Raw genomic sequence first — 55,823 nt, 5'->3', positions numbered from 1 at the left:
TTCCGTAGTTCTGCTCGACGAAATCGAAAAAGCACACCCTGAAGTTTTCAACATCCTGCTTCAAGTGCTGGAAGATGGACGTCTGACAGACTCTAAAGGCCGTGTCGTTGACTTCCGCAACACGCTGATCATCCTGACGTCCAACGTCGGCGCCGAGGCGATTAAACGCAACACGACCATGGGCTTCACCGCTGCGGTTGATGCAGGTGCGGACTATGACAACATGAAAGGCAAAGTGATGGATGAGCTGAAGAAGAGCTTCCGTCCGGAGTTCCTGAACCGGATCGACGAAATTATCGTCTTCCATTCCCTGCAGGAAACCCACATTGCCGAAATCGTTACGCTCATGTCCGAAGAACTGCGCAAACGGCTGCGCGAATACGACGTCGACTTCCTGCTCACCGACAAAGCGAAAGCGTTCCTGGCCAAAGCTGGGTTTGACCCGGCTTACGGTGCACGTCCGCTCCGCCGCGCGATCCAGAAGCATATCGAGGACCGTTTGTCCGAAGAACTGCTGACCGGCAAAGTGAAGAAAGGCGATTCTCTCATCATCGATGAGGAGAACGGCGAGCTGACAGTGAACCCGGCTGGAAAAATCTCCTCGGAAGCGTAAGCTCGTTAACCAGATAAGTTCATTCAAAACTTCATATGAAGTATAGGGGAAAGTAACCGAAGGCTGTTCTGACACGCATTGTCAGGGCAGCCTTTATTTTTCGCCAATCAGGAAGAGGATTGGTCTGCTAATGGTCAGCTGATGACCAGCTAAAGATTTTCCGAATTTTGCCGATGAAAAGGATAGGAAAAATAGAGCGGGAGGAACTTTTGTTCTGTCATGAGAAGTGGTAAACTTTTTATTGGCAACTATTGAATAGGGAGAGGTCAATGGCTAAAACTAAAACAAAATTTTTCTGTTCGGAATGCGGCTATGAAACACCAAAATGGTACGGAAAATGTCCGGGATGCGGTGCGTGGAACTCCATGGTGGAGGAACTGGACACCGTGGTGAAGACGCAGGGCATGTCGTCCGGCATTTTCCAAAGTAAAGAAAAGCCGCTTCCCATCATAAGCATAGATAGTGGTACTGAGCAAAGAGTACAGACCGGCATCGGTGAATTAAACCGCGTGCTTGGAGGAGGTCTTGTTCCTGGATCCCTCATTCTCGTCGGAGGCGATCCGGGGATCGGCAAATCGACCCTGCTTCTGCAAACTTCGCATGAGCTGGCCAAGTCGGGTCTGAGGGTTCTGTATATTTCAGGCGAGGAATCCGTCCGTCAGACGAAGATGCGTGCCGAAAGACTTGGCGCTTTATCTGCGGAGTTGTATGTACTCTGCGAAAGCAGTGTCGAACGGATTGAAGAAGCCATCGACAGTGTGAAGCCGGACTTTCTGGTTATAGATTCGATTCAAACGGTATTTTTGTCGGAAATTACAAGCGCGCCTGGCAGTGTCTCGCAAGTACGGGAATGCACGGGACGTTTCATGCGTATAGCCAAAGGGCAGGGTATTGCTACGGTTCTGGTGGGCCACGTTACGAAAGAAGGTGCCATCGCCGGACCGCGGATGCTGGAGCATATGGTGGACTGTGTGCTGTATTTCGAAGGAGAACGGCATCATACGTATCGTCTGCTGCGGGCGGTGAAGAACCGCTTCGGGAGCACTAATGAAATCGGTATTTTTGAAATGAATGAATCCGGCTTGGCGGAAGTGTCGAATCCTTCCGAGCTTTTCTTGTCGGAACGGTCGGCCGGAGCGGCGGGTTCAACGGTCGTTGCAAGCATGGAAGGCACACGTCCGATGCTGGTGGAGCTGCAGGCGCTAATCGCGGCTACTCATTTTCCGGCTCCAAGAAGAATGGGAACGGGTATTGACCTTCACCGCATGAACCTGATCATTGCGGTGCTTGAGAAACGGATGGGCATGTTCCTGCAGAACCAGGATGCCTACCTGAATGTGGCTGGCGGCGTGCGGCTGGATGAGCCGGCCGTCGATCTGGCGATTGCGGTCAGCATCGCTTCAAGCTTCAGGGACGTTCCGACCAAGCCGGAAGACGTGATCTTCGGCGAGATCGGTTTGACGGGCGAAGTCCGGGCGGTGTCCCGGGCGGAGCAGCGGGTGCGGGAAGCGGCAAAGCTGGGCTTTAAGCGGGTTATTTTACCGGAAAAAAGTTTAAAGGGGTGGAACAGCCCCAAAGAAATAAAGGTCATTGGCGTGAACACGGTAGCAGAAGCGCTGTCGGCCGCTTTAAATTAGGGGGCAAGAGGGAATGAAGGAACCGAATCAACTGGAGAAAATGAATGACCTGCTTAGGCTTGTTGCGCCGGGAACTGCCTTTCGCGACGGGCTTGAGAACGTGCTCCGCGCCAAAACAGGCGGCCTGCTTGTTGTCGGTTACAGTCCTGAAGTGATGGAGGTAGTGGAGGGCGGATTTTTCATCAACTGCGATTTCTCGCCCAACTATCTGTATGAGCTGGCCAAAATGGACGGGGCCATTATTCTAAGTGAAGATTTGAAGCGGATTTTGTATGCGAACACGCAGCTGATCCCGGATTCTTCGATTTCCTCTTCGGAGACCGGGATTCGGCACCGTACCGCTGAGCGGGTGGCTAAACAGACGGGCAAACTCGTGGTATCGATCTCCCAGCGGCGGAATATTATAACTCTGTATCAGGGCGCACTGCGGTATTCGCTGAAAGAAATCGGCGTCATCCTGACGAAAGCCAATCAGGCGATCCAGACGCTGGAGAAGTACAGATCCGTACTGAATCAGGCTTTGACCAACCTTTCTGCCTCGGAGTTTGAGGAACTGGTGACGCTGCCTGAGGTGATTAATGTCATTCAAAGGGTGGAAATGGTGATCCGCGTCAAGCTCGAGATCAAACGTTTCATTAACGAGCTGGGAACGGAAGGCCGACTGATCAGCATGCAGATGGAGGAGCTTGTCAGCAATATGGAGGAAGAGGCATGGCTGCTGTATAAGGACTATGCCAAAGAAGACGATGACGAAGCCATTCGTAATATCATTATAGGCCTCAAACGTTCCAGTGATGACGAGCTGCTTGATATCCACCATATTACGCGTCTGCTTGGTTACTCGTCGGCATCGGCAACCTCGGAGGAAATTATTGCGCCAAGAGGTTACCGGGTCCTGAACAAGATTCCTCGCCTGCCTAATGTCATTGTCCATAATTTGGTCGAACGTTTTGAGATGCTGCCGGGTATTATGATGGCTACGATCGAAGAGCTCGATGAAGTGGACGGTATCGGAGAATCACGGGCCAGAGCGATCAAAGAAGGTTTAAAGCGTCTGCAAGATCAGGTATTTATTGACAGGCAAATCTGATTCATCTAAAATACAGGGATGCGGCTGGAGCATTGGGCCGGACCCTATCCTTTTCTATCCTTTTAAGTCTACACGGCGTCAAGTTTGCCAGCTGCTGCTGGTATTCCCAAGTAACGCTCGGGCGGTTTCAGGCTGATTCAAAGGCGGGTTGGGAACAATAATTACAGAGGTGAAGAAATGATAACTAAATCAATTCCGAACATGTTTACGCTCGGTAACTTGTTTCTCGGAATGATCGCCATCATGTTGACGCAAAGCGGGAAGTACAGTTTGGCGGCCATCATGGTCATTGTGGCGATGCTGCTGGACGGACTCGACGGGCGTGCTGCCAGAGCGCTGGGATGCCAAAGCGAATTCGGTAAGGAGCTTGATTCGTTGTCAGACGTCATTTCTTTCGGCATTGCGCCGGCCATGATTATGTACAGCATCTCGTTCCATAGCGTGCCTACAGCGCTTGCCTGGATTGTTACGGCGATCTTCCCGATGTGCGGCGCACTGCGGCTTGCAAGGTTCAACGTTAAGCCAGGCATTCCGGGTTATTTCGTAGGTCTGCCGATTCCGGCTGCGGGAAGTGTGCTCGCGACGCTGTCGCTGTTCCATAAAGAAATCAGCGCTCCTTATTTCATTATTGCGATGCTGCTGCTCTCTTATTTAATGGTTAGCTCGGTCAGATACCCGAATTTCAAGAAAATCGGTCTGCCGCGTAAAGCCATCTGGATTGCCCCTTGGATCGTAATCGCAGCAATTATCATTGCCGTGAAATTTCCGGAGGAGTTATCCAAACTGATTTTTATCCCGCTTGTGATTTATGCCTTGTACGGTGTTAAGCAGAATATAGAACGGTTCTTTAAACGGAAAGATCATTCCTCGGAAGATGTATATCGCTCCAAGAACTCATAAATACAAATAGCAGCAACAAGAAAGCCTTCCGGCATGCGGAAGGCTTTTTTAATATGACCCCGCACAAGGGCGGAGACTAGATTTATTTTAGTTAGACTCAAGACAAGTTAAACAATCCGAGCGTGCTGCATTTCTTGGACTCATTCTCAACAACTTCATCCATATTGATATCAAGCAAATTACAAAGTGCAGACATGTAGAATAAATTGCGTCCGAGTTCGGCGCTGATCGCTTCGCGGCATGCGTCGCACAATTGTCCGTGGACATGTTTGCCCGCAACTTCTTTCGCCTGCTCCAGGCTCATTTCCGGTTCAAGAATTTGTTTGGTCGCATGGAGTTCAATGCAGCCGCATTCCGTTACCGCTTTGACCACAGCTCGATTGACAGAAGCGCTGCTCTGGCCGTTTTTAGAGAGAACATCCAGCAGACTACGGTGACGGAGCAGCAATTCGGAGACTTGTTCCTGAAAAGACTGTAAGGTTAATGCGCTCATTTTTCCATCCACCTTTAATTAAGTTAAGTTGCATTTATTATAGTCTAGGCCTAAAACCATTTTCAACCAGAAAGAAAACAGTTTCTCACCCGACCGCTCCTTCATAGGAACCCGCAACACCCCTTTTGCCTTGATAAATTCCAAAAAATATTTCGTTATCCGCGGATTGAAATTCCAACATTTGGTTCATACTGGGTACTAAAAGGAGGTGAAAGGACTCCATGTTAAAGAGAGCCTTTCAAATTATGGCAGGCCTCTGCGGGGCCTGGGCTGGATATACCAATGAAGCCATGTTTTCGTTTCTGCCGCAGTCATTCCAACATGCAATGGTCTCTATGAATGAGTTGAGCGTTCATCTTATTTTTGCTGCTGTGGGAGCTTGTCTGTTCCTTCTGATCTTCTCTATTTTTGCCAACATGATCTCAGACCGGGTGCTTTCGGGCATCAGCTCTTTATCGAGGCAACCGATGGACCAGCTCGCAGCCGGTTCGGTGGGATTGATTGCGGGACTGCTGATTTCGCTGCTTCTTTATCCGGCTACAACCTGGCTTGGGGAGATGAGCGATTGGGTAAGGCTGGCCAGTGCCTGCCTGTTTGGTTATGCCGGGCTGCGAATCGGGCTGGAGAAAAAGGAAGAGCTCGGTTCCTTCTGGAAGTCCGGCAAATGGAATGCCGTCCAGACCGAAGAGAAATGGGCACATGAGCATAAAATTCTGGATACGAGCGTCATTATTGATGGGCGGATTGCGGACATTTGTAAAACCGGATTTATTGAAGGCACCATTGTTATTCCGCAATTCGTCTTGGAAGAGCTCCAGCATATCGCCGATTCTTCGGACCTGCTCAAACGCAACCGGGGACGCAGAGGGCTGGACATCCTGAACAAAATCCAGAAGGAACTGGATGTGCAGGTGCTAATCTACGAAGGCGATTTCGAAGAAATCTCTGAAGTAGACAGCAAGCTGGTCAAATTAGCCAAGCTGCTTCAAGGCAAGGTTGTTACGAATGATTTCAACCTGAACAAAGTGTGCGAACTGCAGGGCGTATCCGTGCTGAACATCAATGACCTGGCTAATGCCGTGAAGCCGGTAGTGCTTCCGGGCGAAGAGATTATGGTGCAGGTTATCAAAGACGGGAAGGAATACGGACAAGGCGTGGCTTACCTGGATGACGGCACGATGATTGTCGTCGAGGGAGGACGCGATTATATCGGCAGCATCACCGAGGTGCTGGTGACGAGCGTGCTGCAGACCTCGGCGGGACGGATGATTTTTGCCAAGCCGAAACTGTTGGAAAAAGCCCAATAACAAGGTATGATGGATGAAGGAACAGCGGAAGGAATGCAGCCGGAACCGGCTGGCAGCGGTGTTTAGCTGCGCCGTTAGCGGGCGGGACCTGATTTCCGCGTCATCATAATTGAGCAGGGCAGGAGATACCAGTGACGGATAAGGGAACGATGCGGCAGGCAGGCGCAGTAATTGTAGCGGCAGGCCGCGGAACGCGGATGGGTACGGCCGAAAGCAAGCAGTATCTGCTGTTGGACGGCAAACCGATTATTGTACATACGCTTGAGGTTTTCCAGCGGGAGCCCCTCGTTTCGGAGATTGTGCTTGTCACAGGCGAACAGGATGTGGAGCGCTGCCGTCAGTGGGTGAGCAGCTATGGACTGGATAAAGTGACCAAGGTGATTCCGGGCGGGTCCGAACGTCAGGATTCGGTATATAAAGGGCTGCAGCAGCTGACAGCTGAGTGGGTGCTGGTACATGACGGAGTACGTCCGTTCGTGACCGGTGCGCTCATCCATGCCTGCTGCGAAGGAGCCTGGGAGAGCGGCGCTTCCGTGCTGGCCGTCCCGGTCAAGGATACGGTGAAGGTCGTTGACGGGGAGGGGTACGTAAGTGCTACACCGGACAGGCGGAGCTTGTGGGCCATTCAAACCCCACAGGCTTTTCGGCGTTTGGAGCTTATGGAAGCGCATGAGGACGCCCGTAAGGACGGCTTTATCGGCACCGATGATTCGATGCTAGTAGAACGCAGGGGAACCCGGGTTAAAATTGTAGAAGGCGATTATACGAACATTAAAATTACAACACCGGAGGATCTGGATTTTGCGGCATGGATCAGGTCCGGACGGCAGAAGCAGGGAGAGGACAACAGATGATTAAGGTAGGTCAGGGCTTTGACGTCCATCAGCTGGTGGAAGGCAGGCCATGTATTATTGGGGGAGTAACCATTCCTCATGAAAAAGGGCTGCTCGGCCATTCCGACGCGGATGTGCTGCTGCACGCGATCAGCGACGCCATTCTTGGCGCCATCGGCGAAGGGGACATCGGCCGGCATTTTCCCGATACCGATCAGGCCTTTAAAGATGCGGACAGCCTTAAGCTGCTAGAGGAAGTGTGGGTGATGGCAGAGAAGCGCGGCCTCAAGCTGGGCAACCTGGACGCCACGATTATTGCCCAGCGCCCGAAGATGGCGCCTTATATTCCGCAGATGGTGGAGGTTATCGCGAAGGCATTGAAGACCGATCAGGCTAATGTCAACGTTAAGGCGACCACAACGGAGCAGCTCGGATTTACCGGGCGGGGGGAAGGTATTGCGGCGCAGTGCATCGTCTGTCTGACGGCATAATCTATTGGCCGTCTTGTTTGAAATATGCTATGATCGTGAAATGAACCCGGGATTTCAGGCGCAAATGCGCTGATGCCGGGTAATTACTTTTTACAGAAATAATCGTCAATGATGGAGGGGACTTATCAATGAGCGAAGTACGTGTCCGTTACGCACCGAGTCCAACAGGACATTTACATATCGGCAATGCGAGAACCGCTTTGTTTAACTATTTATTTGCCCGCAGCCAGGGAGGGAAATTCATTATCCGGATCGAGGATACGGACTTGAAACGGAACGTGGAAGGCGGGGAAGAAAGCCAGCTGAAGTATTTGAAATGGCTGGGCATGGACTGGGATGAAGGCGTGGATGTTGCTGGAGATTACGGTCCATACCGCCAGACGGAACGTCTTGATATCTATAAAGAATATTGGCAGGATCTGCTGGACCGCGGACTTGCTTATAAATGTTATTGCACGGAAGAAGAGCTGGAAGCAGAACGTGAAGAGCAGCAGGCCAGAGGGGAAACGCCTCGTTATTCCGGCAGATGCCGTCATTTAACGGATGAACAGCGGGCAGCCTTTGAAGCGGAAGGCCGTGTACCGAGCATTCGCTTCACGGTACCGCAAGGCCGGACCTTTACCTGGGACGACTTGGTTAAAGGTACAATCAGTGTGGAGTCGGATATTTCCGGCGACTTCGTTATTGTGAAGAAAGACGGCATCCCGACGTATAACTTTGCGGTGGTGCTGGACGATCACCTGATGAAGATCTCGCACGTGCTGCGCGGGGAAGACCATGTGTCCAACACGCCGCGCCAGCTGATGATTTATGACGCGTTCGGCTGGGAGCCTCCGGTATTTGCGCATATGACGTTGATTGTTGGCGAGAACCATAAGAAGTTGAGCAAACGCGACGAGTCCGTCATCCAGTTTATTGAACAATACGACAAGCTGGGTTATCTGCCGGAAGCGATGTTCAACTTCATTTCCCTGCTCGGTTGGTCGCCGGAAGGGGAAGAAGAGTTTTTTACTCGCGAGCAGCTGATTTCGATCTTTGACGCCAAGCGGTTGTCGCGCAGCCCTGCTGTATTTGATACGAACAAGCTGGCGCATTTGAATAACCATTATATTAAAAATGCCGATCCGCATCGGATTGCCGACCTGGCGATTCCGCATCTTCAGCAGGCAGGCCGCCTGCCGCAGGAGCTTTCAGCTGAACAGCAGCAGTGGGCTGAAGCTCTGGTTGCCCTTTATCAGGAGCAGATGACTGCGGCTTCCGACATTGTCGGTCTGTCCGAATTGTTCTTCCGGACGCATTTGGAGCTGGATGCCGAGGCAGCAGCGATCCTGGCTGAAGAACAGGTGCCGGCGGTGCTTAAGGCGTTCCTGGATAAGCTGACTTCGTCGGAGGAGTTCAGCGCGCCGCATATTGCGGCTTTGATCAAGGAAGTGCAGAAGGAGACCGGATTTAAAGGCAAACAATTGTTTATGCCGATCCGGGTAGCTCTTACGGGACAAATGCACGGCCGTGATTTGAATCAGACGATTTTCCTGCTTGGCAAAGATAAGGTTATGGATCGTCTTAAATCTCAAATTAAAGGCTAAACTTCTGGAGTTCCGGCCATTATTCAGGAAATCCCGCCCGGATTACAGGGTATCTTAAATTTAAGATAATGATTGCCGGCTTCTTGTCAGATGGAAGGCTTTTGAGTAAGATGTAGGAATAAGACGATACACATTAAAGCCATACCAAATAAAAATGAACCAGCGATGAACAGGAGAAGTAAGCCTGATTACGCACCATACAGAGAGGATGACCGGCGGCTCCCAAGGGAAGCAGCACGGCTGAGAGTCATCCGGTGACCGTACGGCTGAAATGCACCTTGGAGCTGCCGCTTGAATGCATAAAGAAGGAGATGGACCTTCTGCTGTAGAGTGTGCCGCTTTGTCCCCGTTAAGGACACCTGAGAGGATCTTGTCCTTGTCCGGTAATCCCTGCCCAGCAGGTCGGCCAAGGTGCAGATAAGCAGAGTGGGACCGCGCCTGAAAACGTCTCTGCAGCATGATGCTGCAGGGGCGTTTTTTATATGTCAGAGAGCAAACAGGTTTCTACTTGGGTTCAAACAAGGGGGAGGGTCATGTATGTTCAGATCATTCAAATCGGATATCCAAGCTGTCTTCGACAATGATCCTGCGGCGCGGGGATGGTTTGAGGTTGTGTTCACCTATTCGGGGCTGCATGCGATTTGGAGCCACCGGATTGCGCATAAGTTTTACAAACGGGGCTGGTTCACGCTGGCGCGGATCATTTCACAGGTTAGCCGTTTCTTTACCGGCATCGAAATCCATCCGGGTGCGGTCATCGGCAAACGATTGTTCATTGACCATGGCATGGGGGTTGTAATCGGGGAAACCTGCGTCATCGGGGATGATGTCGTTCTTTATCAAGGCGTGACGCTTGGCGGCAGCGGCAAAGAGAAGGGCAAACGCCACCCGACGATCGGCAACAATGTTGTCATCGGTTCCGGAGCGAAGGTGCTGGGTTCCTTTACGGTTGGGGACCAAAGTAACATCGGGGCGAATTCTGTCGTACTGCGGGAAGTCCCGCCGAATACAACAGTCGTGGGCATTCCGGGCAAGGTAGTCAAGCAGGGAGGCAAACGGACGGACCGTCTGAATCATCAGCTGCCGGATCCGATTATCGATGCGCTTCAGAACATGAACAGAGAGATTGAACAGCTCCGCAGGGAAGTTCAGGATTTGCGGGGCGGGCTCGGAGAACGGCAGCTGGCCGGACAGCAGGTTTCGCAGGGAACCTCCGGTCATTCGGAATGACGCTGGCGGTTTAAGGATACAATGGGGAACAATATCTTTACTAGGGATGCGGTGTCTGCACAAGGTGCCGCGCGAAAGGATTGATGCTTTCATGGCTCTTCAAATCTATAATACGATGTCTAGAACAAAAGAAGTATTCACCCCTCAAGTCGAGGGCAAGGTGGCTATGTACGTTTGCGGACCAACCGTTTACGGGTATATCCATATTGGCAATGCCCGTCCGATGATCTTTTTCGACGTAGTCCGCAGTTATCTGCAGAATCGTTCCTATGATGTGAATTACGTAGTGAACTTTACCGATGTGGACGACAAGCTGATCCGGGTTGCCAAAGAAATGAACAAAACCGTTCCCGAAGTGGCGGATATGTTCATTCAGGCTTATTACGAGGATCTGGACGGTCTTGGCATTCCGCGAGCTACAGCTAATCCGCGGGTAACCGAACATATGGGACTGATTATCGACTTTATCTCCGAATTGGTGGAGAAGGGTTACGCTTATGAGAACGGTGGAGACGTTTTCTACCGCACGGCTAAATTCAAAGATTACGGCAAGCTGTCGGGTCAAAATATCGGAGAGCTGCAATTCAGTATCCGGATCGATGTAGACGCCCGTAAGGAGCATCCGGAGGACTTTGTGCTGTGGAAAGCCGCGAAGCCAGGTGAGATTTCCTGGTCCAGTCCATGGGGAGACGGGCGCCCGGGCTGGCATATCGAATGCTCGGCCATGGCCCGCAGCCTGCTTGGAGATACACTGGACATTCACGGCGGCGGCCAGGACCTGCAGTTCCCGCACCATGAATGCGAATGCGCCCAGTCGGAGGCCTTAACCGGCAAACCGCTGGCGAATTACTGGATGCATAACGGATATATCAACATCGGCGGGGAGAAAATGTCTAAATCCCTCGGTAACGGGGTTTTGGTCAAGGATCTTCGTCAAAACTATAAACGGACGGCGATTCGTTATTTCATGTTGTCCGGTCATTACCGCAACCCGCTGAATTATACGGATGAGGTGATGGACCAGGCGCAGCGCAGCGTGGAGCGGATCGCCAACGCTGTCGGCAACGTGAAGCACCGCCTGAACGGCCAAGAGGGCAACCCGGAAGAAGCAACGCCTGAGTTCAAAGCGAAGCTGGAGGCCATCCTGAAGCAGTTCCATGAGAAAATGCAGGATGACTTCAATACGCCGGATGCCATTACCGCCGTATTTGACTGGGTCAGCGAAGCTAACCTGCTGCTGCAGCGCGCGCATTGCAAGCCGGCGGATCTGCTGGCCGCTTTGGCCGTATTCGACGAGATGAACAGTGTGCTGCGGGTTTATGAAGAAGAAGCCGCCGAGCTGCCGAGTGAAGAGATTGAACGGCTTATCGTCGAACGGACCGAAGCCCGCAAAGCGAAGAACTGGGCTCGAGCAGATGAAATTCGCGACCTGCTGGATGCGCAGGGCATTATCCTGGAGGATACAACCCAGGGGATCCGGTGGCGCCGGAAATGAGCCGGGATGATGTGACTCCGCAGGATGGTTTAAGGATGGGAGAGGGCGGCGCTGCTGAGCCGCTCTGGTTCCCTTATCCGGCATCCAAGCCGGTTAACCTGCTGCCGCCGTTGGTACTGGCTTACATCGGCGATGCCGTGTTTGAAGTGGCGGTGCGGCAGTATCTGATTTCGCGGCCGAAGCTGAAGCCGCATCACCTGCATGTGCAGGCCACCCGTTTTGTTTCGGCGAAATCCCAGGCCAGACTGCTGGCCCTGATCGATCCGCAGCTGACAGAAGAGGAGCACGACGTAGTCCGGCAGGGACGCAACGCCAAATCAGGAAGCGTGCCCAAAAATGCCGATGTCATTGACTACCGTCATGCCACTGCTTTGGAAGCGTTGATCGGATTTCTGTATTACAGCGGCAAACAGGAAAGGCTGCGTCAGTTGGTTGACCAGGGAATGAAACTGTTGGAAGCTGATGAATAAGTTTATTAAATACTACTTTTTACCTATATAAAGGGAAACTAGAGTGCGGCTTGAGAAGGAAAAATCAAGGACTATAGATGCGAAAGTGGAGAGGCTTTCGTTTGAGAGTTCTTTCCATAGGGAGGAAATATGATATGGAACAGGAACAACAGGAATGGATCGGCGGGAAGCACTCACTGCTGGAAGCTTTGAGGGCCGGCCGGACAATTAATAAAATATGGATCGCCGAAGGGGCTCAGAAGCACCTTACGGCACCGATTATCGCCGAAGCCAGAAAGCTTGGGATCATTACTCAAACGGTTGATAAACGGAAGCTGGATCAAATGGTGCCTGATCTGCAGCACCAGGGCGTAGTGGCACAGGTTGCCCCTTATGCTTATGCTGAAGTGGAAGATTTGCTGGAGGCGGCAAGCGCATCTGGCCGTCCGCCTTTTTTGCTGATCTTGGATGAAATTGAGGATCCGCATAATCTCGGCTCTATTTTGCGTACAGCGGAGTGCACCGGGGTTCATGGTGTGATTCTGCCGAAGCGCCGCTCAGCGTCTATTACGGCTACGGTATCCAAAACTTCGGCAGGTGCCGTTGAATACGTGCCGGTAGCTCGTGTTACTAATTTGGCTCAAACGATTGATCAGCTGAAAGAAGCGGGAATTTGGGTTGTCGGTACCGATGTGGAAGCGCGGGAAGGCATTTATGACACTAACATCTTTAACGGTCCCGTAGCGGTGGTCATCGGCAATGAGAATAAAGGCATGGGCAGGCTGATTAAAGAAAAATGTGACGTTCTCGTCAAACTCCCGATGGCCGGTAAATTGAACTCTCTCAATGCGTCTGTAGCCGCTGGGGTTGTTATGTATGAAGTGCTGCGCCGGCGCGAGCAAGGCTAGAAACCTATGGTAGAGGTGCAGAATGTGCTCCTCGTTGACGGGTATAATATGATCGGCGCCTGGCCGGAGCTGGCTGAGCTGGCCAAAATCGGCATGCAGGAGGCGCGGGACCGGCTGCTGGAGCGGCTGGCCGATTTTCAGGCTTTTTCCGGCTGGAAGGTTATTGCTGTGTTTGACGCTTACCAGGTGCCTGGTTTGGGCAAAGCCTTCAAGCAGCGCCGGGTGCAGATTTATTTTACGAAGGAGAAAGAGACTGCTGACGAATGTATTGAACGCCTTGTTCGTGAGCTGAGCAACCGGCTTCGCCGGATATATGTGGCCACCAGCGATATGATCGAGCAGCATGTTATTTTTGGGCAGGGCGCCCTACGGCTTTCGGCCCGGGAGCTTCGGACGATGCTGGATCAAAGTGAGCGGGAGCTGAAGGAAAGGATTGTCGAGGAGAGTCGAACCTCAAGCCGAAATACGGTGGCTGGTAAGCTTTCTCCGGAATTGCTGATCGAACTGGAACGCTTACGCAGGCAATAAAGCGCAGAAATTAATACTCCTTCCAGATGCCCTTGACAAAGTTCGACCTGACATAATTTAGGGACTTTTGTGGTTGACGCTGTGTATGGTCTCCTATATACTGGTCGTATACTTGACTAGAGTGACGGAGCACCGTGCGTTGCGGCCGGAGGGATTGTATTGAGTGTCGAACTCAACTTATTCATAACATCAGATTATGAAATTCTGAGTGACGAAGATATCGTAGAATCTGTCCGATCTGGGGACAGTGAAGCCCTGGAATATCTGATTCACAAATACCGGAGTTTCGTCCGCGCCAAAGCAAGGTCTTACTTTTTGATCGGGGCGGATCGGGAAGACATTATCCAGGAAGGCATGATTGGTCTCTACAAGTCCATTCGGGACTACAAGGGAGACAAACTTTCATCTTTCAAAGCATTTGCCGAGCTTTGCATCACAAGGCAGATCATTACCGCGATCAAGACAGCTACAAGGCAGAAGCATATCCCGCTCAATTCTTATGTCTCGTTGGACAAGCCTATTTATGACGAAGATTCCGATCGTACACTGCTGGATGTCATTTGCGGCTCCCAGGTTTGTGATCCGGAGGAATTGATTATTAACCAAGAGGAGTTCACCGGCCTTGAGGACAAGATGTCCGAAATTCTGAGCGATCTTGAACGCAAGGTACTGATGCTTTATCTGGACGGTCGTTCCTACCAGGAAATTTCCGTTGATTTGAAGCGACATGTGAAGTCGATTGATAACGCACTGCAGCGTGTCAAGCGCAAGCTGGAGCGTTACCTCGAAGTCCGTGACGGTTTATAGTTTCGAATAAAATGGCATGAACATGCAATTTGATCTCATAAAACTTTTTGCAGCCTTCTTAGGAAAGGACTCGGCACCGGGTCTTTTTTTATTTGCCATTTTGGGTGTTTAAGGTTTAACAAATGTTTTATGTGATTATACTTGGGAAATGGTGCGTCAACCAGCTCAGGAGATCCTTGGAAACGGCTTGTTTTGCAGGCTGCGCCAACGTTTGGCAACTTAATCTTGCATTGACACGGATGTTCAAAATGTGATAAAGTGTTTCGAGTAGGCCTAAATTCATGCTTCTTTGGCATGGATAAGAAAGTATAGTTGCAAGTTCCCTATTTTCTTATCCATACCTCAGCTGAGTGAAGACCTGCTTTTGCCGGTTCGTCCGGATTATTAAGAGACTTCTAACTTGATTAAGATGTCTTCGGGAGGTGCACATCATGCGGGTAATTATTACGTTGGCTTGTACGAATTGCAAACAAAGAAACTACACGACAACAAAGAACAAGCGTAACCACCCCGACCGCATGGAGATGAAGAAATTTTGCAAGTTCTGTAACGAGCAAACTCCTCATCGCGAAACCAGATAGTCTGTGGAGGTGTAGTCGCGCATGAAACGCAGTTTCAAGTCGATTTTTTCTTTTTTCTCCGAAAGCTGGGCTGAACTTAAAAAGGTTCGCTGGCCCAATCGTAAAGAGTTGACGAATTACACGCTGATTGTGCTGGGTACAATTGTAGTTGTCGCCGTTTACTTTTGGGTTATTGACATCGGTATCTCCGCTGTGATCGAAGCGATAATTTAAGAAGGGTCCTTAGGTGGCTTGATATGGAAAAAAGATGGTACGTAGTTCATACCTATTCAGGGTATGAGAATAAGGTCAAAGCCAATTTGGAGAAGCGCGTCGAGTCGATGGGCATGGAAGACAAGATTTTCCGGGTTCTTGTTCCTATGGAAGAAGAGATCGTAAACAAAGACGGTAAGAAGAAGACTGTCATGCGCAAAGTTTACCCTGGTTATGTCTTGGTGGAAATGATCCAGACAGACGATTCCTGGTATGTTGTTCGCAATACGCCTGGGGTAACTGGATTTGTAGGTTCTACAGGATCCGGCTCCAAACCAACTCCGCTCCTTCCAGAGGAAGTGGAACAAATTCTTCAGCATATGGGCATGCAAGAGCCTAAACCGACGATTGAGTTTGAGATCAAAGAATCCGTACGGATTAAAGTGGGTCCATTCGCTAATTTTGTCGGGTCTGTTGAAGAAGTGCTGACTGATAAGAGTAAAGTCAAAGTTCACGTCAACATGTTTGGCCGGGAAACCCCGCTCGAACTGGACTACACTCAAGTTGAGAAGCTCTAGCAACATGGGTTTACATGTGGAAGTACGCTTGTACTCTGCATTACTAGCGCAAGGAGGTGTCTTACATGGCTAAAAAGGTAATTAAAGTTGTCAAACTGCAAATTCCTGCGGGTAAAGCGAATCCAGCTCCTCCAGTAGGTCCGGCTCTCGGTCAAGCAGGTGTTAACATCATGGCTTTCTGTAAGGAGTTTAACGCTCGTACAGCTGACCAAGCTGGTTTGATCATTCCGGTTGAAATTTCCGTATTTGAAGACCGTTCTTTCACTTTCATTACGAAAACTCCACCGGCTGCGGTATTGCTTCGTGTAGCTGCTAAAATCGAGAAAGGTTCCGGTGAACCTAACAAGAAGAAAGTAGCAACTGTTAAGCGTGATACTGTTCGTCAAATTGCAGAACAAAAAATGCCTGACCTGAACGCAGCTTCCGTTGAAGCAGCTATGCGTATGGTTGAAGGTACTGCCCGCAGTATGGGTATCACAATCCAAGACTAATCTTGGAGAGTAAGTTTATTAGCAATGGAAGTTGCTGTTTGCAACAGAAGTTGCCTTTAATTCATTTTTTAGCCTTCGGGTAACTAAATGAATTAAAGATAGTGGGAGGAATTTCCGCTAATACCACACAAGGAGGAAAAAATCATGGCTAAACACGGTAAAAAATACCTGGAAGCTGCTAAGCTGATCGACAGCGAAGCAACTTATGAGCCTTCAGAAGCTGTTGAGCTTGTGAAGAAGGCAGCTACTGCTAAATTCGACGAAACTGTTGAAGCTGCAGTACGTCTGGGCGTTGACCCTCGTAAACAAGACCAAGCCGTTCGTGGTGTCGTTGTCCTGCCTCATGGCACGGGTAAAACACAGCGCGTTCTGGTATTCGCCAAAGGTGAGAAAGCAAAAGAAGCGGAAGCTGCTGGTGCTGACTTCGTAGGCGATCAAGACATGATCAACAAAATCCAACAAGGCTGGTTCGAGTTCGATGTCTGCGTAGCTACACCGGACATGATGAGCGAAGTTGGTAAATTGGGTCGCCTTCTCGGCGGTAAAGGCCTTATGCCTAACCCTAAAGCCGGCACAGTTACATTTGATGTAACTAAAGCCGTTCAAGAAATCAAAGCAGGTAAAATCGAGTACCGTCTGGATAAAGCTGGTCAAATCCATGCTCCAATCGGTAAAGCTTCCTTCAGCTCTGAACAGCTGAATGAGAACTTGAAAGCATTGATTGATGCTTTGAACCGTGCTAAACCTGCAGCAGCTAAAGGCGTTTACTTGAAGAACATCGCCGTTTCTTCGACGATGGGACCAAGCGTCCGCGTTGCTACTTCCGTTTACAGATAATATTTCCAGGCTTCGGCTTAGGGATGAGGGTTGACTCTCCGGAGTAATCCGTATATACTGTAATGGTTGCATTGATTTCATTCAAATCGAATATGCTTACCGTAGACAGTAGGTGCCGAGGGGCTTAATTTCCTACCGAGGTGTTGTGATATAAGTTCGGAATTTGCTTCGCAAATGATGAATCATCAGACCTTCGTAGTTCTACTGCGGAGGTCTTTTTCATATCCCGGAGCTTCGGAAGAAGCAAGTGTCTTACGGATTAAGTAATCTTTATAGGAGGTGTACAATTTGGCAAACGCAAAAGTAATCGAGTCCAAACAGGCGGCGGTTGAAGTGGTAGCTTCCAAGCTGAAATCCAGCGTAACTACTGTCATTGCCGACTATCGTGGTCTTAATGTTTCCCAAGTTACGGAACTGCGCAAGCAGCTTCGCGAAGCGGGTGTTGAGTTTCAAGTATTGAAAAACTCACTCGTTCGCCGTGCGACTGCAGCTACGGAACTGACTGAACTTGATGAAGTTCTGACTGGTCCTACTGCTATTGCATTCGGTGCAGAAGATGCTGTAGCGCCTGCAAAAATTCTGAGCGATTTCGCTAAGAAAAATGATGCATTGAAAATTAAAGGTGGCGTTGTTGAAGGTCGTGTAGTTGGCGTTGATCAAATCAAAGCGCTGGCTGATCTTCCTTCCCGCGAAGGTCTTCTTTCCATGCTCCTCAGCGTGCTTCAAGCTCCAGTTCGCAACTTTGCGCTGGCAGTCAAAGCCGTGGCAGACAAAGGCGAAGGCGAAGCAAGCGCGTAAGCGATTTGCTCCAAAGTTCGTAGCGTAACAACAAATTAAATTTAACTAATATAATGGAGGTTTAACTCATGAGCAAAGAAACAATCTTGGAAGAAATTAAAGGTATGTCCGTTCTTGAACTGAACGAATTGGTTAAAGCAATCGAAGAAGAATTCGGCGTAACTGCTGCAGCTCCAGTTGTAGTAGCAGGTGGCGGCGGCGCAGCTGAAGCTGCTGAACAATCCGAGTTCGACGTAATCTTGACTAACGCTGGTGCTTCCAAAATCAACGTTATCAAAGTCGTTCGCGAAATCACTGGTCTGGGTCTGAAAGAAGCAAAAGACCTGGTAGACAACGCTCCAAAACCATTGAAAGAAAAAGTAGCTAAAGAAGAAGCTGAAGCTACTAAAGCTAAATTGGAAGAAGCAGGCGCAACTGTAGAAGTTAAATAATTTCTTCCTTTTATGAGACAAACCCCTTGAGTCTTTCAAGGGGTTTGTTTTTATAAATCCTAATAAAAGTGCGGAGTTAACCTGGACTTTTATTTTGATGGAGGTTTAGCATGGCAGATCACTATTATTCCAGTAAACCCGAAACGGCACATGACAGGCGGACGATTGAAACGGTTCTCCGCGGACGCAAGTTTCGATTTACAAGCGATGCAGGCGTGTTCTCTAAACAAGGGGTAGACTACGGCAGTAAAGTGTTGATCGAAGCGATGGAGATTGGGGACAGAGATCAGGTGCTGGATGTGGGCTGCGGTTATGGTCCTATCGGTTTGTCAGCTGCGGTTATGGCAAGCAGCGGGCATGTAACCATGATTGACGTCAATGAACGTGCTGTGGGGCTGGCTGCTGAAAACGCTAAGGCCAATGGCATCTCTAATGTTACGGCTCTTCAAAGCGACATTTATACCAATGTGCCAGAAGTCGAGAAGTTTGATGTGATTCTGACCAATCCGCCTATCCGGGCCGGGAAAAGTGTGGTTCATTCGGTGTTCGAAGGGGCGTATGCCCGATTGAAGCAGGGAGGCTCGCTGTGGATTGTGATCCAGAAGAAGCAAGGGGCACCGTCAGCTAAAGAGAAGCTTGAGCAGCTGTTCCGTTCAGTTGAGGAAGTAACGAAGGACAAGGGGTACCGTATTTTCAAAGCTGTAAAATAAACAGGTGTAACCTTGACTTTTTTCTCAAAGGTCTATTGACTTGTATGTAGGCGCATGATATTATTATAAAATGTCAGCATTAGGATGCCCTCTATGTCTTTAGTTTGTGAAGATGTCAAGCATATTTTGTAGCAGCGGCGGTATATTTCGGCGCTTGTTTACGTATAATATGTACATTTTGGGCAAATCTATTGAATATGGGGGATTCCGTCAAGGAAGACGCGGAATCAATATGCTCTTTCTTCGAAGTATCGGGTAGGGGCTTTTTCTTTGCCGGGAGATTAAATTGTCTTTCGGTTACGCAAACGGGTGTCGGCCTAAATTACAGGTCGTAAAGCCGTTTTTGCTTGTTTGTGGAATCCGTTCATGGGTTTTATTATAAGCGTACAAACACGGGTTCGCAATGTATTTTTAAGTGAGTAGACATGAGGGGTGAGTTTAAGTTGGCAGGACATCTTGTTCAATATGGTCGACGCACTCGGCGGAGTTATGCAAGGATTAACGAGGTTCTCGAAATTCCGAACCTGATTGAAATCCAACAGAAATCATATGAGTGGTTTTTGGAGGAAGGTTTGCGGGAAATGTTCCAAGACATCTCGCCGATTCAGGATTTCACGGGTAACCTGGTTTTGGAATTTATCGACTACAGCCTAGGCGAACCGAAGTATACGGTAGACGATGCGAAAGAACGCGACGTTACGTATGCAGCGCCGCTTAGAGTTAAAGTTCGGCTCATTAATAAGGAAACCGGCGAAGTCAAGGAACAGGAAGTGTTCATGGGGGATTTCCCGCTGATGACAGAAACCGGGACTTTCGTTATCAATGGCGCAGAACGGGTTATTGTCAGCCAGTTGGTACGCTCCCCAAGCGTCTATTTCAGTACGAAAGTCGATAAAAACGGCAAAAAGACGTACACCGCTACCGTCATTCCGAATCGCGGCGCATGGCTGGAGCTTGAAACGGACGCGAAGGACATCATTTATGTCCGTATCGACCGGACACGCAAAATACCGGTAACGGTATTGCTTCGCGCTCTTGGTTTTGGTACGGATGCTGAAATTCTGGATTTGCTCGGTAACGATGAATATATCCGCAACACGCTGGATAAAGACAACACGGATTCGACGGAGAAAGCGCTCATCGAGATCTACGAACGCCTTCGTCCGGGTGAGCCGCCAACGCTGGAAAATGCGAAAAGCTTGCTCGTAGCCCGTTTCTTTGATCCAAAACGTTATGACCTCGCGAACGTAGGTCGCTACAAAATCAACAAAAAGCTGCATATTAAAGATCGTTTGTTCAACCAACGTCTGGCTGAATCCCTGATTGACACCACAACCGGTGAAATCATTGCCGAAGCCGGCCAATTGGTTGACCGCCGACTGCTGGATGAAATCCTGCCGCTGCTTGAGCAGGGCGTAAGCTTCAAGGATTATCACCTGGCTAACGGTGTGCTTGGTGCGGAAGATGTTCCGCTGCAAACGATTGATATCTTCTCGCCTATCGAGGACGGCAAGGTAGTTAAAGTGATTGCGAACCGGAATATTGATAAATCCGTTAAGCACATTACACCTGCTGATATTATTTCCTCGATCAGCTATTTCATTAACCTGCTGCACGGCATCGGCAGCACCGACGATATTGATCATTTGGGCAACCGTCGTTTGCGTTCTGTAGGTGAGCTTTTGCAGAATCAGTTCCGTATCGGTTTGTCCCGTATGGAGCGTGTGGTTCGTGAAAGAATGTCCATTCAAGACGCTAACGTCATTACGCCGCAAGCCTTGATCAACATTCGTCCGGTGATTGCGTCCATTAAAGAGTTCTTTGGCAGCTCGCAGCTGTCTCAGTTCATGGACCAAACAAACCCGCTGGCTGAACTTACGCATAAACGCCGTCTTTCCGCACTGGGACCTGGTGGTCTGACACGGGAACGCGCGGGCATGGAAGTTCGAGACGTTCACCACTCTCACTATGGCCGTATGTGTCCTATCGAGACACCGGAAGGTCCGAACATCGGTTTGATCAACTCCTTGTCCACTTTTGCCCGCATCAACGAATATGGCTTTATCGAAGCGCCGTACCGTTGGGTGGATCCGAAATCCGGTCAAGTAACGGAACAAATCGCGTACCTGACTGCCGATGAGGAAGATAACTACGTTATCGCCCAGGCGAACGTTGAGCTTTCCGAAGACGGCAAGTTCAAAGACGATATGGTTATCGTTCGTTATAACAAACAGTCCGATAACATTTTGACGATGCCTAGCGACCGTGTTGACTACATGGATATCTCCCCTAAACAGGTTGTATCCGTAGCGACAGCGCTCATTCCGTTCCTGGAAAATGACGACTCCAACCGCGCGCTGATGGGATCCAACATGCAGCGGCAGGCCGTTCCTCTTCTGATTCCGAAAGCTCCGCTTGTAGGTACAGGTATGGAACACAAAGCTGCTAAAGATTCCGGGGTATGTATCGTTTCTAAATATGATGGTGTTATCGAACGCTCCACAGCTGATGAAATTTGGCTGCGCCGTACTGAGCTTGTAGACGGCAAGGAAGTTAAAGGCGACATCATTAAACATAAATTACACAAATTCAAGCGTTCGAACCACGGGACATGCATCAACCAGCGTCCGATTGTAAGACGCGGCGACATCGTCAAGAAAGGCGATATTCTGGCGGACGGTCCATCCACGGAAATGGGCGAATTGGCACTGGGCCGCAACGTAGTCGTTGCCTTCATGACTTGGGAAGGTTACAACTACGAGGATGCGATCTTGCTGAGCGAGAAGCTGGTTAAAGAAGACGTGTACACTTCCATTCATATTGAAGAATATGAATCCGAAGCCCGTGACACGAAGCTTGGACCGGAAGAAATTACGCGCGATATTCCGAACGTCGGCGAAGAAGCGCTCCGCAACCTCGACGAACGCGGTATTATCCGCATCGGTGCCGAAATTGCTGCCGGCGACATTCTGGTTGGTAAAGTAACTCCTAAGGGCGTTACCGAATTGACTGCTGAAGAACGTTTGCTGCACGCGATTTTTGGAGAGAAGGCCCGCGAAGTTCGTGATACTTCCCTCCGTGTACCTCACGGTACGGATGGTATCGTTGTTGACGTTAAAGTGTTTACCCGTGAGAACGGCGATGAGCTGCCTCCAGGTGTGAACCAGCTGGTTCGCGTTTATATTGCACAGAAACGTAAAATCTCCGAAGGCGATAAAATGGCCGGACGTCACGGTAACAAGGGTGTCGTTGCCCGCATTCTGCCTGAAGAAGATATGCCGTTTATGCCGGACGGAACGCCGGTACAGGTTGTTCTTAACCCGCTGGGCGTACCATCGCGGATGAACATCGGTCAGGTACTGGAGATTCACCTTGGTATGGCCGCTATGAAGCTTGGTATCCACGTGGCAACGCCGGTATTTGACGGCGCGAACGAATACGACGTATTCGACACGATGGAAGAGGCCGGTATGCAGCGCAACGGTAAAACAATGCTGTATGACGGACGTACAGGTGAACCATTTGAACGTGAAGTGACCGTCGGCGTCATGCACATGATCAAACTGGCGCACATGGTTGACGATAAGATCCATGCCCGTTCCACAGGTCCTTACTCTCTCGTTACACAGCAGCCGCTGGGTGGTAAAGCTCAGTTCGGCGGCCAGCGTTTCGGTGAGATGGAAGTGTGGGCGCTGGAAGCTTACGGCGCCGCTTATACCCTGCAAGAGATTTTGACTGTTAAATCCGATGACGTGGTCGGCCGGGTGAAAACCTACGAATCCATTGTCAAAGGTGAGAATGTACCGGAACCAGGCGTGCCGGAATCCTTCAAGGTCTTGATCAAAGAGCTTCAAAGCTTGGGGATGGACGTTAAGATCCTGAGCGAAAACGAAGAAGAAATCGAGATGAAAGAGCTGGATGATGAGGATGATACAGCCGGCGATAAGCTGAGCTTGAATCTGGAAGGATCGGAAGTCGGCGTTGAATAGAGTATAAATCAGGACTTGGTTAAGGAGGGATGCTCCTTGTTGGACGTCAACAACTTCGAGTTTATGAAAATTGGGCTTGCTTCCCCAGAAAAAATTCGTTCTTGGTCCCGCGGAGAAGTTAAGAAACCGGAAACGATTAACTATCGTACACTTAAGCCGGAAAAAGAAGGGCTGTTCTGTGAAAAGATTTTTGGCCCTACAAAAGACTGGGAATGTCATTGCGGTAAATACAAACGCGTCCGTTATAAAGGCGTAGTCTGTGACCGCTGTGGTGTAGAAGTTACGCGTGCGAAAGTGCGCCGTGAACGTATGGGCCACATTGAATTGGCAGCTCCTGTATCTCATATCTGGTATTTCAAAGGGATTCCTAGCCGGATGGGTCTGGCTTTGGATATGTCCCCTAGATCGCTGGAAGAGATCATTTATTTTGCATCTTATGTAGTTACCGATCCTGGTGATACGCCGCTTGAGAAGAAACAACTCTTGTCCGAAAAAGAATACCGCAGCTACCGTGAGAAATACGGCTACGGTTTTCAAGCGGGCATGGGCGCTGAAGCGGTAAAGAAATTGCTGCAGGATCTGGATGTCGATAAAGAGCTGGAGTTCCTGAAAGAGGAACTCCGTACGGCTCAAGGTCAACGCCGCAACCGGGCGATCAAACGCCTCGAAGTGATTGAAGCGTTCAAGAGCTCCGGCAACCAGCCGGAATGGATGATTCTCGACGTGCTTCCGGTCATCCCTCCGGAATTGCGTCCGATGGTACAGCTGGACGGCGGACGTTTCGCAACGTCTGACCTGAATGACCTGTACCGCCGTGTAATCAACCGGAACAACCGTTTGAAGCGTCTGCTTGACCTTGGCGCTCCGGACATCATCGTTCAGAACGAGAAACGGATGCTTCAAGAAGCCGTTGACGCTTTGATCGATAACGGCCGCCGCGGCCGTCCGGTAACAGGTCCGGGCAACCGTCCTTTGAAATCCCTCAGCCATATGCTGAAAGGTAAACAAGGCCGTTTCCGTCAGAACCTTCTCGGTAAACGGGTTGACTATTCCGGTCGTTCCGTTATCGTCGTAGGTCCTTACCTGAAAATGTACCAATGTGGTCTCCCTAAAGAAATGGCTTTGGAGCTGTTCAAACCATTTGTGATGAAGGAGCTTGTGAATAAAGGCCTCGCTCACAACATCAAGAGCGCGAAACGTAAAGTAGAGCGCGTAAGCCCTGAAGTTTGGGATGTTCTTGAAGAAGTGATCAAGGAGCATCCGGTTCTGCTGAACCGTGCCCCTACGCTTCACCGTCTCGGTATCCAGGCGTTTGAACCGATTCTGGTTGAAGGCCGCGCTATCCGTCTGCATCCGCTCGTATGTACGGCTTATAACGCCGACTTCGACGGTGACCAAATGGCGGTTCACGTTCCGTTGTCTGCTGAAGCTCAGGCTGAAGCGCGCATCTTGATGCTGGCTTCCGGTAACATTTTGAACCCTAAAGACGGTAAACCGGTTGTTACTCCGTCTCAGGATATGGTCCTTGGTTCCTTCTATCTCACTATGGATAACAAGGAAGCCAAAGGTTCAGGTATGATCCTGGGTAACGTTAACGAAGCTGTTTCAGCTTACCAGCGTGGCGCAGCATCCCTGCACGCACGTGTTGCAATCCCTGTTAAAGCGCTGAACAAAGTGATCTTTAATGAGAAGCAGCAGGATGCCTTGCTGATCACAACCGTGGGTAAAATTATCTTTAACGAAATTTTCCCTGAGACGTTCCCTTACATTAATGAAGCTACACGGGATAACCTGTTTAATGGTACGCCTGAGAAGTACTTCATTTATGAGAAGGGCGCAGACGTCAAAGCGCTGCTCGATGCTTCTCCTATTGCAAGTGCAGTAGGTAAAGAATATCTGGGCTCCATCATTGCACGCTGCTTCGAAACTTATCACACGACAGAAACGTCTGTGATTCTTGATAAAATCAAACAGCTCGGCTTCACTTATTCCACACGCGCCGGTGTCAGCATCGCGGTATCCGACGTTGTGGTTCCGGAAGAGAAGAAGCAAATCATGTCCGAATCGGATGAAAAAGTCCGAGTTGTTACGAACCAATACCGTCGTGGTCTGATTACAGATGAAGAACGGTATGACCGCGTTATCGACATCTGGTCCAAAGCGAAAGACCAGCTGACCGACGTCCTCATGAAGTCGATGGACCGCTTCAACTCCATCATGCTCATGGTGGATTCCAAAGCGCGGGGTAACAAATCGCAGATCACCCAGCTGGGCGGTATGCGGGGTCTGATGGCAACACCATCCGGCCGGATTTACGAGCTGCCGATCAAAGCGAACTTCCGCGAAGGCCTGACCGTCCTCGAGTACTTTATCTCGACGCACGGTGCTCGTAAAGGTTTGGCGGATACCGCGCTTCGTACCGCGGATTCCGGTTACCTGACTCGTCGTCTGGTAGACGTGGCGCAGGACGTTATCGTTCGCGAAGAAGATTGCGGAACCGATAAAGGTATCGTGGTATCACGGATCCAGGATGGTAAAGAAATCATCGAAGATCTGTTTGACCGTATCGAAGGCCGTTACTGCTTCGAAACGATCCGTCATCCGGAAACCGGCGAAATCATCATTCATCGTGATGAGCTCATCGACACGGACAAAGCGAATGCGATCGTTAATGCGGGTATCGAGAAGCTGCAAATCCGCTCCGTGCTCAGCTGCCGCGCTCGTCATGGCGTATGTAAGAAATGTTACGGACGCAACCTGGCGACAGGCAAACACGTTGAGATCGGTGAAGCGGTTGGTATCATCGCAGCACAATCCATCGGTGAACCGGGAACTCAGCTTACTATGCGTACGTTCCACACCGGCGGTGTTGCGGGTGACGATATCACGCAAGGTCTTCCGCGTATCCAGGAGCTTTTCGAAGCCCGGAACCCGAAAGGTCAAGCAACTATCAGTGAAATCGACGGCGTAATCAAAGAAATCCGTGAAGCTAAAGACCGCCGTGAAATCGAGGTACAAGGCGAAGCGGAAACGAAGGTTTACTCCGTCACTTACGGATCGCGCCTGCGTGTAAGCGAAGGCATGGAAATTGAAGCAGGCGATGAGCTCACTGACGGTTCCATCGACCCTAAAGAAATTCTGCGCATCAAAGGCATCCGCGGCGTACAGAACTACATCCTTCAGGAAGTTCAACGCGTATACCGGAACCAGGGCGTAGAAATCAACGACAAACACGTCGAAGTTATGATCAAGCAGATGCTGCGTAAGATCCGTATCGTAGATGCCGGAGATACACAGCTGCTGCCAGGATCATTCGTTGACCTGCATGAATACGAAACAGCTAACAAAGAGGCCATTCTGTCCGGCAAAGAGCCTGCTGTTGCGAAACCGGTATTGCTCGGTATCACCAAAGCATCGCTCGAAACTGACTCCTTCTTGTCTGCGGCCTCCTTCCAGGAGACTACTCGTGTCCTGACGGACGCAGCAATCAAAGGTAAAGTGGATAAATTGCTGGGTCTTAAGGAAAATGTTATCATCGGTAAGCTGATTCCAGCGGGTACGGGCATGAACCGTTACCGCAATGTGGAATTTGACGGACCGGTTGATGAAGAGACGGCTGAAGGCTTGGAGCCTGTATCGGTAGAATAATACCGGTAGAGTAAGCTTCCTTCAGCAGTGAAAATGACGGCGCAGACGCGAAAGGAAGCTGAAGATTTCAGTTTCCTTTCGGCAGTCGGCGCCGATCTTTTTTTCGAAAAAAAAGATTGGGCGCTATTCTTGACATTCAATAGCCGGAATGATAATATATCAAAGTGCGTGAGTGCGAGAATTCCTGTCTTTCTTCGGAGGGTTGACCATGTCGAATGACAACGGGCTACAGGATGCTCATGTAAGAATCGGCACCAAGCAGACCATGCGAATGGTTCAATTGGGACTAGCTGAAGAAGTATATGTAGCGCAGGATGCAGATCCGCGAATTACTTCAAAGATTGTAGCGCTTTGCGAAGAATCATCTGTGAAGATTGCTTATGTCGATACGATGAAGAATCTAGGCAAGGCATGCGGCATCGAAGTCGGTGCGGCAATGGCTGCGATTGTAAGACCATAATGGCTTGAAACGTTTTTGCTGAAGGGGAAACCTCGATGTAAAAACTTTTCCTTTGTTCTTTTATGAACCGCCTGGCTCTGTGGGCTTAAAAAGAAGGTTTGTAAAGAGCTTTTAAAATTTGAGGAAGGGGGTGGCAACAACATGCCAACTATTAACCAACTAGTCCGTAAAGGACGCCAAGCAAAAGTTGAAAAGTCCAAATCACCTGCTTTGCAACGTGGTTTTAACGCTTTGAAACGTGAGGCTACTGAACTGAGCGCTCCACAAAAACGTGGTGTCTGCACTCGTGTAGGTACAATGACTCCTAAGAAACCGAACTCTGCACTTCGTAAATATGCCCGTGTTCGTTTGACGAACCGCGTAGAGGTGACAGCTTACATTCCGGGTATCGGTCATAACCTGCAAGAGCACAGTGTCGTGCTGATTCGTGGTGGCCGGGTTAAGGACTTGCCGGGTGTACGTTACCATATCGTACGCGGAGCTTTGGATACTGCAGGTGTTAACAACCGTATGCAGGCTCGTTCCAAATACGGCGCTAAACGTCCTAAAGCTAAGAAGTCTTAAGATTAACATATCTGTGATTTAGAATTCTTTTTTGAAAGGGGGATATCCATGCCACGCAAAGGTCCTGTTACAAAAAGAGACGTGTTGCCAGATCCGGTATACAACAGCAAACTTGTTACTCGTCTGATCAACCGTATCATGCTTGACGGTAAACGTGGTGTTGCTCAAAGTATCTTGTACAATGCGTTCAACCTGATTCAAGAACGTACTGGCAACGATCCAATGGAAGTCTTTGAAGCAGCGCTTAAGAATATCATGCCAGTTCTGGAGGTTAAAGCTCGTCGTGTTGGTGGTGCAAACTACCAGGTACCGATCGAAGTTAAACCAGAAAGACGTACATCCCTGGGATTACGTTGGCTCGTAAACTACTCCCGCAACCGCGGTGAGAAGACGATGGAAGAGCGTTTGGCTGCTGAGATCATCGACGCATCCAATAACACTGGCGCTTCCGTCAAGAAACGTGAAGACACACACAAAATGGCTGAAGCGAACAAAGCGTTTGCTCACTACCGCTGGTAGGATTCGGCTTGTAAGACCAATACTTCAATTTTGAAGGGAGATCCCATTCATGGCAAGAGAGTTCTCCTTGAAAAATACACGTAACATCGGTATCATGGCGCATATTGACGCCGGTAAGACTACTACCACTGAACGTATCTTGTTCTACACAGGCCGTACGCACAAAATCGGTGAAGTTCACGAAGGTGCTGCAACAATGGACTGGATGGAGCAAGAGCAGGAGCGCGGGATTACAATTACTTCCGCAGCTACAACGGCTCAATGGAAGGGTCACCGCGTCAATATCATTGATACTCCGGGACACGTTGACTTCACTGTAGAAGTTGAACGTTCCCTGCGTGTATTGGACGGGGCCGTAGGCGTTTTCAGTGCTAAAGAAGGCGTTGAGCCGCAGTCTGAAACAGTATGGAGACAGGCTGACCGTTATGGCGTTCCTCGGATCGCTTATGTCAACAAAATGGACATTATCGGTGCCGATTTCCTGAACGTAGTTAAGGATATGCGCGAACGTCTGCAAGCGAACGCAGTTGCAATCCAACTGCCTATCGGTGCAGAAAATGACTTCGTAGGCATCATCGATATCATTGGCCAAAAAGCGCATATGTACAAAGACGATTTGGGTCAAAATATCGAAGAAGTAGAAATTCCGGAACAATATCTTGATCAGGTCGAAGAGCTTCGCAACGAACTGATTGAGAAAGTAGCGGAACTGGACGAAGATCTGACTATGAAATACCTCGAAGGCGAGGAAATCACTGTCGACGAACTGAAAGCGGCACTCCGTAAGGGTGTTGTTGAAGTTAAAATCTTCCCAGTAATCTGTGGTTCCTCTTACCGTAACAAAGGGGTTCAGCTGATGCTGGACGCTGTTATCGATTACTTGCCAGCTCCAGTGGACGTTCCGTCCATCAATGGCCATCTTGAAGATGGTACTGAAGCGGTTCGTCACTCTTCTGACGAAGAGCCGTTCTCGGCTTTGGCATTTAAAATCATGACTGACCCTTATGTAGGTAAATTGACATTCTTCCGCGTATACTCCGGTATTTTGCAATCCGGTTCTTACGTATTGAATGCTACAAAAGGTAAACGTGAACGGATCGGCCGTATCCTTCAGATGCACGCTAACAGCCGTCAAGAAATCAGCGAAGTATACGCTGGTGACATCGCGGCAGCGGTTGGTTTGAAAGATACAGGTACAGGTGATACACTTTGTGATGAGAAGAATCCGGTTATCCTGGAGTCCATGAACTTCCCGGATCCGGTTATCGAAATCGCGGTTGAGCCCAAGACTAAAGCCGACCAAGATAAAATGGGTGTTGCCCTTGGCAAACTGACAGAAGAAGACCCTACGCTTCGTGCTCATACAGACGAAGAAACAGGTCAGACGATTCTGGCAGGTATGGGTGAGCTTCACCTGGATATCATCATCGACCGTATGCGCCGTGAATTCAAGGTAGAAACTAACGTGGGTAAACCACAGGTTGCTTACCGTGAAACCATTACAGTGCCTGCGCGCGTTGAAGGTAAATTCGTTCGTCAGTCCGGTGGTCGTGGTCAATACGGTCACGTTTGGGTTGAATTCGAACCTCTCGAGCCAGGAACAGGCAGCCAGTTCGACAGCAAAGTTGTCGGCGGTTCTGTACCTAGAGAGTACATTGGACCAGCACAACAAGGTATTGAAGAAGCTATGAAGAATGGTATGCTCGCCGGCTTCCCGGTTGTAGACGTTAAAGCCACTATCGTAGACGGTTCTTACCATGATGTTGACTCCAGTGAAATGGCGTTTAAGATTGCAGGTTCCATGGCGCTTAAAGCAGCTAAGGACAAGTGTAAGCCTGTATTGCTTGAGCCAATCATGAAAGTAGAAGTAACAGTGCCTGAGGAGTACATGGGCGATGTTATGGGTATGCTGAACTCCCGTCGTGGCCGTATCGAAGGTATGGATTCCCGTGGCGGTACTCAAATTATCCGTGCAAAAGTACCTCTCTCTGAAATGTTCGGTTACTCTACAACGCTTCGTTCTGGTACACAAGGTCGCGGCGTATTCTCCATGGAACTCTCCCACTATGAAGAAGTTCCTAAGAGCATCGCTGAGGAAATCATTGCTAAGAACAAAGGCGGAGAATAATCGTTTTACCTGTTGGAGCGGAAGTGCAGCATAGCGGCACCTTCGCTCTGACCTAACATAACAAACCTTAAATTTGAGGAGGAATTGTTTAAAATGGCTAAGGCTAAATACGAACGTAATAAACCACACGTTAACATCGGTACTATCGGTCACGTCGACCATGGTAAAACAACTTTGACAGCTGCAATCACAACTGTATTGTCCAAAACTTACGGTGGTGCAGCAGTAGCATTTGACCAAATCGACAAAGCTCCAGAAGAGCGTGAACGCGGTATCACTATCTCTACAGCTCACGTAGAATACGAAACTCCTACTCGTCACTACGCACACGTTGACTGCCCAGGACACGCCGACTATGTTAAAAACATGATCACTGGTGCTGCTCAAATGGACGGCGCGATCCTGGTTGTATCCGCAGCTGACGGCCCAATGCCGCAAACTCGCGAACACATCCTGTTGTCCCGTCAGGTAGGCGTTCCTTACATCGTTGTATTCTTGAACAAATGCGACATGGTAGAAGACGAAGAGCTTCTGGAACTGGTTGAAATGGAAGTGCGCGACCTGTTGTCCGAATACGACTTCCCAGGCGACGACACTCCAATCACTCGTGGTTCCGCTCGTGAAGCTTTGCAAAACCCAGACGGCGAATGGGCTAAGAAGATCGTTGAAATGTTCGAAGTTATCGACACTTACATCCCATTGCCTGAACGTGAAGTTGACAAGCCATTCTTGATGCCTGTCGAGGACGTATTCTCCATCACTGGCCGTGGTACAGTTGCTACTGGTCGTGTAGAGCGCGGTACTGTTAAAGTCGGCGACGAAATCGAAATCGTGGGTATTCACGAAGAAACTAAGAAATCCGTTGTAACTGGCGTAGAAATGTTCCGCAAATTGCTGGACTCCGCTCAAGCCGGCGACAACATCGGCGCACTGCTTCGTGGTGTTGACCGTAACCAAATCGAACGTGGCCAAGTATTGGCTAAACCAGCTTCCGTTAAACCACACACTGAGTTCGAAGCTCAGGTGTACGTTTTGACTAAAGAAGAGGGTGGCCGTCACAAGCCTTTCTTCACTGGCTACCGTCCACAGTTCTATTTCCGTACAACTGACGTAACTGGCGTTATCAACCTGCCAGAAGGTACTGAAATGGTTATGCCTGGTGATAACATCACTGTTACTGTATCCCTGATCAACCCAATCGCGATCGAAGAAGGAACTAAGTTCTCCATTCGTGAAGGCGGACGTACAGTAGGTGCAGGTTCCGTAGCTACAATCTCCAAATAATAAGGTTAATTAACCTTATCTTGATAAAGCAACAATGTGCTGTGAAGAGTAACAATGTACTGTGAACGAAAGTAAAGGAAATCCGGTGTCTGCTTGGCAGCGCCGGATTTTTTTATGTCTGGCATTATAATTGAACGTGGACGTGCATTAGCCGCACAGCAGAAGTATTTTTCTACTATATAGGTTGTTAATCAAGTTTGTGCAGAGCAGATTTAACCGCGAGAATACGGCAATATTTAGCACTGAAGAATTATTCAGCTTTTTTCGAAATTAGCTTGCATAACGCCTAACAATTCTATATAATAATGAATGTTGTTCTGTGACGTTGCGATGATGTGAGAGGTTACTGACACACCCGGCCCCTTTGCCATGGGGCGGTGGTCAGAAAATTTTCACGGAGTATGTCCGATACTAAATTGGGCGATAGAAGGAGGGACTAACATGGCAAAGCAAAAAATTCGTATTCGTTTGAAAGCTTACGACCACAGAATTCTTGATCAATCCGCTGAGAAGATCGTTGAAACTGCAAAACGTTCCGGTGCTGGCGTATCCGGACCGATTCCGCTTCCAACTGAGAAGCAAGTTGTTACAATTCTCCGTGCGGTACACAAGTACAAGGATTCCCGGGAACAATTCGAACAACGTACTCATAAACGTTTGATCGATATTGTTAATCCGACTCCACAAACTGTGGATGCCTTGATGCGCTTGGATCTGCCGTCGGGTGTGGATATCGAAATTAAATTGTAATTTATGAAGTAAGTCAATTAGTAAAGGGAATGAGGTGTCAACATGAAAGGTATCTTAGGTAAAAAACTTGGAATGACTCAGTTGTTTACTGCAGAAGGTAACGTGGTTCCTGTAACGGTAATCGAAGCAGGCCCGAACGTGGTTCTACAGAAGAAAGATGTTGAGAACGACGGTTACGAAGCGGTACAGCTCGGCTTCTCCGATAAAAAAGAGAAAAGTGCTAACAAACCTGAAGTAGGGCATGCCAAAAAAGCTAACTCTACACCTAAGCGCTACGTTCGTGAAATTCGCGGTATCGATCTTGCAGGATATGAAGTTGGCCAAGAGGTTAAAGCTGATGTCTTTGCAGAAGGCGAATTCGTTGACGTAACGGGTATTTCTAAAGGTAAAGGTTTTGCCGGCGTTATCAAACGTTGGGGACAAAGCCGCGGACCAATGGCTCACGGTTCCCGTTACCATCGTAGACCAGGTTCCATGGGTTCCATCCAGGCGAACCGTGTTCCTAAAGGTAAACACCTTCCAGGACATATGGGTCACGAAACAGTAACGATCCAAAACCTTGAGGTTGTTAAAATTGATGTAGAACGTAACGTTCTGCTCGTTAAAGGTTCTATCCCGGGCCCTAAGAACGGCTTCGTTAAAATTCAAGAAACGGTTAAGAAATAATCGACTGAAGAAAGGAGGAACACAAAATGCCTAAAGTAGCACTTTATAATGTAAGTGGCAGCCAAGTGGGCGAAGTTGAACTGAACGATGCGGTTTTCGGTATCGAGCCGAACAAACATGTTCTTCACGATGCAGTAGTTATGCAGCGCGCTTCCCTTCGTTTTGGTACACACAAAGTAAAAGGACGTTCTGAAGTACGCGGCGGCGGACGTAAACCTTGGAAACAAAAAGGTACTGGCCGCGCACGTCAAGGTTCCATTCGTGCCCCGCAATGGGTAGGTGGTGGTGTGGTCTTCGGTCCAACTCCACGCAGCTATTCTTTCAAACTGCCTAAGAAAGTTCGTCGTCTGGCTATTAAATCCGCGCTTTCTTCGAAAGTGATCGACAACGAAATTATCGTACTTGACGCTTTGACGCTTAACGCGCCTAAGACGAAAGAGTTCGCAGCGATTCTTAACAACCTGAAAGTGGACCGCAAAGCTTTGGTTGTAGCTCCTAGCTATGACGATAACGTAGCGCTCTCCGCTCGTAACATTCCAGGGGTTAAGTTTGTTGCAGCTGACGGCATCAATGTTCTTGATGTCCTGACATACGACAAGCTGATCATTACGAAAGAAGCAGTTCAGAAGGTAGAGGAGGTGCTCGCGTAATGAAAGATCCTCGTGATATTATCAAACGTCCTGTAATCACAGAACGTACGGCTGAATATATGGGTGACCTGAAATACGTTTTCGAAGTTGACATTCGTGCCAACAAAACCGAAATCAAACAAGCTGTTGAAGCGATCTTTAAAGTCAAAGTTAAGAATGTAAACACTTTGCGCGTCCCTGCGAAGCCTAAACGGTACGGACGTCATTCTGGTTACACTTCCGAGTGGAAGAAAGCATTCGTAACCCTGACTGCAGACAGCAAACCGCTTGAGTTCTTTGAATCGGTATAACATTTCTTAAAGTTAGGAGGGAAACACAGTGCCAATCAAAAAGTATAAACCGACATCCCCGGCAAGACGTGCTATGTCCGTCTCTACATTTGAAGAAATCACAACAAATGTACCGGAGAAATCTTTGCTTGCGCCTCTTAGCAAAACTGCAGGCCGCAACAACCAAGGTAAAATTACGGTTCGTCACCATGGCGGCGGACACAAACGTAAATACCGTATTATCGACTTTAAACGGAACAAAGACGGCATTCCAGGTCACGTTGCTACGATCGAATATGACCCGAACCGTACTTCCAACATCGCTTTGATTCATTATGTGGATGGCGAGAAACGTTACATCATCGCTCCTAAAGGTTTGAAAGTGGGCGACCAAGTCATTTCCGGTCCTGGATCTGACATCAAAATCGGTAACGCGCTGCCTTTGGAAAACATTCCAGTAGGTACAGTTATCCACAACATCGAGCTGAAACCAGGTAAAGGCGGACAACTCGTTCGTGCTGCCGGTACAGAAGCTCAATTGCTCGGTAAAGAAGAAAAATACGTAACCGTTCGTCTTTCTTCCGGCGAGGTTCGCAGAATTCTTAAAGTTTGCCGCGCTACAATCGGCTCCGTAGGTAACGAAGACCACGAGCTCGTTAAAATCGGTAAAGCTGGACGCAGTCGCTGGCTCGGACAACGCCCTGAAGTTCGCGGTGTTGTAATGAACCCTAACGATCACCCACACGGTGGTGGTGAAGGTCGCGCTCCAATCGGCCGTAAATCTCCATTGTCTCCTTGGGGTAAACCAACCCTTGGTTACAAAACGCGTAAAAAAGGAAAAGCTTCTGATAAATATATTGTTCGCCGCCGTACGAAGTAATGCGTTTCTACGCATAACTTCCCGGTGGGGAGCGGTTCGAGAATCATCTGAAGTTGTTTCGAAGGGAGGATTTAACCTATGAGTCGCAGTTTGAAAAAAGGACCTTTCATTGATGGGTACCTGCTCAAAAAAGTTGAAGAGATGGAAGCTTCCAGCAAGAAAGCTGTCATCAAAACTTGGTCCCGTCGTTCCACGATTTTCCCGCAATTCATCGGACACACTTTCGGCGTTTACGACGGCCGCAAGCATGTACCGGTTTACGTAACGGAAGATATGGTTGGACATAAACTTGGCGAATTCGCGCCAACACGTACGTACAAAGGACATACGGACGACGATAAGAAAACAAGACGTTAATTCTAGTTCTTCTTTATGAGAGGAGGTTACGAAATTGGAAGCAAAAGCACATGCTAATATGATCCGCATCGCTCCGCGTAAAGCTCAACTCGTTGTTGACTTGATTCGCGGTAAGAAAGTGGGCGAGGCTATCGCAATCCTTCGCCATACTCCTAAAGCAGCTTCTCCGATCTTAGAAAAGTTGCTGAACTCGGCTATCGCAAACGCTGAGCACAACTATTCTATGGACGTTAACAAATTGGTGATTACGCAGGCTTACGTAAACCAAGGACCAACGATGAAACGTTTCCGTCCGCGGGCTATGGGTCGTGCAAGCCGTATTAACAAACGCACCAGCCACATCACATTGGTGGTATCTGAAAAATAAGGAGGGAAAACGTGTGGGCCAAAAGGTAAATCCAGTCGGATTGCGGGTAGGTATTATCCGTGATTGGGAATCTAAATGGTACGCAGGCAAGGACTTCGGCGATCTTCTTCTGGAAGACGTTAAAATCCGTGAACACCTGAAAAATAAATTGAAAGAATCCGCTGTATCTCGCATCGAAATCGAGAGAGCGGCTAACCGTGTGAACGTTACTATCCACACTGCTAAACCAGGTATGGTAATTGGTAAAGGCGGTTCCGAAGTTGAGAACCTGCGCAATGAAATTACTAAAATCGCTGGCGGCAAAAAAGTTCACATCAACATTTCCGAAATCAAAACTCCAGATCTTGACGCGATTCTCGTCGCTGAAAGCATTGCACAACAATTGGAACGTCGCGTTTCTTTCCGTCGTGCTTTGAAACAAGCGATCCAAAGAACTATGCGTTCTGGTGCAAAAGGAATTAAGACAGCAGTCAGCGGTCGTCTTGGCGGTGCTGAAATTGCTCGTACAGAAGGCTACAGTGAAGGAACTGTTCCACTTCATACGCTTCGTGCCGACATCGACTACGGAACGGCTGAAGCTCATACGACCTATGGCCGTATCGGCGTAAAAGTATGGATCTATCGTGGAGAGGTTCTTCCTACGGCTAAGAAACAAGCTGCTCAGGAAGGAGGCAACTAATCATGTTGGTACCAAAACGTGTAAAACACCGCAAACAACAACGCGGTAGTCTTAGAGGTCAAGCTAAAGGCGGCACTGAACTGAACTTCGGCGAATTCGGCCTGCAAGCTACAGAACCATCATGGATCACTAACCGTCAGATCGAAGCAGCGCGTATCGCGATGACTCGTTATATCAAGCGTGGCGGTAAAGTATGGATTAAAATTTTCCCTGACAAACCGATTACTCAGAAGCCTCTTGAGGTTCGTATGGGTAGCGGTAAAGGTAACGTTGAGAAATGGGTCGCAGTTGTTAAACCAGGTAAAATCCTGTTTGAACTTGCTGGTGTATCGGAAGAAATTGCTCGTGAAGCGATGCGTCTTGCTGCCCACAAACTGCCGATCAAAACAAAGTTTGTGAAACGTGAAGAATTGGGTGGTGAAGCAAATGAAAGCTAATGAACTTCGCAACTTAACCACTGCTGAGATCGAACAAAAAATTGCCGGATTTAAAGAGGAACTCTTTAACCTCCGTTTTCAATTGGCTACAGGTCAGCTTGATAACCCTACTCGAATCCGTGACGTGCGCAGAGAAATAGCTCGTGCTAAAACCGTTTTACGTGAAAGAGAACTTGGGATTTCCAGTTAAGATAATTGCTGCAGATTAGCAGCGCCCGAACTCAGGAAGGAGGCCAACCATGAGCGAACGTAATGCCCGCAGAGTGCAAATTGGTAAAGTAGTCAGCGACAAAATGGATAAAACCATCGTAGTAGCTGTTGAAACTTACAAGAAGCATGACCTGTATCACAAGCGTATTAAATATACGAAAAAGTTCAAAGCGCATGACGAGAACAACACGGCTAAAATCGGCGACGTTGTAAGAATCGTTGAGACTCGCCCGTTGTCCAAAGACAAACGCTGGAGACTTGCTGAAGTAATTGAAGAAGCGGTTATTATCTGATTGCACGGTAGCTTAACCGAAAGGAGGAAATTTCAATGATTCAACCATTTACACGTTTGGCTGTTGCTGACAACTCCGGCGCGAAGGAATTGATGTGTATCCGCGTATTGGGCGGTACAGGACGTCGTACAGCTCAAATCGGTGACCTGATCGTTTGTTCCGTAAAACAAGCAACACCAGGCGGCGTTGTCAAAAAAGGTGATGTTGTTAAGGCGGTTGTTGTTCGTACAAAACGTTCCGTTCGTCGTAAAGACGGATCTTATATCGCATTTGACGAAAACGCAGCGGTTGTTGTTAAAGAAGATAAGAGCCCACGCGGTACTCGTATCTTTGGACCAGTTGCTCGTGAACTTCGCGACAAGGACTTCATGAAGATCGTTTCCTTGGCTCCGGAAGTTATCTAATCAACACCCCAAAGTTTCGGCTTTGCTATTAAGGTTTAGCCAAATGCTTCGGGGACCCCGATAAATTGGAGGTGTAATAGATGCCTAGACTGAAAAAGATTTTGGAGTCTCATAACAATAAACTTCACGTGAAAAAAGAAGATACTGTTATCGTGATCAGCGGTAAAGACAAAGGTAAAAAAGGCCGCGTCATCGCTGCTTACCCTCGTGAGAACCGCGTTCTGGTTGAAGGTGTGAACATGGTGAAGAAACACCAGAAGCCTAACCAACTGAACCCGCAAGGCGGAATCATCGAGAAAGAAGCTCCGATCCACGTTTCCAACGTAATGCATGTTGATCCTAAGAGCGGAAAAGTAACCCGTATCGGTTACAAAACATTGGACAACGGCAAAAAAGTGCGTGTAGCTAAACGATCCGGAGAAGTGATCGATTAATTCACTTATGTAAGAAAGGAGGAACACCATTCATGTCAGCAAGACTTAAAGAACGTTATCTGAACGAAGTAACACCTGCTTTGGTTCAAAAGTTTAACTATACAACAGTTATGCAAGTGCCTAAAATCGAGAAAGTCGTTATCAACATGGGTGTAGGTGACGCGGTTTCCAACTCGAAAGTGCTTGACGCAGCTGTAGCTGAATTGGAACTGATCGCTGGTCAAAAGCCAGTTATCACAAGAGCGAAAAAATCCATCGCCGGATTTAAACTTCGCGAAAACATGCCGATCGGCGCAAAGGTAACTCTTCGCGGCGAGCGTATGTACTACTTCCTCGACAAATTGTTTAACGTAACACTTCCACGCGTTCGTGACTTCCACGGCGTGTCGAACAAAGCGTTTGACGGTCGCGGCAACTACACACTGGGCCTCAAGGAACAATTGATCTTCCCTGAGATCGAGTATGATAAAGTTGATAAAGTACGCGGTATGGACATCGTTATCGTAACTACGGCAAAAACGGATGAAGAATCCCGTGAATTGTTGACTCAACTTGGAATGCCTTTCGTTAAGTAATAAATTCAAGATTCTCCGAAACCAATTAGGAGGTGTCAGGCTAAAGTGGCTAAAACTTCGATGAAAGTAAAACAACAACGCACACCTAAGTTCAAAGTAAGAGCTTATACTCGTTGCGAACGTTGTGGTCGTCCACATTCAGTCCTGCAAAAGTACAAAATTTGCAGAATTTGTTTCCGTGAATTAGCTTATAAAGGCCAGATCCCTGGCGTGAAAAAAGCAAGCTGGTAATTATCAAGATCGGGAAGGAGGTTTACACGAATGACTATGTCAGATCCTATTGCAGATATGCTTACTCGTATTCGTAACGCCAACACTGTGCGTCACGAAACAGTAGAATTGCCTGCATCGACGATTAAGAAACAAATCGCTGAGATTTTGAAGCGTGAAGGTTTTATCCGCGACGCGGAATATATCGACGACAACAAACAAGGGATGATCCGTATCTTCTTGAAATACGGCCCTAACAATGAGCGTGTTATTACTGGTCTGAAAAGAATCAGTAAACCAGGTCTGCGCGTTTACACGAAGAGCAACGAAGTTCCTCGCGTACTCGGCGGTTTGGGAATCGCGATTATCTCGACATCGAAAGGTGTTATGACCGACAAAGAAGCTCGCCAGTCCAAAGCCGGCGGCGAAGTTGTCTGCTACGTTTGGTAATAAACGTCACAAAACAAGGAGGTGCAGCAAATGTCCCGTATTGGTCGCAAACCAATTACAGTACCAAGTGGTGTGGATGTCACACTGAATAACACGGTTATTACGGTTAAAGGTCCTAAAGGATCTTTGAGTCGTGAACTTCATAAAGACATGAAGGTCGTGGTTGAGGGCAACGTCATCAACATTGAACGTCCTTCTGATAATAAATTGCATCGTTCCCTTCATGGTACAACACGTAGTGTTGTTAACAACATGGTAAGTGGTGTAACAGAAGGTTTCTCCAAAAACCTTGAACTGGTGGGTGTCGGTTACCGCGCAAGCTTGTCCGGCAAGAAGATCGTCCTGAACGTTGGATACTCCCATCCAGTTGAAATCACGCCTGAAGACGGTATCGAATTCGAAGTCCCTTCGAATACAAAGATCATCGTTAAAGGTATCGATAAAGAGCGCGTAGGTGCTTACGCTGCTAAAATCCGTTCCGTACGCGAACCTGAACCATACAAAGGTAAAGGTATCAAATACGAAGGCGAACGTATCATCCGCAAAGAGGGTAAAGCTGGTAAGAAGAAATAATCTTCTTTACCGCGGCCCCCTCTGGCTTTTTAATGTTAGTTTGGTTGCATCGTAATCCGAAAGGAGTGAAATGAAACTCATGATTACAAAAGGCGATAAGAACAAAGCACGTTTGAAAAGACACCTGCGTGTGCGTAAGAAAGTTCAAGGAACAGCTGAGCGTCCAAGACTGAACGTTTACCGTTCCGAGAAACACATCTATGCACAATTGATCGACGACGTAGCTGGTGTAACTTTGGCTTCTGCTTCTACAGTTGACAAAGAATTGGCTTCCGAAATCGGCAACGGCGCGAACGTTGAGTCTGCTCGTAAAGTTGGCGCACTGCTTGCTAAACGTGGTCAAGATAAAGGCGTTAAAGTTGTGGTATTTGACCGTGGAGGTTACTTGTACCATGGACGTATTCAAGCTCTGGCTGACGCAGCTCGCGAAGCAGGCCTTGAATTCTAAGACATTCTCAAAAGGAGGTAAACGACTTGCGTGTAGATCCGAATACTCTTGAACTGACTGAAAGAGTTGTAAACATTAACCGCGTTGCTAAAGTAGTTAAAGGCGGACGTCGCTTCAGCTTCAGCGCACTGGTAGTTGTCGGCGACGGCAAAGGCTGGGTAGGCGCTGGTATCGGTAAAGCTGGCGAAGTTCCAGACGCGATCCGTAAAGGCATCGAGGATGCTAAGAAAAACCTGGTTCATGTACCACTCGTGGGTACAACGATCCCTCACCTTGTAACTGGTCACTTCGGCGCTGGCCGTGTATTGTTGAAACCAGCTTCTGAAGGTACTGGGGTAATCGCTGGTGGACCAGTTCGTGCTGTGCTCGAATTGGCTGGTGTAGGCGACATTTTGACAAAATCTCTTGGTTCTTCGAATTCCATCAACATGGTCAACGCAACTTTGGAGGGCTTGTCCCGTCTGAAACGCGCTGAAGATGTGGCGAAATTACGCGGTAAAACCGTCGAAGAACTTCTCGGTTAAGGAGGGAATCCAAGTGGCAAAACTTCAAATTACCCTCGTACGGAGTTTGATCGGCCGTCCGGAGAACCAACGTACAACTGTTAATACTTTGGGTCTTCGCAAAATCAACCAAACCGTGACTCATGAAGATAATGCTGCCATCCGCGGCATGATCAACCATGTAACTCACCTGGTTAAAGTTGAAGAGCTTCAAGACTAATCTTCATAGAATTACTGACATTTCATTAAGGAGGTGCAACGAACGATGAAGTTACATGAACTTTCTCCAGCTCCTGGTTCCCGTAAAGAACGCAAACGCGTTGGTCGTGGTACAAGTAGCGGTATGGGTAAAACTTCCTCCCGTGGTCACAAAGGTCAAAACGCCCGCTCTGGCGGTGGCGTGCGTCCTGGCTTCGAAGGTGGTCAAAACCCATTGTATCGTCGCTTGCCTAAACGTGGTTTCGTCAATCCTACCCGTAAAGAGTATGCGATTGTGAACCTGGAAACTTTGAACAACTTTGCTGCGGATACTGAAGTGACTCCTGAGCTGTTGTTTGCACAAGGGATTGTGAAAGACGCAAAAAGCGGAATCAAAATCCTTGGCAACGGCGAAATCACTGTTAAGCTGACTGTTAAAGCTAACAAGTTCTCTCAATCTGCGGTAGAGAAGATCGAGGCTGCCGGCGGTAAAACCGAGGTGATCTAATGTTTAAAACGGTTAAGAATATATGGCATGTTAAGGAACTCCGTAACCGGATCCTGTTTACATTATTTATCTTTATTATTTACCGGATCGGTACTTTCGTACCGGTACCGGGTGTTAATAAAGACGTGTTTAACTCCACGAATAATGCCGGCAGTGAATTGTTCGGACTTTTGAGCACCTTTTCCGGTGGGGCATTGAAGAATTTCTCGATCTTTGCCCTCGGGATCATGCCGTATATTACTTCATCGATCATCGTACAGCTGCTTTCGATGGATGTCATTCCGAAGTTGGCTGAATGGGCTAAGCAAGGTGAACAAGGGAAGAAGAAATCAGCTCAGCTTACTCGTTATGGTACGGTAGTGCTTGGTCTGATTCAATCGTTTGCAATGGCTATCGGGTTTAACCGCTTGTATGGCACAGAGATGGTACCAAACGCTACGTTTGTGGATTATCTTCTGATTGCAATTGTATTGACGGCAGGTACTTCGTTCCTGATGTGGCTGGGTGAGCAAATTACTGAAAAGGGCATCGGCAACGGGATCTCGATTATCATCTTTGCCGGTATCGTGGCTGCAATTCCGCAGCATATTCAGTCGATTGCTCAATCTGATTTCATCAAAGATGGCCAAACCTTCTACAATGCGATGAAGACAGTGATCATCTTGATCATTTGTGTTCTGATTGTTATTGGTGTTGTTTACATTCAACAAGCCATCCGTAAAATTCCGGTACAATATGCTAAACGTGTAGTTGGTAACAAAATGTATGGTGGACAAAATACGCACATCCCGCTGAAAATCAACGCGGCTGGCGTTATTCCAGTAATCTTTGCGGTATCGCTCCTGCAGTTCCCGGTTATTATCGCGAACTTCTGGTCGACACATGCTTGGGCACAGTGGATTACCACGCATTTGAGAACCAGCGATCCGCTTGGTATCGTATTGTATGTTATCATGATCATCGGCTTTACCTTCTTCTACACCTTCGTTCAGATGAATCCAACTCAAATGGCGGATCAGATGAAGAAAAACGGCGGATATATTCCGGGCATTCGTCCGGGTAAAACGACGGAGAAGTACTTGGTACGGGTTATGTCCCGTTTGACAATGACCGGTGCGCTTTTCCTGGCTGTGGTTTCTATCCTTCCGGTTGTATTCGGAGCTTTGGCTGGACTCCCGCAGTCGGTGCAAATCGGCGGTACTTCGCTGCTGATCGTCATTGGTGTAGCACTGGATACGATGAAGCAGATCGAAAGCCAATTGATCAAACGGCATTACAAAGGATTTATTAAGAAGTAGGCGACAGGTTCCAGGATCGGGGTTGTGCTTTATGATCTCGCCTGGCGCCTTTCGTGCTGTTTCATGCAGCATCTGTTAGTTAGAGAGAGGGAGCGATAAAGCATGAACATTTTATTCATGGGACCTCCTGGAGCAGGAAAAGGAACACAAGCAGAAGTTATTGTCGGTACATTCGGCATTCCTCATATTTCTACAGGCGATGCTTTTCGCTTGGCGATCAAGCAGGGAACGCCTGTTGGCCTTAAAGCCAAAGAATATATCGATCAAGGCTTGCTGGTGCCTGATGATGTGACCGTGGGTATTGTTCGCGAGCGTTTACAGCAGCCCGATTGTGAAAAAGGTTTTCTCTTGGATGGTTTTCCAAGAACTCTTTCACAAGCGGAGGCTCTGGAAGAGCTGCTTTCCGAACAAGGCCGCAGCCTGGATCATGTTATTAACCTGAAAGTGGACCGTAATAAATTGCTGGCGCGTCTGACCGGACGCCGCATTTGTAAAAATTGCGGAACTACTTATCATGTGATCTTTAATCCTCCTAAACAGGAAGGTGTTTGTGATAAATGCGGCGGTGAGCTGTACCAGCGATCGGATGACAATGAAGAGAGCGTAGGTACTCGACTCGACGAATATATCAACAAAACAGCACCACTCCTCAAGTTTTACGAAGATAAAGGTGTACTGCGTGAAGTAGACGGTGAACAGGAAATTGGTACGGTATCGGAAGACATCGTATCCTTATTGCGAGGTTAGGTTAATGATCATTATTAAATCCGAAACGGAACTGGGCTTTATGAGAGAAGCAGGGCGGATCGTAGCGGAAACGCATCGGATCTTGGCTCAAGCGATCGAGCCGGGCATTACGACGGGAGAACTTGATCAGATTGCCGATAAATACATTCGCAGTCAAGGCGCAGTGCCATCTTTTAAAGACTATAACGGTTTTCCTTACAGCATTTGCGCTTCGGTTAACGAAGAATTGGTGCATGGATTTCCCGGCAAACGTAAGTTAAACGAAGGCGACATCGTCACATTTGATATCGGTGCTGAGTACCGTGGTTATCACGGAGATTCTGCCTGGACTTATCCGGTCGGTAACATCTCTGATGAAGCTCAGAAACTTCTTGATGTAACAGAAGGCTCTTTGTATGCCGGTCTTGAACTTGTGAAACCGGATGTCCGCTTGTTTACAATTTCTCATGCGATTCAGACCTATATTGAGAAAGAAGGGTTTTCCGTCGTTCGTGAATATGTCGGTCACGGCATAGGCACTGAACTGCACGAAGAACCACAAATTCCAAACTATGGGGTCCCTGATCGCGGACCAAGATTGAAGCCAGGTATGGTTCTTGCCATCGAGCCGATGGTCAATGCCGGCAAGCGTTATGTAAGAACGCTTGAAGACAATTGGACAGTTGTAACAGTTGATGGATCTCTATGCGCACACTTCGAACACACGGTCGCCGTGACGAAGGATGGTATGGAAATACTCACAAAGCTGAATGCTTAGCAGGTGGGGTATTTGGTAGATTACAAAACTGGACAGATCGGGCAGCTGGTTAGAGTGCTGAAAGGGAAAGACGCTGGTTCCATTGGCGTGATCGTAGAGCGGATTGATGATAAGTTCGTTCGGATTGCCGATGGTGACAAACGCAAGTTTGATCAAGCCAAGCGAAAGAACCTGCAGCATCTGGAGCTAATGTCTTGGATAAGCGAAGAGGTTGTGAACAGTTTAAATGAAAACGGTCGGGTAACGAACGGAAAATTGCGTCATGCAGTTATATCGTTCAAACAATTCACCGATACTAGAACCGAAGAGAAAGGAGACTGACTTTGGCTAAAGAGGATGTCATTGAAGTCGAAGGTACGGTTATCGAACCGCTGCCGAATGCTACTTTTAAGGTAGAGCTTGAGAACGGTCATCAAATCCTTGCCCATGTTTCCGGTAAGCTGCGGATGCACTTCATCCGTATTCTGACGGGAGATAAAGTGGTCGTACAATTGTCGCCTTACGATTTGACCAAAGGCCGTATTACTTACCGTAAATAGATTCCATTACCGCTTTTCAATAGATTTGTGGTATACTAATAAAGTTGGGCTTTCATGAAGCCTCATAAGGCTCGCTTTAAGGAGGTAATTAAAATGAAGGTAAGACCTTCTGTGAAGCCAATTTGCGAGAAATGCAAAGTCATTCGCCGCAAAGGCAACGTTATGGTAATTTGTGAAAATCCTAAGCACAAACAAAAACAAGGTTAATTAAGAAGGGGGTGTAGCGTAAAATGGCACGTATTGCTGGTGTGGATTTGCCACGTGATAAACGCGTTGAGATCGCCTTGACTTATATTTTCGGAATCGGTAAGACGACTTCCCAGAAAATTTTGGCTGAAACAGGCATCAGCCCGAACACTCGCGTTCGGGATTTGACGGAAGATGAAGTTGGCAAATTACGTGAAACGATCGACAAAATGGTTAAGGTAGAAGGCGACCTGCGTCGTGAAATTTCCTTGAATATTAAACGTTTGATTGAAATCGGATGCTATCGCGGTGTTCGTCACCGTCGTGGCCTGCCTGTTCGTGGACAACGTACTAAGACCAATGCTCGTACTCGCAAAGGTCCTCGTCGTACTGTAGCGAACAAGAAGAAATAAGAAGGGGGGATAACAGACAATGGCAAAACCAAAAAAAGTCGTACGTACTAAACGTCGTGACCGTAAAAATATTGAATCTGGTGTGGCTCATATCCGCTCCACTTTCAATAATACGATTGTAACGATTACCGATCCACACGGAAACGCGATCTCTTGGGCAAGTTCAGGCGGTCTCGGTTTCAGAGGTTCCCGGAAATCGACTCCATTTGCCGCGCAAATGGCTGCAGAATCTGCTGCTAAAGCTGCAATGGAACATGGCATGAAAACCGTCGAAGTTATGGTTAAAGGTCCTGGCGCCGGCCGTGAAGCTGCGATCCGCTCGCTTCAAGCTGCAGGCCTCGAAGTTAACATGATTAAAGACGTAACTCCAATCCCGCATAACGGGTGCCGTCCTCCAAAACGCCGTCGTGTCTAATTGAAGCCAGCCTTTAGTGTGGTATAACGGCATCAGTATTTGGAAACAATGGATGTTTAGGCATACTACATGAACTTAACTCACAGGTAGAGTTTCATTAGGAGCGACGCTTCGAAGGAGGGTAATGCAGTGATAGAAATCGAAAAGCCAAAAATTGAAACCGTAGATGTTAACGAGAACGGTACTTATGGGAAGTTCGTAGTCGAACCGCTGGAACGCGGATATGGTACGACATTGGGCAACTCGCTTCGGCGCATTTTGTTGTCCTCTCTTCCGGGTGCTGCGGTAACTTCGGTTCAAATCGATGGTGTTCTTCATGAATTCTCAACGATTCCTGGCGTAAAGGAAGACGTTACGGAAATCATTCTGAACCTGAAAGCTCTCTCGCTCAAAATTCATTCGGACGAGGAGAAAGTGCTCGAAATCGATGTTGAGGGCGAGGGCGTTGTCACTGCAGGTGATATTCGTGCGGATAGCGATGTTGAAATTCTGAATCCGGATCTCCATATTGCAACTATGGGTCCTGGTTCCAGACTTCATATGCGTATCTTTGCAAACCGCGGACGCGGTTACGTACAGGCCGACAAGAATAAACGTGAAGATCAGCCGATCGGAGTCATTCCAGTCGATTCGATCTATACGCCGATCTCCCGTGTGAACTACGTAATTGAGAACACACGTGTCGGACAAGTGACGAACTACGACAAGCTCACCATGGAAGTTTGGACGGACGGAAGCATTCGTCCAGAAGAAGCGGTAAGTCTTGGAGCCAAGATCCTTACCGAACATTTGTATCTGTTCGTTGGTTTGACTGACGAAGCTAAAGATGCAGAGATCATGGTTGAGAAGGAAGAAGACAAGAAAGAAAAAGTGCTTGAGATGACGATTGAAGAACTCGATCTCTCGGTTCGGTCTTATAACTGCTTGAAACGTGCAGGTATTAACACCGTTCAGGAGCTTACTACGAAAACGGAAGAAGATATGATGAAGGTGCGTAACCTTGGTCGCAAATCTTTGGAAGAAGTTCAAGAGAAGCTTCAAGAGCTCGGACTTGGTCTCCGTTCGGAGGACTAAGCCTCGTCGGTCTAAGCTTTTGACAAGGGAGGGAAAAACAGATGGCATACCAAAAGTTGGGACGCGACTCCAGCGCTCGTAAAGCTTTGTTTCGCGACCTGGTAACAGATTTGTTCTTGTACGAGCGTATCGAAACTACTGAAGCTAAAGCTAAAGAGGTTCGTTCGATCGCCGAGAAACTGATTACAAAAGCAAAACGTGGTGACTTGCACGCTCGTCGTCAAGTTGCAGCTTACGTTCGTCGCGAATCCATCGACGGAGAGCAGGATGCAATCCAAAAGCTTTTCGCTGAAATCGCACCTCGTTACAACGAACGTCCAGGCGGATACACTCGTATCCTGAAACTGGGACCTCGTCGTGGTGACGCAGCTCCAATCGTTTACTTGGAACTGGTTGACCGCGCATAGGGTTACATTTCTAACCTGGCTGTAATGATAAACTCTCTGTAGCAGCTGCCGCTTGGCTCAGCTATCGGAGAGTTTTTCTGTTTAAGCTCCCTCCAAAACGAGGATGAACAACAGGTGGAGGACAATAAGTTGCGTAATCTATTGATGACAGTCTGTTATGACGGAACCAACTATTACGGGTTTCAGACACAACCGGGCGGAAATACCGTGCAGGATTGCATTGAAGAGGCTATAAAGGGATTAACGGGTGAAACCATTAAAATCCATGGTTCGGGGCGAACGGATGCAGGTGTGCATGCGCGTCAGCAGCCGTTTCATTTTATAACTTCCTCCAGTATCCCGCTTGAGCGATGGCGTATGGCTTTAAACGGTCGTCTGCCTGCCGATATCCGCATCGTTGATGCTAGCGAGGTATCGCTTGAATTCCATTCTAGACGTTCTGCGAAAAGGAAAACCTACCGGTATACCATAAACGGTAACCGGGTACCGGATGTGTTCTGGAGAAACTATCAGGTTCATCATCCCGGCAGGCTGGATACAGACGCCATGCGTCAAGGACTTGGTTATCTTGTCGGTACACACGACTTTACTTCGTTCGCTTCGCGCCATTCCACCAAAGCCAGTCATGTCCGCACCATTTATGAGGCGACGCTGGAGGTGGATACCTCTCCTGTTTATTCTGGCTCAAATGAGCAGGGTATCATTCATATAATGCTCACTGGGAATGGATTCCTCCAGCATATGGTCCGTATTATTGTCGGTACGCTGCTTGAGGTAGGAGAAGGGAAACGCAAACCGGAGGACATGAAAGCGATTCTTGAAGCGGTAGACCGCAAAGCGGCAGGGCCTACTGCAGAGAGTAAAGGACTAATGCTCTGGAGCGTGGAGTACGATGCAATAGAGATGGAAGGGACAAATTTAAGCAATTAAAATATCCGTTCTGTGAAACCGCGCCTTGATCTATACGTATATCCTACAAAAGGCTAAGGAGGGCTCTATTTCATGAAATGTCCGGTTTGTCACGATGTGCGTATGAAGGAAGTCCAGAAAGATGGTGTCTTGATCGATGTATGTCCGGAATGCAAAGGGGTTTGGCTTGACCGCGGGGAGCTCGATAAGCTGCTTGGTGGAATCCGCGAAATTCGACCTGCATTTAATGAGTGGTCAGAAAGCCGCGGCCATTATGACCACGACGATGAGGATGACAATGATTACAAGCGCCGTTCAACTAATCCCTCATATAAAGAAGGCAAAGGATATGACTCTCACCATGGACAGGGGCACTATAAGCCGAAGAAGAAGAAATCTGTTCTGGATGTGTTTGGAGACCTTTTTGATTAAAAATGGATCCAGAATGTTGAATCAGCATAGCCGATTTCTACATTCGATAACATGACGGGTGACGCGTGGAGTTTATCAGGAAAAAAGCTGATTTTACGCTGAATAAATACTCAAAAATGCTTGCGTATTTACTTTCTATCCTGTAGAATATAAGTTGTGTTTTCTTGATGGCTATCCCACGGCCCCCAGTCAAGATACGCGCTAATTGTTAGACGGAATGCTTTATCTAAACATGAATAATCAACGAACGAATATAAATATGCGGATGATGAGCGGAAGGTTATACCGAAGCTTAACCGTATACTAAAAGACGATTTGTGATGAGAATGAAGGAGGATCTTTTCATGCGTACCACCTATATGGCGAAGCCAAACGAAGTTGAGCGCAAATGGTACATCATTGACGCTGAAGGCAAAACTTTGGGTCGTTTGGCAAGTGAAGTAGCTGCGCTGATCCGCGGCAAACATAAACCACAATTTACTCCTCATGTAGATACTGGGGATTTCGTAGTTGTTATCAACTCCGAGAAAATTGCTTTGACCGGCAAGAAAATGCAAAACAAGAAATACTACCGTCACTCCCTGCATCCAGGTGGTTTGAAAGTGACAGTAGCTCAGGACCTGATCAAAACTAAACCTGAGCGTATGATCGAATCTGCTGTACACGGCATGCTGCCTAAGACACGTCAAGGCGAGAAAATGAAGCTGAGACTGAAAGCATATGCTGGCACTGAGCATCCACATGCAGCACAAAAACCAGAAGTTTACGAACTTCGCGGATAATTAAAAGGGAGGACAGTTTCATGGCACAAGTACAATACTATGGGACAGGTCGTCGTAAACATTCGGTAGCTCGTGTTCGCCTTGTACCGGGTGAAGGACGCATTGTCATCAATAAACGTGATATCAACGAATATTTCGGTTTGGAAACTCTCAAACTGATTGTAAAACAACCTTTGAACCTGACTGAAACATTGAACAGCTACGACGTTATCGTTATCGCTAACGGCGGCGGCATCTCCGGTCAAGCCGGTGCAATCCGTCACGGTATCTCCCGCGCTCTGCTGAAAGCAGACCCTGAGTTCCGTCCTGCTTTGAAGAAAGCCGGATTCCTGACTCGTGACCCACGTATGAAAGAACGTAAGAAATACGGCCTCAAAGCAGCCCGCCGTGCTCCTCAGTTCTCGAAACGTTAATATCCCTTGTGTATCAAGGATTCAAAACCCTTGGCCTTTATGGCCAGGGGTTTTTGTTTGCTTTCCTCTAATTTGTGTTATAAAGACAACAAAGCTTTGGACATGCGGCCAAAGCTTGTTTTTGATGGAGAAAGCTTGGCGGCCGTCCAGCGTTACACCGGTGTAGGGCCGGTTGTATAATCCTCAATGTCGGTTGAACCATAGAAAAATAAAACAACCAAAATAACAATAAAGATAACCGTTGTAAATCCGGCTCCATCAAATTCTTCCATAATCCCCCTCTTTTCTTCGGTTTAGGTAAGCTGAAGTGAGCATGAGCTACACATTACCCGTTTTTTTCCTCAAAGCTTCCAGGATGTCGTTCATCGTGGTCTCTCCGTTTTGGTCCATAAAACTCATGAGTTTATCTACATGGGAAGGATCGGTTTTCAATAAGGTATCATATCGGCCAATCAGGCTGATTACCAAAGAAGCCTCTCTAAACAGTTCTATGGAATCCACTTTCAATTTTCCGGTGAGCAGGAGGGCTGCAACAGCAAGCTCGATTTTGCCTGGGTTTTTAAATTTTAAATCCGATTTAGATTTCAAATCCGATTTAGAATTTGATTTTGCTTTCGTTTTAGAAGAGGGGGCTTTCCTCCCGTATTTTTGATTTTTTTGCGGGGCCACCACGGTTAACTCCCTTCCATAAGCATTTTCCCAAGCGTGCTTGTTCGAAGACATTTGATTGTTGATTCAATTTATGCTTAGGTCATAAAAATGCGAGGGACAAAGAGGCATTTTTCGTATTTAGCATTGACATATATTAGGTGGAATGTTAACTTAACTTTAATAATTCTTATTTGTTTAGTTGGACTTGTCTGCGTTAAAGGAATACAGGATAACTGTAAAGAAGTTTAGGAGGGCGATACGGATGAATTTGCTTGAGAAAGAGCGGTTGATTGCGGAACAGGCGGTTGCACTAGAAAATGCCAGCGCGGAGGAAGTCATTGCCTGGGCGGTTGAAACTTTTCCAAACATTACTTTTGCCTGCAGCTTCGGGGCCGAGGATGTTGTGTTAGTGGATATTTTGCAAAAGGTTAGCCCGAAGACCGATATTTTCTATCTGGATACGGACTACCATTTCAAAGAGACTTATGAAACTAGAGACGTTCTGGCTGACCGTTACGGCCTTGAGTTTGTACGCGTATCCCCTTTGCTGACTCCCGAAGAGCAGGCTGACCAGCATGGTCCGGAGCTGTGGAAGAGCGATCCTACCGGATGCTGCAATATCCGCAAAGTGGAGCCTCTGACGCGTATTTTGTCCCAATATGAAGCGTGGATTACAGGCATTCGCCGCGATCAAGCGCCTACCCGGGCCAATGCCAAGAAGATTGAATATGATGTGAAGTTTGGCCTGGTTAAATTTAACCCCATTGCGGATTGGACCTCTGAAGATGTGTGGAACTATATCCGCGAGAATGAGGTTTTTTACAACCCACTGCATGATCAGAACTATCCAAGCATCGGCTGTGAGCACTGTACACGCCAGGTGATGCCGGGTGAGGATCCAAGAGCAGGACGCTGGTCGGGCTTTGAGAAAACAGAATGCGGATTGCATAAATAAGGGGGCTGGCAAAAGGATGACGGCAATTTTACCTCACGGCGGTACTTTGGTGAACAGAATCAGCACAGGTGCGGAGCGGGAAGAGCTGCTGCAGAAAGCGGCAGATCTGCCGCACATTGCGGTCAGCAGCTGGGCGGTATCTGATCTGGATTTGATCGGGGTGGGGGCTTTTTCGCCCTTGACGGGCTTTCTGAATGAAGAAGATTACCGTTCTGTAGTGGACAAGATGCGTCTGGCAGACGGCACAGTGTGGAGCATACCGATCACCCTCTCCATTACAGAGGAGGAGAAGAGCAACCTCTCCATTGGCGGACAGGCTGCACTTGTAGGGCAAGACGATGGCATCGTATACGGATTGCTTGACGTTCAAAGTATCTACAGCGTAGATCAGCAGGAGGAAGCGCGCAGGGTGTTCAAGACGGACGACCCCGAGCATCCCGGCGTGAAAAAGCTTTCGGAGCGCTCACCCCTCTACGTGGGCGGTCCGGTGACCGTGCTGAACCGTCCGGCTCCGGAACGGTTTCAGGAATTTTATTTCGACCCGGAAGAGACACGGCGCATCTTTGCCGAGAAAGGCTGGAGAACGGTAGTCGGTTTCCAGACCCGTAATCCGGTGCACCGAGCCCATGAATACATTCAGAAGAGCGCGATGGAAATCGTTGATGCCTTGTTCCTCAATCCGCTCGTAGGTGAAACCAAGTCCGATGACGTTCCCGCAGATATCCGGATGAACAGCTATTTGGTCCTGCTGGAGAACTATTATCCACAGAATCGGGCGTTCCTGGGTGTGTTCCCGGCGGCTATGCGTTATGCGGGGCCGCGTGAGGCGATTTTCCATGCCCTTGTCCGTAAGAATTACGGCTGCACCCACTTTATCGTCGGCCGTGACCATGCAGGGGTAGGCGACTATTATGGCACCTATGAAGCCCAGGAGATCTTCAGCAACTTTACACCGGAAGAGATCGGCATTACGACGCTGTTCTTTGAACACAGCTTCTTCTGCCAAAAATGCGGCAACATGGCGACAAGCAAAACTTGTCCGCATGGTAAAGAATATCATCTTACTCTCTCTGGCACTAAAGTGCGTGCGCTGCTGCGTGACGGACAATGCCCGCCTCCGGAATTTACCCGTCCTGAAGTTGCTGAAGTGCTGATTAACGGCATGTCCGAACCTGCCGTGCGTTAAAGAGCCGTCAGCGGTTAACTCTTTTCAGCTCTTCGTCCGTTAAACGCATATTTGTCCACCTTGTCCCATATAGATGATTAGAGTCTATATGGGTACGGAGGTGGTTTTTTTATGAAGCCAAGAAAAACAGTCACGCTGTGGATTTCCCTCAGCAACGTCAAACGGATCGTGTTCAGCGCCGTTCTCCTCGCCCTTCTTGCGGGCATTTTGTTCTATGAGGTCCCTGCCCAAAAGGTATCCAACTACTGGAGTCTTCCGCTTGCAGGGAAAGTGATTGCTCTGGACGCTGGCCATGGAGGACCTGACGGAGGGGCGGCAAGCAAGGATGGCATTATCGAGAAGGACATCAACCTCTCTGTGGCGCTGTACCTGCGGGATTACCTGCAGCAGGCCGGAGCCGTAGTTTATATGACACGCGAGGAAGACAAAGACCTGGCCGACCCGGACACCAGCGGCTACAGCAAACGGAAAACCGAGGATTTGAAGAAAAGAGTCCGTCTGATTGAAGAGAAGGAAGCCAAGCTGATGGTAAGCATTCATATGAACAGCATTCCTTCGAACAAATGGAGAGGCGCCCAGACCTTTTACCATCCAAGCCATCCGGAAAGCCAGGCTCTAGCCGACCTGGTCCAGGAGGAGCTGCGCACCAATCTGGAAAATACCGACCGCGTTGCCAAAAGCGCCGATTACGTGTATCTGCTCAAGGAACTCAAGATTCCTTCGGTGCTGGTCGAAGTCGGCTTCCTGTCCAATCCGGTTGAGTCGAAGCTGCTTGGTGACGATGACTATCAACGTAAAGTGGCCGCCTCTATCTATAAGGGCATTCTGCGGTATGAAGCCGGTGAGAAAGCGAAACCTTCCACTTAATCCAGTGAATCATGTATAATATAAAGCACATTCTAAATAGTCCAAGCTTGAAATAGACAAATCGAGGTGCTTTCATGATTACAAAAGAGTGGATTTTGGCTGCGCTGAGACCGGTAGCCGATCCGAGGTTTGAGCAAAGTTTGGTTGAAATGCAGTGGATCAGAGACATTATGGTGAAAGAGAACCGCATTTCCCTAACGGTAGTGACGGCAGATCTTTCCGAGGATATGAAGGACAGACTCGATAATGAAATTAAAGCCCGCCTTACCCAGGCTGGAGCAGTGGACCTTCATGTCCGGTATAGAGAAGCTTCAGACAGCGAACGGGAAAAAGTAGGCCTCCCGCCTCAAAACGGCGAGGAAGCCAATGAAGTGGGTCCTGGAGGAGGCAGCCTCAAAGGACATGGCGTAGGGCTCGAGAAGCTTCCGCTCATGGATCCCGCCTCAGGCGTTACCTTTATCGCGGTGGCCAGCGGCAAGGGCGGGGTGGGGAAATCCACCATTACTGCTAACCTGGCCGTGGCGCTTGCTCGTCAGGGCAAACGGGTTGGCCTTATCGACGCTGACATTTACGGCTTCAGCATCCCTGATATGATGGGCATTGAGGAAGCTCCGCAAGTCGAAGACGGCGTAATTATGCCGGTTGAACGTTTTGGCGTCAAAGTGATGTCGATGGGCTTCTTCGTACGGGAAAATAACCCGGTCATCTGGCGCGGGCCAATGCTCGGCCGGATGCTGCGCCAGTTTCTGGCGGACGTCAACTGGGGCGAGCTGGACTTCCTGCTGCTTGACCTCCCGCCAGGGACAGGCGACGTAGCGCTGGATGTGCATCAGATGCTGCCGCAGACCAAAGAGATCATCGTTACTACTCCGCATGCTACTGCCGCGTTTGTAGCCGCCAGAGCGGGCGCTATGGCTTTGCAGACCGATCATGAGCTGCTGGGTGTGGTTGAGAACATGGCTTATTACGAATGTTCCTCCTGCGGGGAACGTGATTATATATTCGGCCGGGGCGGGGGAGCTAGACTGGCCGAAACGCTGCATACCGAGCTGTTAGCTCAGGTGCCGCTTGGCGCTCCGGACAACCATTTGTCTGAGCCTGATTTTTCGCCATCGGTTTACAAAGCAGATACCAAAACGGCGGCCATTTTTGCCGAAACAGCTTTGCACATCATCGAAAAATGCAAAAAGGACTGACCCATCAGGTCGGTCCTTTTTTCTTATCTTTAATGTTATGTTCGCCTTGTGAAGCCTTACAACTGAGCTTTAAGAGCTTCCGCTGCCGCCATTTCCGCCGCCTTGACCTTGGCCTCCGCTTTCTCCGCCGCTGCCGCCTTGACCTTGGCCTCCGCTTTGCTGTTCCTTATCGACCTCTGGCAGAAGCTGCTCCTGAACAACGGTTTTGAGCAGATCCATCACTTCCATTTTAAACAATGGATTCTGCATGGCTTCCTGCATGATCGTCATCGTCTGCTTCCGGTAATCAGATGTTTTGGTCAAATCCAGAAACATTTTGGCTACTTCAGGTGATTTCATGATATCCATCACGGACTTTTGGTAATTTGGATCTTTAATCAGCTGCATATGCAGCTCTTTGCTTTGGGTATTGATTACTTTAGCGAAATCCCCGGCAAATTGCGGGTCTGTCATGATTTTTTCAATCTCTTTTTTGTACTCGGGTGAGGTCATTGTTTCTTTAACTGCAAGCCTTACATCATTGTACGTTTGATTGGGCAGCAGCATCTTGATGCCTAAGGTTCCTGAACCGCCGGATCCTGAAGAACCGCCGCTTCCACCGCTTCCACCGCCTTCACCTCCGCCGGAATCGCTGGATTCGGAATCTCCCGATGATTCGGAGTCAGAACCTGAGCCGCTGGAACTCATACTGCTGGAAGTCCCCGAGCTCGAGGTGAGGGATTCCATAATAGCCTTTCTGCCCTCCTCGGTCTTTAGAATATCGATGACCATGGATTTAGTCTCTTTATAACCCCCTTGCTGAGGGGGGGATGAACTCTGCTCGGAACCGCAAGCCGTAAGAGGGATGATAAGCGTACAGATAAGACATAGCGTTCGGCAGTAATGGATTGCTTTCAAGGTTCGCTCCTCCTTTGCTTATGCTGTGGATAGTATGCGAACGGGAAAATTGAATTATTCCTGAGAATAAAAAACAACCCCGGAGTTCATCCGAGGCTGCTTCTAAAAGGTTTTATCCGCTCTTTGTCACTGCGCCTTCCAGGCTTAAAATCCAATGCCGGCAGCCGTTTCAAATTCCCGGCGAATCCAAGCCTGATCCTTGACCTCGGAACCCTTGGTATTGGCTTGGTCCAGCAGGTCGGATACGGAGACAAACTCATA

The 55,823-nt window shown here is 48.5% G+C and carries 72 protein-coding genes and 1 other annotated feature (2 of these 73 cut by a window edge); of the genes, 68 read left to right on the top strand and 4 right to left on the bottom strand.

Features of this window, described 5'->3' with window-relative positions:
• From CBE73_RS11800 to pssA, 4 genes are all read left to right on the top strand, one after another.
• Positions 1–613, top strand: the end of a protein-coding gene (locus CBE73_RS11800) for an ATP-dependent Clp protease ATP-binding subunit (RefSeq protein WP_094094374.1). 1,832 nt of this gene lie to the left of the window's left edge; 613 of the gene's 2,445 nt are visible here — the last part of the coding sequence; its start codon lies off the left edge, out of view; the stop codon is at positions 611–613.
• 269 nt (positions 614–882) lie between these two features.
• Entirely contained in the window at positions 883–2,250 is a 1,368-nt protein-coding gene (gene radA / locus CBE73_RS11795; RefSeq protein ID WP_094094373.1) for a DNA repair protein RadA, read from the top strand.
• 13 nt (positions 2,251–2,263) lie between these two features.
• Entirely contained in the window at positions 2,264–3,340 is a 1,077-nt protein-coding gene (disA, locus tag CBE73_RS11790; protein ID WP_094094372.1) for a DNA integrity scanning diadenylate cyclase DisA, read from the top strand.
• A gap of 177 nt (positions 3,341–3,517) precedes the next feature.
• Positions 3,518–4,240: a CDP-diacylglycerol--serine O-phosphatidyltransferase gene (pssA, locus tag CBE73_RS11785; RefSeq protein WP_094094371.1), complete on the top strand. Its 723-nt coding sequence runs from the start codon at positions 3,518–3,520 to the stop codon at positions 4,238–4,240.
• A gap of 97 nt (positions 4,241–4,337) precedes the next feature.
• Here pssA and CBE73_RS11780 read toward each other — a convergent pair whose 3' ends face one another.
• Positions 4,338–4,733, bottom strand: coding sequence for a nucleoside triphosphate pyrophosphohydrolase family protein (locus tag CBE73_RS11780; protein ID WP_094094370.1), 396 nt, complete (start codon positions 4,731–4,733; stop codon positions 4,338–4,340).
• A 221-nt stretch (positions 4,734–4,954) separates the two neighbouring features.
• Between CBE73_RS11780 and CBE73_RS11775 the strand changes: the two genes are divergently transcribed.
• The 60 genes from CBE73_RS11775 to rpsI all read left to right on the top strand — a co-directional run bounded on the left by CBE73_RS11775 (position 4,955) and on the right by rpsI (position 49,810).
• Positions 4,955–6,040, top strand: a complete 1,086-nt coding sequence (locus tag CBE73_RS11775; protein WP_094094369.1) for a PIN/TRAM domain-containing protein — start codon at positions 4,955–4,957, stop codon at positions 6,038–6,040.
• Positions 6,041–6,189: 149 nt separating this feature from the next.
• A complete protein-coding gene (gene ispD, locus CBE73_RS11770) occupies positions 6,190–6,894 on the top strand; it encodes a 2-C-methyl-D-erythritol 4-phosphate cytidylyltransferase (protein WP_094096272.1) in 705 nt (234 codons plus the stop codon).
• A complete protein-coding gene (gene ispF, locus CBE73_RS11765) occupies positions 6,891–7,364 on the top strand; it encodes a 2-C-methyl-D-erythritol 2,4-cyclodiphosphate synthase (protein WP_094094368.1) in 474 nt (157 codons plus the stop codon). Before ispD ends, ispF begins: the two co-directional genes overlap by 4 nt.
• Before the next feature lie 128 nt (positions 7,365–7,492).
• Positions 7,493–8,950 (top strand): glutamate--tRNA ligase, encoded by a 1,458-nt coding sequence (gene gltX, locus CBE73_RS11760; RefSeq protein WP_094094367.1) that lies wholly within the window; start codon positions 7,493–7,495, stop codon positions 8,948–8,950.
• A 537-nt stretch (positions 8,951–9,487) separates the two neighbouring features.
• On the top strand, positions 9,488–10,180 hold the full coding sequence (gene cysE, locus CBE73_RS11755; RefSeq protein WP_094094366.1) for a serine O-acetyltransferase: 693 nt from the start codon (positions 9,488–9,490) through the stop codon (positions 10,178–10,180).
• A 91-nt stretch (positions 10,181–10,271) separates the two neighbouring features.
• Positions 10,272–11,675: a cysteine--tRNA ligase gene (gene cysS, locus CBE73_RS11750; protein WP_094094365.1), complete on the top strand. Its 1,404-nt coding sequence runs from the start codon at positions 10,272–10,274 to the stop codon at positions 11,673–11,675.
• A 35-nt stretch (positions 11,676–11,710) separates the two neighbouring features.
• A complete protein-coding gene (locus CBE73_RS11745) occupies positions 11,711–12,145 on the top strand; it encodes a Mini-ribonuclease 3 (protein WP_094096271.1) in 435 nt (144 codons plus the stop codon).
• A gap of 134 nt (positions 12,146–12,279) precedes the next feature.
• Complete coding sequence (rlmB, locus tag CBE73_RS11740) at positions 12,280–13,032, top strand: 23S rRNA (guanosine(2251)-2'-O)-methyltransferase RlmB (protein ID WP_094094364.1); 753 nt, start codon at positions 12,280–12,282, stop codon at positions 13,030–13,032.
• Between the two features lie 6 nt (positions 13,033–13,038).
• A complete protein-coding gene (locus CBE73_RS11735) occupies positions 13,039–13,560 on the top strand; it encodes an NYN domain-containing protein (RefSeq protein ID WP_094094363.1) in 522 nt (173 codons plus the stop codon).
• Between the two features lie 159 nt (positions 13,561–13,719).
• Positions 13,720–14,367 (top strand): RNA polymerase sporulation sigma factor SigH, encoded by a 648-nt coding sequence (sigH, locus tag CBE73_RS11730; protein WP_094094362.1) that lies wholly within the window; start codon positions 13,720–13,722, stop codon positions 14,365–14,367.
• A 431-nt stretch (positions 14,368–14,798) separates the two neighbouring features.
• A complete protein-coding gene (gene rpmG, locus CBE73_RS11725) occupies positions 14,799–14,948 on the top strand; it encodes a 50S ribosomal protein L33 (protein ID WP_076176720.1) in 150 nt (49 codons plus the stop codon).
• Positions 14,949–14,969: 21 nt separating this feature from the next.
• Positions 14,970–15,161, top strand: a complete 192-nt coding sequence (gene secE, locus CBE73_RS11720; protein WP_094094361.1) for a preprotein translocase subunit SecE — start codon at positions 14,970–14,972, stop codon at positions 15,159–15,161.
• Between the two features lie 23 nt (positions 15,162–15,184).
• Positions 15,185–15,718, top strand: coding sequence for a transcription termination/antitermination protein NusG (nusG, locus tag CBE73_RS11715; protein ID WP_094094360.1), 534 nt, complete (start codon positions 15,185–15,187; stop codon positions 15,716–15,718).
• A 65-nt stretch (positions 15,719–15,783) separates the two neighbouring features.
• Complete coding sequence (gene rplK / locus CBE73_RS11710) at positions 15,784–16,209, top strand: 50S ribosomal protein L11 (RefSeq protein WP_016310704.1); 426 nt, start codon at positions 15,784–15,786, stop codon at positions 16,207–16,209.
• Between the two features lie 144 nt (positions 16,210–16,353).
• Complete coding sequence (gene rplA, locus CBE73_RS11705) at positions 16,354–17,046, top strand: 50S ribosomal protein L1 (RefSeq protein WP_094094359.1); 693 nt, start codon at positions 16,354–16,356, stop codon at positions 17,044–17,046.
• A gap of 81 nt (positions 17,047–17,127) precedes the next feature.
• Positions 17,128–17,275, top strand: a sequence feature (ribosomal protein L10 leader region).
• Between the two features lie 59 nt (positions 17,276–17,334).
• Positions 17,335–17,844, top strand: coding sequence for a 50S ribosomal protein L10 (gene rplJ / locus CBE73_RS11700; RefSeq protein ID WP_094094358.1), 510 nt, complete (start codon positions 17,335–17,337; stop codon positions 17,842–17,844).
• A 68-nt stretch (positions 17,845–17,912) separates the two neighbouring features.
• Positions 17,913–18,275 (top strand): 50S ribosomal protein L7/L12, encoded by a 363-nt coding sequence (rplL, locus tag CBE73_RS11695; RefSeq protein WP_094094357.1) that lies wholly within the window; start codon positions 17,913–17,915, stop codon positions 18,273–18,275.
• 110 nt (positions 18,276–18,385) lie between these two features.
• Positions 18,386–18,985: a class I SAM-dependent methyltransferase gene (locus CBE73_RS11690; RefSeq protein WP_094094356.1), complete on the top strand. Its 600-nt coding sequence runs from the start codon at positions 18,386–18,388 to the stop codon at positions 18,983–18,985.
• A gap of 443 nt (positions 18,986–19,428) precedes the next feature.
• Positions 19,429–22,974, top strand: coding sequence for a DNA-directed RNA polymerase subunit beta (rpoB, locus tag CBE73_RS11685; RefSeq protein ID WP_094094355.1), 3,546 nt, complete (start codon positions 19,429–19,431; stop codon positions 22,972–22,974).
• Between the two features lie 36 nt (positions 22,975–23,010).
• On the top strand, positions 23,011–26,622 hold the full coding sequence (gene rpoC / locus CBE73_RS11680; protein ID WP_094094354.1) for a DNA-directed RNA polymerase subunit beta': 3,612 nt from the start codon (positions 23,011–23,013) through the stop codon (positions 26,620–26,622).
• A gap of 208 nt (positions 26,623–26,830) precedes the next feature.
• Positions 26,831–27,082 (top strand): ribosomal L7Ae/L30e/S12e/Gadd45 family protein, encoded by a 252-nt coding sequence (locus tag CBE73_RS11675; protein ID WP_094094353.1) that lies wholly within the window; start codon positions 26,831–26,833, stop codon positions 27,080–27,082.
• Positions 27,083–27,223: 141 nt separating this feature from the next.
• Positions 27,224–27,646: a 30S ribosomal protein S12 gene (gene rpsL, locus CBE73_RS11670; RefSeq protein ID WP_068698247.1), complete on the top strand. Its 423-nt coding sequence runs from the start codon at positions 27,224–27,226 to the stop codon at positions 27,644–27,646.
• Positions 27,647–27,694: 48 nt separating this feature from the next.
• Positions 27,695–28,165 carry a 30S ribosomal protein S7 gene (gene rpsG, locus CBE73_RS11665; RefSeq protein WP_044482526.1) on the top strand — a complete coding sequence of 157 codons (471 nt, stop codon included), beginning with the start codon at positions 27,695–27,697 and terminating at the stop codon, positions 28,163–28,165.
• A gap of 49 nt (positions 28,166–28,214) precedes the next feature.
• Positions 28,215–30,293 (top strand): elongation factor G, encoded by a 2,079-nt coding sequence (gene fusA / locus CBE73_RS11660; protein WP_094094352.1) that lies wholly within the window; start codon positions 28,215–28,217, stop codon positions 30,291–30,293.
• A gap of 93 nt (positions 30,294–30,386) precedes the next feature.
• Positions 30,387–31,577 (top strand): elongation factor Tu, encoded by a 1,191-nt coding sequence (tuf, locus tag CBE73_RS11655; protein ID WP_094094351.1) that lies wholly within the window; start codon positions 30,387–30,389, stop codon positions 31,575–31,577.
• A 441-nt stretch (positions 31,578–32,018) separates the two neighbouring features.
• The gene (gene rpsJ / locus CBE73_RS11650) at positions 32,019–32,327 is read left to right on the top strand and encodes a 30S ribosomal protein S10 (RefSeq protein WP_068698242.1); all 309 of its coding nucleotides are present in this window, start codon (positions 32,019–32,021) and stop codon (positions 32,325–32,327) included.
• A 42-nt stretch (positions 32,328–32,369) separates the two neighbouring features.
• Positions 32,370–32,993: a 50S ribosomal protein L3 gene (gene rplC / locus CBE73_RS11645; protein ID WP_094094350.1), complete on the top strand. Its 624-nt coding sequence runs from the start codon at positions 32,370–32,372 to the stop codon at positions 32,991–32,993.
• Positions 32,994–33,019: 26 nt separating this feature from the next.
• Positions 33,020–33,643: a 50S ribosomal protein L4 gene (rplD, locus tag CBE73_RS11640; protein ID WP_094094349.1), complete on the top strand. Its 624-nt coding sequence runs from the start codon at positions 33,020–33,022 to the stop codon at positions 33,641–33,643.
• Positions 33,643–33,933, top strand: a complete 291-nt coding sequence (gene rplW / locus CBE73_RS11635) for a 50S ribosomal protein L23 (RefSeq protein ID WP_068698236.1) — start codon at positions 33,643–33,645, stop codon at positions 33,931–33,933. The genes rplD and rplW overlap by 1 nt, the downstream gene beginning before the upstream one ends.
• Positions 33,934–33,961: 28 nt before the next feature.
• Positions 33,962–34,792 carry a 50S ribosomal protein L2 gene (rplB, locus tag CBE73_RS11630; protein ID WP_094094348.1) on the top strand — a complete coding sequence of 277 codons (831 nt, stop codon included), beginning with the start codon at positions 33,962–33,964 and terminating at the stop codon, positions 34,790–34,792.
• A 78-nt stretch (positions 34,793–34,870) separates the two neighbouring features.
• Positions 34,871–35,149 carry a 30S ribosomal protein S19 gene (rpsS, locus tag CBE73_RS11625; protein WP_094094347.1) on the top strand — a complete coding sequence of 93 codons (279 nt, stop codon included), beginning with the start codon at positions 34,871–34,873 and terminating at the stop codon, positions 35,147–35,149.
• A 34-nt stretch (positions 35,150–35,183) separates the two neighbouring features.
• On the top strand, positions 35,184–35,516 hold the full coding sequence (gene rplV / locus CBE73_RS11620; protein WP_094094346.1) for a 50S ribosomal protein L22: 333 nt from the start codon (positions 35,184–35,186) through the stop codon (positions 35,514–35,516).
• Between the two features lie 13 nt (positions 35,517–35,529).
• Positions 35,530–36,195 carry a 30S ribosomal protein S3 gene (rpsC, locus tag CBE73_RS11615; protein WP_094094345.1) on the top strand — a complete coding sequence of 222 codons (666 nt, stop codon included), beginning with the start codon at positions 35,530–35,532 and terminating at the stop codon, positions 36,193–36,195.
• A gap of 2 nt (positions 36,196–36,197) precedes the next feature.
• Complete coding sequence (rplP, locus tag CBE73_RS11610) at positions 36,198–36,632, top strand: 50S ribosomal protein L16 (protein ID WP_068698226.1); 435 nt, start codon at positions 36,198–36,200, stop codon at positions 36,630–36,632.
• Positions 36,622–36,822 (top strand): 50S ribosomal protein L29, encoded by a 201-nt coding sequence (rpmC, locus tag CBE73_RS11605; RefSeq protein ID WP_068698224.1) that lies wholly within the window; start codon positions 36,622–36,624, stop codon positions 36,820–36,822. The genes rplP and rpmC overlap by 11 nt, the downstream gene beginning before the upstream one ends.
• Before the next feature lie 49 nt (positions 36,823–36,871).
• Positions 36,872–37,135: a 30S ribosomal protein S17 gene (gene rpsQ, locus CBE73_RS11600; RefSeq protein WP_094094344.1), complete on the top strand. Its 264-nt coding sequence runs from the start codon at positions 36,872–36,874 to the stop codon at positions 37,133–37,135.
• 35 nt (positions 37,136–37,170) lie between these two features.
• A complete protein-coding gene (gene rplN, locus CBE73_RS11595) occupies positions 37,171–37,539 on the top strand; it encodes a 50S ribosomal protein L14 (protein WP_068698221.1) in 369 nt (122 codons plus the stop codon).
• Between the two features lie 80 nt (positions 37,540–37,619).
• On the top strand, positions 37,620–37,973 hold the full coding sequence (gene rplX / locus CBE73_RS11590; RefSeq protein ID WP_068698219.1) for a 50S ribosomal protein L24: 354 nt from the start codon (positions 37,620–37,622) through the stop codon (positions 37,971–37,973).
• Between the two features lie 32 nt (positions 37,974–38,005).
• Positions 38,006–38,548 (top strand): 50S ribosomal protein L5, encoded by a 543-nt coding sequence (gene rplE, locus CBE73_RS11585; protein WP_094094343.1) that lies wholly within the window; start codon positions 38,006–38,008, stop codon positions 38,546–38,548.
• Between the two features lie 45 nt (positions 38,549–38,593).
• On the top strand, positions 38,594–38,779 hold the full coding sequence (locus tag CBE73_RS11580; protein ID WP_009226651.1) for a type Z 30S ribosomal protein S14: 186 nt from the start codon (positions 38,594–38,596) through the stop codon (positions 38,777–38,779).
• Positions 38,780–38,809: 30 nt separating this feature from the next.
• A complete protein-coding gene (rpsH, locus tag CBE73_RS11575) occupies positions 38,810–39,208 on the top strand; it encodes a 30S ribosomal protein S8 (protein WP_094094342.1) in 399 nt (132 codons plus the stop codon).
• A gap of 30 nt (positions 39,209–39,238) precedes the next feature.
• Positions 39,239–39,781: a 50S ribosomal protein L6 gene (gene rplF, locus CBE73_RS11570; RefSeq protein WP_068698213.1), complete on the top strand. Its 543-nt coding sequence runs from the start codon at positions 39,239–39,241 to the stop codon at positions 39,779–39,781.
• A gap of 79 nt (positions 39,782–39,860) precedes the next feature.
• Positions 39,861–40,229 carry a 50S ribosomal protein L18 gene (gene rplR, locus CBE73_RS11565; protein ID WP_094094341.1) on the top strand — a complete coding sequence of 123 codons (369 nt, stop codon included), beginning with the start codon at positions 39,861–39,863 and terminating at the stop codon, positions 40,227–40,229.
• 26 nt (positions 40,230–40,255) lie between these two features.
• Positions 40,256–40,753 carry a 30S ribosomal protein S5 gene (rpsE, locus tag CBE73_RS11560; RefSeq protein ID WP_044482508.1) on the top strand — a complete coding sequence of 166 codons (498 nt, stop codon included), beginning with the start codon at positions 40,256–40,258 and terminating at the stop codon, positions 40,751–40,753.
• Between the two features lie 13 nt (positions 40,754–40,766).
• Entirely contained in the window at positions 40,767–40,952 is a 186-nt protein-coding gene (rpmD, locus tag CBE73_RS11555; protein WP_094094340.1) for a 50S ribosomal protein L30, read from the top strand.
• Between the two features lie 45 nt (positions 40,953–40,997).
• Positions 40,998–41,438, top strand: a complete 441-nt coding sequence (gene rplO / locus CBE73_RS11550) for a 50S ribosomal protein L15 (protein WP_068698206.1) — start codon at positions 40,998–41,000, stop codon at positions 41,436–41,438.
• On the top strand, positions 41,438–42,736 hold the full coding sequence (gene secY, locus CBE73_RS11545) for a preprotein translocase subunit SecY (RefSeq protein ID WP_094094339.1): 1,299 nt from the start codon (positions 41,438–41,440) through the stop codon (positions 42,734–42,736). Before rplO ends, secY begins: the two co-directional genes overlap by 1 nt.
• Positions 42,737–42,838: 102 nt before the next feature.
• A complete protein-coding gene (locus tag CBE73_RS11540) occupies positions 42,839–43,483 on the top strand; it encodes an adenylate kinase (RefSeq protein WP_094094338.1) in 645 nt (214 codons plus the stop codon).
• 4 nt (positions 43,484–43,487) lie between these two features.
• Positions 43,488–44,240: a type I methionyl aminopeptidase gene (gene map, locus CBE73_RS11535; RefSeq protein WP_094094337.1), complete on the top strand. Its 753-nt coding sequence runs from the start codon at positions 43,488–43,490 to the stop codon at positions 44,238–44,240.
• Between the two features lie 12 nt (positions 44,241–44,252).
• Positions 44,253–44,561, top strand: a complete 309-nt coding sequence (locus CBE73_RS11530; RefSeq protein ID WP_094094336.1) for a KOW domain-containing RNA-binding protein — start codon at positions 44,253–44,255, stop codon at positions 44,559–44,561.
• 2 nt (positions 44,562–44,563) lie between these two features.
• The gene (infA, locus tag CBE73_RS11525) at positions 44,564–44,779 is read left to right on the top strand and encodes a translation initiation factor IF-1 (protein ID WP_006212898.1); all 216 of its coding nucleotides are present in this window, start codon (positions 44,564–44,566) and stop codon (positions 44,777–44,779) included.
• 93 nt (positions 44,780–44,872) lie between these two features.
• Entirely contained in the window at positions 44,873–44,986 is a 114-nt protein-coding gene (rpmJ, locus tag CBE73_RS11520; RefSeq protein ID WP_003333770.1) for a 50S ribosomal protein L36, read from the top strand.
• Positions 44,987–45,009: 23 nt separating this feature from the next.
• Positions 45,010–45,378: a 30S ribosomal protein S13 gene (rpsM, locus tag CBE73_RS11515; protein WP_094094335.1), complete on the top strand. Its 369-nt coding sequence runs from the start codon at positions 45,010–45,012 to the stop codon at positions 45,376–45,378.
• A 19-nt stretch (positions 45,379–45,397) separates the two neighbouring features.
• Complete coding sequence (gene rpsK, locus CBE73_RS11510; RefSeq protein ID WP_094094334.1) at positions 45,398–45,793, top strand: 30S ribosomal protein S11; 396 nt, start codon at positions 45,398–45,400, stop codon at positions 45,791–45,793.
• A 129-nt stretch (positions 45,794–45,922) separates the two neighbouring features.
• Entirely contained in the window at positions 45,923–46,867 is a 945-nt protein-coding gene (locus tag CBE73_RS11505; protein WP_068698193.1) for a DNA-directed RNA polymerase subunit alpha, read from the top strand.
• A 41-nt stretch (positions 46,868–46,908) separates the two neighbouring features.
• Positions 46,909–47,274 (top strand): 50S ribosomal protein L17, encoded by a 366-nt coding sequence (gene rplQ, locus CBE73_RS11500; RefSeq protein WP_068698191.1) that lies wholly within the window; start codon positions 46,909–46,911, stop codon positions 47,272–47,274.
• A 129-nt stretch (positions 47,275–47,403) separates the two neighbouring features.
• Positions 47,404–48,204: a tRNA pseudouridine(38-40) synthase TruA gene (gene truA, locus CBE73_RS11495; RefSeq protein WP_094094333.1), complete on the top strand. Its 801-nt coding sequence runs from the start codon at positions 47,404–47,406 to the stop codon at positions 48,202–48,204.
• Positions 48,205–48,276: 72 nt separating this feature from the next.
• Complete coding sequence (locus CBE73_RS11490) at positions 48,277–48,615, top strand: TFIIB-type zinc ribbon-containing protein (protein WP_094094332.1); 339 nt, start codon at positions 48,277–48,279, stop codon at positions 48,613–48,615.
• Between the two features lie 344 nt (positions 48,616–48,959).
• Positions 48,960–49,397 carry a 50S ribosomal protein L13 gene (rplM, locus tag CBE73_RS11485; RefSeq protein ID WP_094094331.1) on the top strand — a complete coding sequence of 146 codons (438 nt, stop codon included), beginning with the start codon at positions 48,960–48,962 and terminating at the stop codon, positions 49,395–49,397.
• 20 nt (positions 49,398–49,417) lie between these two features.
• Complete coding sequence (gene rpsI, locus CBE73_RS11480) at positions 49,418–49,810, top strand: 30S ribosomal protein S9 (protein ID WP_068698182.1); 393 nt, start codon at positions 49,418–49,420, stop codon at positions 49,808–49,810.
• A 318-nt stretch (positions 49,811–50,128) separates the two neighbouring features.
• On the opposite strand, the gene CBE73_RS11475 is transcribed toward rpsI, so the two are convergent.
• Entirely contained in the window at positions 50,129–50,479 is a 351-nt protein-coding gene (locus CBE73_RS11475) for a hypothetical protein (RefSeq protein ID WP_229752871.1), read from the bottom strand.
• Positions 50,480–50,723: 244 nt separating this feature from the next.
• Here CBE73_RS11475 and CBE73_RS11470 point away from each other — a divergent pair, with 244 nt between their 5' ends.
• The 4 genes from CBE73_RS11470 to CBE73_RS11455 all read left to right on the top strand — a co-directional run bounded on the left by CBE73_RS11470 (position 50,724) and on the right by CBE73_RS11455 (position 54,665).
• Positions 50,724–51,416: a phosphoadenylyl-sulfate reductase gene (locus tag CBE73_RS11470; RefSeq protein WP_094094330.1), complete on the top strand. Its 693-nt coding sequence runs from the start codon at positions 50,724–50,726 to the stop codon at positions 51,414–51,416.
• Positions 51,417–51,432: 16 nt separating this feature from the next.
• Positions 51,433–52,602, top strand: coding sequence for a sulfate adenylyltransferase (gene sat / locus CBE73_RS11465; protein ID WP_094094329.1), 1,170 nt, complete (start codon positions 51,433–51,435; stop codon positions 52,600–52,602).
• A 111-nt stretch (positions 52,603–52,713) separates the two neighbouring features.
• A complete protein-coding gene (cwlD, locus tag CBE73_RS11460) occupies positions 52,714–53,469 on the top strand; it encodes an N-acetylmuramoyl-L-alanine amidase CwlD (protein WP_094094328.1) in 756 nt (251 codons plus the stop codon).
• Positions 53,470–53,543: 74 nt separating this feature from the next.
• Positions 53,544–54,665 (top strand): Mrp/NBP35 family ATP-binding protein, encoded by a 1,122-nt coding sequence (locus CBE73_RS11455; RefSeq protein ID WP_094094327.1) that lies wholly within the window; start codon positions 53,544–53,546, stop codon positions 54,663–54,665.
• A gap of 69 nt (positions 54,666–54,734) precedes the next feature.
• On the opposite strand, the gene gerD is transcribed toward CBE73_RS11455, so the two are convergent.
• Together gerD and pdaB are read right to left on the bottom strand one after the other, a co-directional pair.
• Complete coding sequence (gerD, locus tag CBE73_RS11450; RefSeq protein ID WP_373286405.1) at positions 54,735–55,562, bottom strand: spore germination lipoprotein GerD; 828 nt, start codon at positions 55,560–55,562, stop codon at positions 54,735–54,737.
• A 144-nt stretch (positions 55,563–55,706) separates the two neighbouring features.
• Positions 55,707–55,823, bottom strand: partial view of a polysaccharide deacetylase family sporulation protein PdaB gene (gene pdaB, locus CBE73_RS11445; RefSeq protein WP_094094326.1) — the 3' portion only. 696 nt of this gene lie beyond the right edge of the window; 117 of the gene's 813 nt are visible here — the last part of the coding sequence; the start codon falls outside the window, past its right edge — the gene reads right to left on this strand; it ends in the stop codon at positions 55,707–55,709.

The sequence above is a fragment of the Paenibacillus physcomitrellae genome, assembly GCF_002240225.1.
GTDB classification, from domain to species: Bacteria; Bacillota; Bacilli; order Paenibacillales; family Paenibacillaceae; genus Fontibacillus; species Fontibacillus physcomitrellae.
The sequence above is the reverse complement of the archived record's forward strand: the minus strand, read 5'-3'. Positions and strand labels throughout refer to the sequence as shown.

Coding starts and splice junctions, on each gene's coding strand:
- radA (WP_094094373.1), top strand. CDS start 883: ATGGCTAAAACTAAAACAAAATTTTTCTGTTCGGAATGCGGCTATGAA.
- rplN (WP_068698221.1), top strand. CDS start 37,171: ATGATTCAACCATTTACACGTTTGGCTGTTGCTGACAACTCCGGCGCG.
- rplW (WP_068698236.1), top strand. CDS start 33,643: ATGAAAGATCCTCGTGATATTATCAAACGTCCTGTAATCACAGAACGT.
- ispF (WP_094094368.1), top strand. CDS start 6,891: ATGATTAAGGTAGGTCAGGGCTTTGACGTCCATCAGCTGGTGGAAGGC.
- rplF (WP_068698213.1), top strand. CDS start 39,239: ATGTCCCGTATTGGTCGCAAACCAATTACAGTACCAAGTGGTGTGGAT.
- cysS (WP_094094365.1), top strand. CDS start 10,272: ATGGCTCTTCAAATCTATAATACGATGTCTAGAACAAAAGAAGTATTC.
- rpsJ (WP_068698242.1), top strand. CDS start 32,019: ATGGCAAAGCAAAAAATTCGTATTCGTTTGAAAGCTTACGACCACAGA.
- cwlD (WP_094094328.1), top strand. CDS start 52,714: ATGAAGCCAAGAAAAACAGTCACGCTGTGGATTTCCCTCAGCAACGTC.
- rpsQ (WP_094094344.1), top strand. CDS start 36,872: ATGAGCGAACGTAATGCCCGCAGAGTGCAAATTGGTAAAGTAGTCAGC.
- CBE73_RS11690 (WP_094094356.1), top strand. CDS start 18,386: ATGGCAGATCACTATTATTCCAGTAAACCCGAAACGGCACATGACAGG.
- CBE73_RS11675 (WP_094094353.1), top strand. CDS start 26,831: ATGTCGAATGACAACGGGCTACAGGATGCTCATGTAAGAATCGGCACC.
- rplC (WP_094094350.1), top strand. CDS start 32,370: ATGAAAGGTATCTTAGGTAAAAAACTTGGAATGACTCAGTTGTTTACT.
- rplM (WP_094094331.1), top strand. CDS start 48,960: ATGCGTACCACCTATATGGCGAAGCCAAACGAAGTTGAGCGCAAATGG.
- rpsK (WP_094094334.1), top strand. CDS start 45,398: ATGGCAAAACCAAAAAAAGTCGTACGTACTAAACGTCGTGACCGTAAA.
- secY (WP_094094339.1), top strand. CDS start 41,438: ATGTTTAAAACGGTTAAGAATATATGGCATGTTAAGGAACTCCGTAAC.
- CBE73_RS11735 (WP_094094363.1), top strand. CDS start 13,039: ATGGTAGAGGTGCAGAATGTGCTCCTCGTTGACGGGTATAATATGATC.
- rpsS (WP_094094347.1), top strand. CDS start 34,871: ATGAGTCGCAGTTTGAAAAAAGGACCTTTCATTGATGGGTACCTGCTC.
- CBE73_RS11775 (WP_094094369.1), top strand. CDS start 4,955: ATGTTAAAGAGAGCCTTTCAAATTATGGCAGGCCTCTGCGGGGCCTGG.
- tuf (WP_094094351.1), top strand. CDS start 30,387: ATGGCTAAGGCTAAATACGAACGTAATAAACCACACGTTAACATCGGT.
- sat (WP_094094329.1), top strand. CDS start 51,433: ATGACGGCAATTTTACCTCACGGCGGTACTTTGGTGAACAGAATCAGC.
- rplX (WP_068698219.1), top strand. CDS start 37,620: ATGCCTAGACTGAAAAAGATTTTGGAGTCTCATAACAATAAACTTCAC.
- CBE73_RS11470 (WP_094094330.1), top strand. CDS start 50,724: ATGAATTTGCTTGAGAAAGAGCGGTTGATTGCGGAACAGGCGGTTGCA.
- rplL (WP_094094357.1), top strand. CDS start 17,913: ATGAGCAAAGAAACAATCTTGGAAGAAATTAAAGGTATGTCCGTTCTT.
- CBE73_RS11455 (WP_094094327.1), top strand. CDS start 53,544: ATGATTACAAAAGAGTGGATTTTGGCTGCGCTGAGACCGGTAGCCGAT.
- rlmB (WP_094094364.1), top strand. CDS start 12,280: ATGGAACAGGAACAACAGGAATGGATCGGCGGGAAGCACTCACTGCTG.
- rplK (WP_016310704.1), top strand. CDS start 15,784: ATGGCTAAAAAGGTAATTAAAGTTGTCAAACTGCAAATTCCTGCGGGT.
- CBE73_RS11490 (WP_094094332.1), top strand. CDS start 48,277: ATGAAATGTCCGGTTTGTCACGATGTGCGTATGAAGGAAGTCCAGAAA.
- nusG (WP_094094360.1), top strand. CDS start 15,185: ATGGAAAAAAGATGGTACGTAGTTCATACCTATTCAGGGTATGAGAAT.
- rpmC (WP_068698224.1), top strand. CDS start 36,622: ATGAAAGCTAATGAACTTCGCAACTTAACCACTGCTGAGATCGAACAA.
- fusA (WP_094094352.1), top strand. CDS start 28,215: ATGGCAAGAGAGTTCTCCTTGAAAAATACACGTAACATCGGTATCATG.
- rplE (WP_094094343.1), top strand. CDS start 38,006: ATGTCAGCAAGACTTAAAGAACGTTATCTGAACGAAGTAACACCTGCT.
- rplQ (WP_068698191.1), top strand. CDS start 46,909: ATGGCATACCAAAAGTTGGGACGCGACTCCAGCGCTCGTAAAGCTTTG.
- secE (WP_094094361.1), top strand. CDS start 14,970: ATGAAACGCAGTTTCAAGTCGATTTTTTCTTTTTTCTCCGAAAGCTGG.
- rplP (WP_068698226.1), top strand. CDS start 36,198: ATGTTGGTACCAAAACGTGTAAAACACCGCAAACAACAACGCGGTAGT.
- disA (WP_094094372.1), top strand. CDS start 2,264: ATGAAGGAACCGAATCAACTGGAGAAAATGAATGACCTGCTTAGGCTT.
- map (WP_094094337.1), top strand. CDS start 43,488: ATGATCATTATTAAATCCGAAACGGAACTGGGCTTTATGAGAGAAGCA.
- rpmJ (WP_003333770.1), top strand. CDS start 44,873: ATGAAGGTAAGACCTTCTGTGAAGCCAATTTGCGAGAAATGCAAAGTC.
- cysE (WP_094094366.1), top strand. CDS start 9,488: ATGTTCAGATCATTCAAATCGGATATCCAAGCTGTCTTCGACAATGAT.
- pssA (WP_094094371.1), top strand. CDS start 3,518: ATGATAACTAAATCAATTCCGAACATGTTTACGCTCGGTAACTTGTTT.
- CBE73_RS11780 (WP_094094370.1), bottom strand. CDS start 4,733: ATGAGCGCATTAACCTTACAGTCTTTTCAGGAACAAGTCTCCGAATTG.
- rpsM (WP_094094335.1), top strand. CDS start 45,010: ATGGCACGTATTGCTGGTGTGGATTTGCCACGTGATAAACGCGTTGAG.
- rplO (WP_068698206.1), top strand. CDS start 40,998: ATGAAGTTACATGAACTTTCTCCAGCTCCTGGTTCCCGTAAAGAACGC.
- rpsI (WP_068698182.1), top strand. CDS start 49,418: ATGGCACAAGTACAATACTATGGGACAGGTCGTCGTAAACATTCGGTA.
- rpsG (WP_044482526.1), top strand. CDS start 27,695: ATGCCACGCAAAGGTCCTGTTACAAAAAGAGACGTGTTGCCAGATCCG.
- rplA (WP_094094359.1), top strand. CDS start 16,354: ATGGCTAAACACGGTAAAAAATACCTGGAAGCTGCTAAGCTGATCGAC.
- rpmG (WP_076176720.1), top strand. CDS start 14,799: ATGCGGGTAATTATTACGTTGGCTTGTACGAATTGCAAACAAAGAAAC.
- ispD (WP_094096272.1), top strand. CDS start 6,190: ATGCGGCAGGCAGGCGCAGTAATTGTAGCGGCAGGCCGCGGAACGCGG.
- gltX (WP_094094367.1), top strand. CDS start 7,493: ATGAGCGAAGTACGTGTCCGTTACGCACCGAGTCCAACAGGACATTTA.
- rplD (WP_094094349.1), top strand. CDS start 33,020: ATGCCTAAAGTAGCACTTTATAATGTAAGTGGCAGCCAAGTGGGCGAA.
- rpsH (WP_094094342.1), top strand. CDS start 38,810: ATGACTATGTCAGATCCTATTGCAGATATGCTTACTCGTATTCGTAAC.
- rplR (WP_094094341.1), top strand. CDS start 39,861: ATGATTACAAAAGGCGATAAGAACAAAGCACGTTTGAAAAGACACCTG.
- CBE73_RS11540 (WP_094094338.1), top strand. CDS start 42,839: ATGAACATTTTATTCATGGGACCTCCTGGAGCAGGAAAAGGAACACAA.
- rpsL (WP_068698247.1), top strand. CDS start 27,224: ATGCCAACTATTAACCAACTAGTCCGTAAAGGACGCCAAGCAAAAGTT.
- CBE73_RS11745 (WP_094096271.1), top strand. CDS start 11,711: ATGGGAGAGGGCGGCGCTGCTGAGCCGCTCTGGTTCCCTTATCCGGCA.